A 57,671-nucleotide genomic window follows, 5' to 3' on the forward strand; every position below is an offset into this window, starting at 1 on the left:
CATGTCATTGGTATGATTAAAAGATTTAAAATTGTATCAGACCGTTATCGAAACAGGCGAAAACGTTTTGGATTAAGATTTAATCTGATTGCTGCAATTTATAATATGGAAATTAGATAAATGATAGTTTCCGAAGAGGTCTAGTGTATGAAAAGGCACGCGCTGCAAACCCTACACGCTGGGCAGGTCAAATCCGTCAGTGGCCGTATGTGAAAGAAGTCCATTTAAATCCACAAAAATCCAGAGAAAAAAAGGTGAAACCAGACGCCAAAAAAGCAGCCTAGGATTTTACATCCTGGGCGACAACTACATTGACAATTACCGTCACCAAAGAAACGATACTTACCTTCACTGGTATTGCAGAAAAAAATGCCATAGTAGCGATTTTTATCGACGGAGAAAGAAAAGGAGAGACCACGGCGGGAGAAAATGGCAAATGGGAATGGAGGATGGCAGAAGAGGACGCCCTCGGGCATGGAGAATACGATATCACGGCTCAAGCTAAAGATCGCGCCGGTAACAAAAGTGAAATAACGCAAGCTATCAAGTTGCAGATAGACACCGAGCTAGCCAAACCAAAGATCACACTGGTTCATTCCCCAGACACTGAGCCAGACGTTCAGAATCATCTTACTAATAAGAGGCCTGTTACCTTTACGTTGAATAATATTGATAAGGATGTGACCTATATTGGTATTACTATCAAAAATAATAGGGGTAGTGGCGAAAAAACGATCGAGGTAAGAAAAACGGGAACAGTCTGGGAGGTATTATCAAATGGATCAGTAATAAAAAATGTTGATCTTCCTATTAAATATGAAAACGGTCTCTGGATTTTTACCACGAAAGATAACCCGCTGCTCGATGGAGAATATACCTTCAGCGTCATGGTCAAAGATCTGGCTGCTAACGAAAAAACCTCTGACTTACTCGAGGTTGAAGTTGATACCCAGCCCCCCAAGGCACCGAGTATTGCATTGCATGAAGATAGTCACACTGGGCTCGGGCATTTTAAGCAACAGAATATCACTAACGCCAAGCCGCCTCAGTTTAGACTAAAGGATATTGCTGAAGATGTGACCCGTATCCTGATTAAGATGGGTGATAGCACAATTAATGCAAGCAGAAAGGGGTCGAATGCCTCGTGGGTTCTTGACCCGTCAAAGGCATCATTAATAAAAGATCAACATAATACAGGCGATTGGATTTTAACCCCAGGACAAGCATTGAGTCATGGCAATCACGAGATCACGGTAGAAGCACGTGATAGAGCCGGTAATAAAAGCGACTCGTCAGACACACTGACGATAGAAGTTGACATCCAGCCCCCGCCCATTCCGAAGATTGAAATGGATGGCGAAAGTTACAGCAATGGTGTCAACGATGATAATGCCACGAAAAAACAACAACCCCGGTTCAATCTGATATGTGTTGATGGGGAGGTAGAGCGCCTGACACTGACTGTTTTTAACAAAAAGGGGGATAATGTAGCGAATGTAACAATAAATAAAGATGCTCAGGGGCAGTGGGTTTTATCCAACGACGCTTTTACAAAAGATGAACAGGGTAATTTGACTTTCACCCCAAAGAAGGGGTGGGCTGATGACAATTATACCGTCAAGGTGGAAGTGTGGGATAAGGCAAATAACTCAGCCAATGCTCAAGATCTGAAAATGCAGGTCGACACTGTTGCCCCTGACGCGGCGACTATCGTACTGGATAGCAATGATGGATTGGAGGGCTATAAGAACGAAAATCTTACCCGTCAAAAAACACCCTCCTTCACCATTAATGTTGCGAACGATGTCGATAGTGTGGAAGTCAGTTTGGATGGTGGTAAGAGCTGGATCACCCTCGAAAAACAAAATAAAACGAGTAGTTTAACCTATATCACCCCTGAACTGGCTGAAAGAACACATAAGCTAAAAGTCAGAGTGAAAGATAAAGCAGGTAATGTCAATGATTCAGCGGAACTGAGCTTTACCCTTGACCTAACCCCCCCCGGCTCCTCCAACCATTAAGATGGACAGTACGTCTGAAAATGACACTGGGGTAAGTGCAGATGATCGCCTCACTAAAAACCAGCGCCCCACCTTTACGTTAAGTAATATCGATAATAGTGATGTGGTTGCCGTCGAGGTACACATATCACACACAATCCCTGGTGGAAACACACCGAAAATATCTACGGTTAATGCAACAAAAAATAATAAGGGTCAATGGACTTTCCAACCGAAACAAAACTGGGAGGATGGAACCTACCAGCTTACCGTGGTGGCACTGGATAAAGTCGGTAACAAAAGTAAAAGTGATAAGAATGAGAACTCAAAGGTTAAGGTAGAGATAGATACCATATTAACCCTCAAAGTAGAGATGGATACGGCGAAAGAGAACGATACCGGTATATCCAATACTGACCGCCTGACAAACAATCCAAAACCCAAATTTAACCTGAAGTTTGATAAGGACTTGGTGGAGCTCACTATCAGTATCATTGATAGTAATGGCCAGCCAGTGGGGACGCCGAAAGTTATCAAGGAACGCTTAAAAAATGGCGAATTGCCCTTCTCCCCTGATCAGGATTTATTAGACGGTAAATATACCATCAAGCTGGATGCCGTAGATAAGGCAGGGAATAAGACCGGCGATCAATCGGGCGATAAAAAGCCGATCACCCTGAGCTTTGAGATTGATACCTATACGAAAAAGCCTACCATTGAGCTGGTAGAGCCTCACCCTGACCATGGCAATAACACCGCTAAAAGTCTCAAACCTAAATTTAAAGGGACGGCAGAGCCGGGGGCGAAAGTCACTTTTTGGGCGGGCGGTCAGGAAATTGATTTTATTAAAGCCGTCCCTGATTCAGGGAACAGGGAATGGCAACCGCAGGTGCCTTTTAAGAACGATAGTACCGTCTCGCTTATTGTGAAAGTGATCGATAAAGCCGGTAATACCCGTGATAAAAACAAAAGTGCAGCCGAGGAAACATTCCAGCTTACTATCCCCGTTCTCGAGGTTTTCCCTCCTACTGTTGAGCTGGATGCCAGTTCAGACAGTGGCGCGAAAGGTGATTTTATTACCAAGGAAACCAAACCCGTATTGGTGATTACCGCGTCACCGAATACCGACGTTACCGTGAAAGTCGGGAATAAAAATTATGAAAACGTCAAAACCGATAATGAAGGCAAGGCCACATTAACCCTCGATAATCTCGATTTAGAAGGAGGTCAGTTTACACATAAATTCCCCGTTGAGGTTTCAATCATCAATCGCTGGACAACAAATCGTTGTTCGCTGAAGACAAAACCTTAGTGGTTAGTACTGGTGTCGATACAAAACAGTGGGAGATACAAATAGAAGACCTGCAAGAAGGGCAGGGCGGGATTCCACTTTGTATTTTTTGTTATCAATAAGATCAATATTTAAGCATTTCGCAGACGAAATTTTCTCATATGTTTAATTAATATACACAAATTGTGTGTTTTATAATCTAAAATTGATTAATTAATGAGTTAGATCCCGCCCTGGCAAGAAGGGGGCTATATCAATACCGCCACACCTAATATCTTTGGAACAGGTGAAGTTGATGCCAAGGTAAAAGTTTTTATCAATAACCAGCAGGTGGGCGATGAAATTACTATTTCGGAAAACGGGGGATGGCAGATTAAGCTACCTAAACTCGGTAAAGATGGCGAATATAATTTGAGCATTAAGGTAACGAATGTAGCCGGTCACGAAAAAACCATTGATTTTAAAAATACACTGATCCTCGATTCCGTAATTGAGGTGCCAACCATAGCGCTGGATAGCGGTAGCAATACGGGTCTTAAAAATCAAGATCAACATCCTGAATTGATTAAAAATCCAACGACACAAACCAGAAAACCTAGATTGGTCGGTACAGCGGAAGCAGGCTCCAAAGTGAGTTTATACAAAGATGACGATAACATGAAGGGTGAGCCGTTTGCCGTTATTTATGCAGATACAGCGGGTAAGTGGGAATATAACTACCCCGATGCGCTTCGTGATGATCAATACTCTTTTGTTGTGACGTCAGAAGATAAAGCTAAGAATACCGCAACATCGATGTATTTAAGGGTGAAGATTGATAATGAAACTTTTATTGAGGCACCAAAGCTCACTAACGATGATGGCAAGTGGCATACTGATAAAATCATTCAACATAACCATCCCTCTTTTTACTTAAGAGGCGAACTCCATCAAAAGGTAAAAATATATCTTGGTAAGGAGTTATTAGGCACTGTGGTGCTCGATAAGCGAGATAAAGTTTATAAACTCCCAAAACCGCTAAAAGATGGCACCTATACTCTCCGTTATGAAATCGAGGATCTCGCAGGAAATACAGCGACATCTGCATTGAAATTCACCTTTGATACCGTGAATAACACGCCAGTGGAGCTGACAACGGTTGAAGGGGCGATTGAAACGGAAGGCAAAAAATATGTTAGTGATATTGAAAAGGGTGTGATGCTAACAGGTACCGCCGAACGCAATAGTTACATAACAATGCAAATTAACGGCTTTACGGTTACTCAGAACCCTGGAGAAAAGGTTGGCAATAACTCAGGGCGGGATCCAACTCATTAATTAATCAATTTTAGATTATAAAACACACAATTTGTGTATATTAATTAAACATATGAGAAAATTTCGCCTGCGAAATGCTTAAATATTGATCTTATTGATGACAAAAAATACAAAGTGGAATCCCGCCCTGGGCAATAACGGCGAGTGGAAAATATTTATTAAAAAGGCTCTTCTATCCGGAGAGGGTGAGATGAAAGTGTCGATCAAATCGCACGATGCAGCTAACAATGCCAGCGAGGAGACCAAAACTTCTTTTTGGGTTAAAACCCAAATAAATGAATTCACCGTGACGATGGAAGATAATTTATCAGAAAAGAGTAGTGAGTTGTGGAGCAACAAAAGAGAAGTGACCTTTAAAGGAACAGGGGATGTCGGCGCCACTGTGTCTATTATGCTTGGTGGTCAGGAATGGATCTCGCAGAAGATACAGGAAGACAAAAATTGGCAGATTACGCTGAGCGATCTGCCTGAGGATCTCTCAAAGCTACAATTTATCATTAAAGATTTAGCGGGCAATGAACAAAAAATTGACAAAACCATTTTGATCGATAGTCAGCCGCCAGAAGTGCCTCATGTAAATGAGCCCATTATTTTTCCGGGTGGTGAAAAAATCGGCGTTGACGGACGCGCAGAAGTGGGTGCGACGGTGATTATCGCAGATCAACATGGCAATCCACTCCGTACCCTGGTTGTAGGAGAGAATGGAGAATGGGGCACAATGATAGGCTATCCCACTGACGGATACTTTACCGTTGTGGTTAAAGACAAAATGTGCAATTTCAGCGAAAAATTGACACAGAAAATCACCCCTCCCGTTGTACTGCCTGAAGAAAATGGTGAAGGCGATAAAGAAAAGGTAGGAGGTGATGAAGGTAAAGAAGGTGGAGAGGATGGAAAAATTATAGGAGAAGGTGAGGGCAATGAAAACAGTGCAGAAGAAGAAGAAAATGAAGAAGGTGAAGACAATGCAGAAGGCGTAAAAATTGAAGAAGATACAGAAAACGAAGAAAACAAAAAAGGGGTAAAAGGTGCAAAAAATACAGAAGGCGAAGAAACTGAAACAGACGTAAAAGAAATAGAAAAGGTAGAGGGAAAAGGCGATACAGCTGATCCGTTAACGCCTATTGCTACCAAAAATCCTGAACTTTCCGATACGCAAGAAGAGGAAACAAGCGCTGTCACAGAAGCGGAGGATACAAAAGAAAGTAACCTTACAGAGGAGAGCATTTCGGCAACGGATAATAATTCGATTCAGCTAGAAAATTCTTTTGATGATCAACATACCAACTCACCACGACCCATTTTTATGATAACGCCGCCGGAAGACTCCACAGCGATGAAACTGTTCTTAGATGGAGATGAACTGGAGGTAGAGACTGAAAAGCTCAACGAACAATCTATCAGCTATACTTTGCCAATATCTTTAGAGGAAGGCTCTTATACCTTGGCGGTGAAATTTTTTGATCACCAAGGCGGTTTTTCACTCGAAGAAAAAAACTTCAACATCGATAGTTCATCCAGTGACATTGTGAATACCCTGGATGAAAGTAAAACCCTACTACCAGATACGAACACTGCCCCGCCGAGCGGACAGCATGCTGATGCCACCGTCGATAATTTTTTTGTAGATAGCATGATTCAGCCTATTGATGATAATGACTATGAGCGGTGAACATGAAATGGAAACAAAACACGAATCCTATTATCTCTCAGCAGATGAGGCGCTTTCCTTTGTAGCCAAAAGCATCAACATTAACATTGATATCAATAAAAATGAGATTGATTCACTCTTTAAGCAATACGATAGAAATAACCTCAACGATACGATAAAAATGAAAAATTTCTTTTTATCATTGGGTTTGGTGCTGCAAGAAGTCCATTTTCATAGCTCAGAAGATTTACTCAATGAAGCGCTGCCGATAATACTATTAACCGCAGAAATGCACTGGATGGTGTGTGTAGGGGGAGGCAATAAACTTAAATTGATTACTGCCGAGGGACATTTTTGCGAAGTTGAGATGTCCGCGGAAAGTCTCGCGCTGCTGTCGGCTTTTAGATTACAACCGTTGCAAAAAGTGGTGGATGGCATTCGCGTCGCCAATATTTTAAAGCAAGCCTTATCGGCCAACAAAATTTTTTATACCAAATATTTTTTCTCTTCATTTTTCATGGCGCTGTTTGCGTTAACTATCCCGATATTTAGTAATCTTTATTACGATAAATTGGTGCCCAGCGCCTCGACCTCATCACTGTTTGGTATTGTCTTTATCGCTGCCTTATTTATTATTTTTGAATTTATTTTGCGATCATCAAAAGATATTTATCAATCGATCACCTCAATAAAAGACGATGTGGATATTGATATCTCATTTTTAGAGGCGGTTATCTATAATAAGAAAAAAAACGGCCGTTCTATGTCTTCCGCCTTCGTGTTGTGGAATGAATTTCAAAAAATAAAACCGGCATTACTGAATACCATCTTTCAACGGCTAGCCGATATTCCATTATTTTTTATCTTTATTGTGGTGATTTATGTCAACCTGGGATGGGTGGTGGTGATCCCTATTTTTATGTTTTTCTTTTCTCTTGCCATGGCCTTGATTAATTATCACTACACCTATTCATTAATGAACAAACAAAAAGAAGGGCAAAAAAACAGAAACGTATTTATGACTGAAATTTTTTACTCGATTAAAATGATCCACACATTAAATAATAAAAATTTATTATTAGATTGGGTTAACAGCTCTAATGAACAATCTTATCTTAATTTAAAAATTCGCAAATTTACGCTCTTTTATCAATCGCTATTAGCAAGCTTATCTTCGGTTTCTCATATCAGCATCATGGTGATCGCTTTTTTTATGGTGATTAATGGCAGTGTCACCACCGGGGCGATTGTTTCTTCGGTCATTGTCTCCGGTAGAATATCGGGCATTATCTCTAATTTCTCTGCAACGGTCGTCTCTTTACTCTCCGCCGAAAAAACCGCCAAAGATTTAATCGCCTTTTTTGAAGACGAGAAAAAAGAAAGTCAACCAACTCTACAGTCGATCGCCAGCTGCACGGGGCACATTGCGCTGATGGGGGTCAGTTATCAATATAATCCGCAGTCACCGGTGGTGATCAGTAATCTATGGCTTATGCGGTATAAATTGATTTAAAATAAAGGGTCAGAAAAAAGGGTCAGAAAACAAGGTATCGATATCACATAGTCGCTTTCTGCGAAGGGCTTTAGCTTGAGCCCATTTGTGCTCAATGGGATTCATGTCAGGAGAATACGTGGGGAGATATTCGAGAATAAAGCCAGCTTTCTGTATAGCAGTCTGGATGTCTTGGCGTTTATGGAAGCGCACATTATCCATCACAAGGACTGCCCCTGGAGGGGATTTTGGCAGTAAATCTTGGGTGACCCAGGCATAAAAAATATCGCTGTTGATATGGCAGTCGAAGGTACAAACCGTAGTTAATTTTCCGTTAAGCTGTGCACCAATGACATTAGTACGTGCTTTGGCATGGCAATCGTGTTGGCCGTAACAGCGCTTCCCTTTCACTGAATAACCATAAAGACGCGGCATATCATGAGCAAAACCGCTTTCATCCACGTTAGCCCTGGAGCTTAGTCTGAAAATCTTTTCGAGCTTGGACGTCGGCTTTGGGGGGATAAAATGTTTTTTTTATAGCTAAAACCCGCCCGCTTTAAGGCATCACAGATACCCCTGGCACTCACACCCATCCGTGGCGCCCGCTCGTGCTGAGACGCGTCAGGGTAGGTTTCCACATCCAGAATCAACGCCGCTCTGTTTATTTTGGTAGCGGGTTTATTACGCGTCAAACAAGGCTCCAGGCGTTTCGCCCATCGCATCAAACTGGCACTTCCTACACCAAAACGGTCGGCGGTTTCAGCATAAGTGAGGGCTTCTTTCTTTTTGAAAGCCAATACATGTTGACGAAATTTTAAGGGATAAGTCATTTTGGTATTTATAGGTCAATAAATCATTTCGATATTGTACGTCAATTTATAACACCTAAGCCATAATGCACGAGTGTACGGTAGCGCGTGTGTGGGTCGCACAAAGTCGCGAGGATATGATCGAATAGATATATATGAGAATGCTAAAATATACGGTAATGCACGAGTAATGAGTAATACGACAGTGCGCGGTAATGCGCGAGTTTTTGGCGCTGTACAAATAATAGACACCACAGCTAAAGTTATAGAAGGGGATACGCAGATATCGGATAATCCGCCACGTGCGAGCGAAGCGACAACAAGCTCTACATAAAAAGCCACAAAGGGGAAGAGCGGTAAGCCCAATCCCCAGAAAAAACATCGAAATGATCGTCAGGTGGCTTATTTGATCAAAATAACAATCCAATGAGCCACCTGCCTCAATTGCTTACTTAATGGGATTGGGTTGACGCCTAATAACCCCAACAAGACTAATATTAAGTGTTTTCTTCATTTTTTGGGAAGAATTCATTTATCACTTCTGCTGTATCATTACGGACTGCATAAGCCATCAATTTGTAATCTAATTTTTCATTATCTTGTATTTCAGACATAAATGAATTAATACCTAATAATTTCTGACAAATAAAACTGGTTTTTACCACGTTCTCCAATATGACCTTGTTAAATTCTGTTTGATTAAAATTACTGTCTGTTTTTTTCTGCTGCAATTCATAGACCTTTAAACCCAACTCAATTAGCATGGATGCTGTATTAGATGTATTAGCTTCATGTTCTTTTGCTCCATCGTTACGTTTATCAATAACAATAGTGTTTATATTTTCTAAAATAGCCTTACTAACAAAAACCTGAATTTTTGGCATGGTTAATCTCTGTTAAAAGCTAAAAAATAGATTCTATTGTAGACTCCATAGAACTAAAATGCCAGAAAAATCAGAATCTATTATAGAATCTATCCAAAATAGTAATCTATATAACTCATTGTTGTACAATAAAAAACATACATAGAGTCTATTTTAAAGTGAAAAACAAAAATGCATAAAAATTTCAAATTTAACATGTTGAAAATAAAATATAATCACGCAAAATAGAATCTTGCGAGGTGTGTGGATATCTTATAGCTAAAGAAAGGAGTGCTTATAATACCGTTTAAGACTGAATTTTATGTATAACACGGGTTGAAATTTTAAAGAAAAATAGAATTTCATTGGAATTAAGTCCAGTTAATTTCGTGACGTTTCTTTTAATAGCTGTGGCACGGCATAGCGGATACCAAGGCGCGGAAAAATAACAATCAATTTAGCTTGTTTTTAATTTGAAATTATCAGGGGTCTATTGGTTTTCTATTTACCCATGACCCTTATCAAAGAAGAGAAAGGGGTTAGCAAAACAAAGTACTACGGAAACAGGCTATGTCATCATTATTTTGTGGCTGACTAAATTGACAGCCTGCATTTTCAATCATGAGAGGCTCAGGCAAGGTTGCTTCAACCTGATCCAACAGATTCAATAGCACCTCAAGCGCTTCCTCACAAAAAGCATGATCAATACCGGCATACTGATGCAAAGGCAACGTATTAAAATAGCATACTAATTTGTGCTCTAAATCACGAAGACTCATGGCGCATAAGCCCCTTTTTTCCAGAGTCAAGGTCGTTTTCATGAGGGTTCCTCCCTTGTATCCAAACAAATTGATTGCGCCTGCCTGCTTTGCTAAGAAAAATCAGTCCTACGCCCACGTGAGTGGATTCAGGGTGAACATCCTGTCCTCACCCCAAGCCCAGCTATCCAATCTGTGCCAACTTTTTTTCTCTATTGGAAGGGGCATTTTTTCTAAATACAGGCAATACAAAGCCCTGCGTTAAACGCTAATAAATAATAAAAGTGTCTTCATTTAATAAAACTGAGTGCTTATTTATTTTTTTCCCTTTTCTCTATTCATCGCGAACAGTAAATAATTTATTCTACCTCTAGGAAAGGCATTTTATTTTATACTGAGAAAATAACAGTTTTCTGGCTTTCTTTTTTTCTTTAGCCAATTTGTTAATTTATAAAATAATTTTTTCTTTTCATTTTTCTTTTGATCTAATATTTTATATCTTAATTCTCGGTTTCTCGCTCTACTTTGTCGGTTACTCATAATGATGCTCTCCTGTTTTCAATAAACTATATTCCAAGCAGAATAAACTTTTGTGGGATATAGCGATAAAATCCGATTTTATGACAGGATTTTTTAAACTCCCGTAATGAATTAACCTCCGATTTTTCGTATATCACTTGCAAATAATTTTCTATTATTCTATAAAAATGATCTAATTTTTTTCGCTATCTATTTAGCGCTTAAAAAGCGTAATATATAAAAGACGATTTTAAGCTACAAAAGCTGTAAAAAATATTTTTCAGTGCACAGTTTAAATCTTTCACAGAGATATAGTTTCGTTTTATTTTAAATATAATCACTATAATTAAATATACAACAAAATATTAATGTGGGATATTTATTTTTTGATATTTATTAAAAAATATTTATTTAATGATTTTATTTTTCTAAAATTTACAACATACTCTATTTATAAATCTACGTGGAAGGTAACGATGATAATTTTTCTCTTCGCAAAAAGCTCTAAAATCATCAATGTGATTAACTCCCGCTTTGTTGTACATCCTTTGCAAGCTATTCTCTATCGTTCGGCAGGAAAGGTACATTATATTTCCTATAACTCTACTTTTTAGCCCTTGTAATCTGAAAAATATTATTTCGCATTCACGCTCTGAAAAAGTATCATCAGGCCGATTCAACAGCAATGAACCTGGCATCGACCCTCTTACATAGTCATTGAGAGTACAAATTTCGAGATCTCTATTATGACCAATAATACCAATACACTCCCCTTCGTTATTCAACAAAGGAACTTTCCTAACAATGAACGGATGATCAATCGCCTTAGGGTGAATTTCTAATGTAACCAAACTACATTTAGTATCAATAACCTGCTTATCTTGCTTCTGAAATTCTTCAGCCGCATTATCAAATTGCACTAATTTTGATTTAATCTCATGATCAAATTTACCTACAACATCAGAGACAGATTTCACGCCAAACAAAGCAATCAGCGCTGGATTAGCATAAACAATCCGAGATTCAAGATCTTTGATGCCGTACGGTTCTGGAAATTTATCTAACGCCACGGTTAACACGTTAGACACCCCGCCAGACAAATCAGTAGTGACCATGATAGTTACCTCCGTTCATTAGACTTATATAAAGTATAGAATAACTCTACCTATATAAATTACCTCTTGTAGATATTTTATATAGGGTAATTTTTACTTAGCTTTACTAAAATTTAATTCTATTTTATCTCCGCTCTATTTTAATTATTAAAAAATATATTATTGCAATAACAACTAATATAGTATATTTATTGTTTTTTAATTAAAATTCACCGTATAAGTTTCAATAAAGCCATATTAGGAACACATTTAATTTTGCGGAAAAATAACATTAGACCTCTTCGGAAACTATCATTTATCTAATTTCCATATTATAAATTGCAGCAATCAGATTAAATCTTAATCCAAAACGTTTTCGCCTGTTTCGATAACGGTCTGATACAATTTTAAATCTTTTAATCATACCAATGACATGTTCGTTTAATACACGCTGGCTTGATAACGCACGATTGTTGCGTTTATCTTCTTTTGTTAAGGGATTTTTCTTTGTCTTTTTCTTAGGCAACGCCGAGTTTGAATGAATCTTGCCAAGCCCTTGGTAACCTGTATCGGTAACTGTTTTGATGTCAGGATGTATTCGCACACCAGACTCCTTAAACAACCTAAAATCATGGCGCCTCCCATTCGTAAAGCTTGTACAGATGACTGCTTTACTTTTTTTATCAACGAGCACTTGTGTTTTTAAGGTGTGTCGTTTCTTTTTTCCTGAGTAAAACGGCTTTTGTTTTTTTGGGGACGTTCAATCGGCGTTTCTGTGGCATCAATAAGAACCAGCTCATACTCCCTATCCCTTTTTAATACAGCTTTGCGTCCAGGTAGGGCAAAATCAGGATGCTTTATTAGCGTATTCTCTATCCATTTAATCGTTTCATAGCATGTGCTCTCACTCACGCCATAGCTTTGGCTGACATGAAAATAAGTGCGATATTCTCGTATATACTCCAGTGCCATTAATAAGCGCTCTTCTAAACCCCGCTTGGGTTTCCGACCTCCTTTCCCTTGCTTACTCTTATCTGCTTCATTCAATATCTTTATCATCTTTTCAAATGTACTGCGTTTAACACCCGTTAAGCGACGAAATTTTTCCTCTTCCAGTACTTTTATTACTTCATATTTCATGGCGGCTCCTTGTTCAGGAGTGTTTTACCAAAATTCTTATATGAATGCTAGTTTCCGAAGAGGTCTAATGTATAACCTACCAGACCAATAGCCCATCCGCCCCACAAAAGACATAACACAGTATTCTTGTGTATAGACCAATCCATGGTTATTCGCCCCGCCCGAAAACATAATGGCAACATGTGAAAATTAGACCTTGTTAATAATACAGATTAGAGATAGAAATAAACATGTTAATTTATATTATTTTGTTTATTATTTATTTCATTAGTTATATATTTTTAAAGAAAAAATGTTCACACAGCGGAACTTTGCTAGTCTTAGTCTCGCTCTAGGGTGAAAACCACAAAAAAGCCAGACGGCAATGGTGCTAAGGTCTTAGAGACTATTCGAAATCTTCTTGAGCGTGTTTTTGACGAAGTATCAGCGAGCATAAGAAATTTCGAACAGACTCTTAGCGGCTGGGTGTGAGATCGATGAGCGTAGACATACTAGGTGATTCAGCAATCACCCGCAGCCAACGCTGCCGTAACTTCAAAGGCGAAGGGTATAGCCGAATCAGTTTAATTAGATTCAAGGCAAAGGAGCACAGACAGTAGCAATAGTCAGCAAGCGACGACAACACTTAAATCAAATTAAACTGATTTGGCTATAGTGGTGATTTACTAACCAACGTGCTTTAATGGTAACCCTGTTTATATAGATGATAGGAAAATCAAGGTGAGCAATATGAAAAAAATAAATATTTTTTTAAAGAATCATCCTTCTTATTTATTTCCCATTTTATTATTTTCCTGTTCTACACTTGCTTATCAGAAAAACGAACAAATATGTCAATTCCAATGGGGAAGGTTGTTTCTGATAGAAACATGCACTAAAAAAAATAGCGATGAACAACAAATCCTTCCTTCTCCTGCGCAGTACCAAACATCGGAATACACTCCACAAGGAAGAAGAATGGGAAAATTGAGGCCATTACCCCCCAACTTGTGAAGTAATCTTGTCTCTGTTTAAGATATCCACATTAATTGAGATGCTTATCTATGATAATGAGTGAGCGCTACTTTTTTAATATTAGCAATAAAAAGCAACGCTACTTAATTATCGAAAATATCATTAATAACGTTTTGCAATCATGACCGAATTTGGCATCCCTATTATTTGTGTTAGACTCTATTGTAGGTTTTTCTGTATCTTAAATCGGTTAAACAAATAATACTGCAGGATGAAACGATGATAAAACAAAGGACATTAAAACGTATTGTTCAGACCACCGGTGTTGGTTTGCATACGGGAAAAAAAGTGACTTTGACGATGAGGCCCGCAGCGGCTAATACGGGTATTATTTATCGTCGTACTGATTTAACTCCAGCAGTCGATTTTCAAGCAGACGCAAGGTCTGTGCGTGATACTTTACTCTGTACTTGTTTAGTTAACGAACACAACGTACGCATTTCTACTGTTGAACATCTTAACGCCGCCTTAGCAGGTTTAGGGATTGATAACATTATCATCGAAGTTGATGCTCCCGAAGTGCCTATCATGGATGGCAGTGCCAGTCCTTTTGTGTTTTTACTATTAGACTCAGGTATCAAAGAACTAAATACAGCAAAAAAATTCTTGCGTTTAAAAGAAACTGTGCGTGTAGAAGAAGGCGATAAATGGGCAGAACTATCCCCCTTTAATGGTTTCCACCTAGATTTCACCATTGATTTTAATCATCCGGCTATCGACGCTAGCACACAAAGCTATACGCTAGATTTTTCGGCAGACTCTTTTGTACAACAGATCAGCAGAGCCCGTACTTTTGGATTTATGCGTAATATAGAGCATCTCCAGTCCCGCGGTTTATGCCTCGGCGGAAGCTTCGATTGTGCCATCGTGGTAGATGATTACCGTGTCCTCAATGAGGACGGTTTACGCTTTGGTGATGAATTTGTAAGACACAAAATGCTGGATGCTATTGGCGACCTATTTATGTGTGGTCACAATATCATCGGTGCTTTTACCGCGTTTAAATCTGGCCACGCATTAAACAATAAACTATTACAGGCTGTATTAGCCAAACAACAAGCTTACGAGTACGTCACCTTTCAAGATAAGGCTGAATTGCCATTAGCATTTGAAATGCCATCAACACTATTGGCTTGCTAAAATAGCCGTTGATTCAGAGAGCCTTTCGAAAGCTTCTGTAACAGAGTTAACGCGATAATAAAAAATAAAAGAATGTATTCCACATAACACAATTGAATGTTTTGGCGCTTTTTTGACAAAATCTTCACTAACAGAAAAGAGATTTAAAATAAGCGCCCAAAAGAGAGTTTATTGTATATACCCAATGAATTTCGAGTTACGGCAGGGCGGCAATCAATCGAATCCCGGGAGTGTACAGGTAGTACATGACTGGGATGAGTGCGAGTAGCCAACGCCGCCGTAACTTGAAAGGCGAAGGGTATAGTAAAAAATCATGCGTGATCACTATCAAGTAACATGTCAATTTTTTGCTAGTGCAGCCAAGCGTTCAAGAGCCGATCGTAGTTTTTTTGGGCAACATTTTGCCAATCTTTTTAATTCTTCAGCGCTTTTAATACTTAATCGACGTAATGGCACCGATTTTTCCGTACTTGCTGCAAATTTTGCGGACTCTCTCACAATCTCATCACCTCGAGCCATTAACCCCGGATTAATTCTAATGTCGATTGATGCCAATGATGGTAGAATTTTCTTTCGAAGTGCGGAGAGCAGATTAGATTGCTCATAGCGTAATGCCATCATCCAGTTAGCATTAGCTATTTCTAGCACTAGAATATTTCGTCGATAATTAGCAATACGGCACCAAGGTTGTAATTGTGATGGAAGTAATTCTTTCACTTGTTGGTTGAGTTTTAGCAATGCAATCGCATGTTGTTGCACGTTATCTATGTGAAGAAAATAGGATCCTGAATTTTCATGTTGAAAATTATACGATAATTCTTTCCTTGCTGTCATAGCATCATCGAGCAAAATATTTAATAATTGAGGACAGCTTCTTCGCATTGATAAGACTCCTGCGTTTTTTAAATGTGATGAATATTTTAAGTTATTGGCAACAATTTAACAGAGGCTATTTTTTTCGCTTTTTTGGCAGCGTATCAGCAAGCACAAGTGCCAAGTGCCAAGTGCCAAGTGCCAAGTGCCAAGTGCCAAGTGCCAAGCAACACAGTAGCTTTCATAAAAATGCTTGGGAGATTTTTTCCACATTAAATATACCCACTGTCCTTCACGTTACCGTTAAGCGGCCAGGGCGTGAGACCGATGAGCGTATACCCAATGAATTTCGAGTTACGGCAAGGCGGCAATCAATCGAATCGGTACATGACTGAAATGAGTGATCGCTGCCAACAACACGGCGGCTTCAAAGACCAAGGGTATAGACATAATTCGGGCGAACCCCCACAGCCAACAACGCGGCGGCTTTAGAGGCGAAGGGTATATAACTTTTGATTGCCCATTTAGCGGCATTGTAAGAGACATGAATAATTATGCTCACTAAATTACTCACTAAAATATTTGGCTGCCGTAATGATCGTACTTTAAGCCATATGCGCAAAAAAGTATTTTTGATCAATCAAATGGAGTCAGAAATTGAAAAATTATCAGACAGTCAATTACGTGCTAAAACCGATAAATTTCGTGATCAGTTAGCACAAAATGAAACATTAGAAAATCTAATATGTGAAGCCTTTGCCGTCGTTCGTGAAGCGAGTAAAAGGGTGTTTGGTATGCGCCACTTTGATGTCCAGTTAATTGGTGGCATGGTACTCAACAAACGTTGTATCGCAGAGATGCGCACAGGTGAAGGTAAAACACTAACTGCAACTCTTCCCGCTTATCTTAACGCGCTGAGCGGTCGGGGTGTTCATATTGTTACTGTCAATGATTATCTGGCACAACGTGACGCTGAAAATAATCGTCCTTTGTTTGAATTTCTTGGAATGAGCGTAGGCGTTAACATGTCAGGCATGGACGCGGCCTCTAAACGCGCAGCCTACGCGGCAGATATTACTTATGGTACTAACAACGAATACGGTTTCGACTATCTGCGTGACAATATGGCTTTCAGCCGAGAAGAGCGTGTACAACGTGAATTACATTATGCGCTTATCGATGAGGTCGACTCCATTTTAATTGATGAAGCACGCACACCGCTCATCATCTCCGGTCCGGCAGAAGATAGCTCGGATATGTATCTTAAAATTAATACCCTGATCCCAAAACTGATCCGTCAGGAAAAAGAGGATTCCGAAACCTTCCAAGGCGAAGGGCATTTTTCCGTTGATGAAAAAGCACGTCAAGTCCATTTAACAGAACGGGGATTAATGTTAATTGAACAAATGTTAATCGAAGCCAACATCATGCAAGAAGGTGAATCTCTCTATTCTTCTAGCAATATCATGCTAATGCATCATGTCACTGCGGCGCTACGGGCTCATGTATTATTTGTTCGTAATGTTGATTATGTAGTGGATAAAGGAGAAGTGAACATCGTTGATGAACATACAGGCCGTACTATGCCAGGGCGGCGCTGGTCGGATGGATTGCATCAGGCTATTGAGGCCAAAGAAGGGGTTGAGATCCAAAACGAAAATCAAACACTGGCGGCTATCACCTTCCAAAATTATTTTCGGCTTTATGAAAAACTAGCGGGAATGACCGGTACTGCCGATACCGAAGCGTTTGAATTTCAATCAATATATAAATTAGATACCATTGTGGTGCCGACCAACCGACTCATGGTACGCAAAGATCTGCCTGATTTAATCTATATGTCTGAACAGGAGAAAATAAACGCAATTATTGAGGATATTCGCGAACGTACTGCTAATCAGCAGCCAATATTAGTAGGCACCATCTCTATTGAAAAATCTGAAATCATCTCTGACCATTTAAAGAAAGCAGGTATCGCCCACCAAGTATTGAATGCCAAATTTCATGCCAAAGAAGCTGAAATCATCGCACACGCAGGGCGACCAGGAGCGGTCACTATTGCCACTAATATGGCCGGACGAGGAACGGATATTGTACTGGGTGGTAGTTGGCAAAGTGAAATTGCTCTACTGGACAATCCGTCACAAGATCAAATTGACGCCATTAAAACCGCCTGGCAGATCCGTCATGATGCGGTACTAAAATCCGGTGGTTTACATATTATAGGTACTGAGCGCCACGAATCGCGACGTATTGATAACCAGTTGCGTGGACGGGCAGGACGTCAGGGAGATGCGGGCTCATCACGTTTTTACCTCTCGATGGAAGATTCCTTAATGCGGATTTTTGCTTCTGATCGTGTATCTGGCATGATGCGTAAATTGGGGATGAAACCCGATGAAGCCATTGAACATCCGTGGGTTACAAAAGCAATTGCCAATGCGCAACGTAAAGTAGAAAGTCGTAATTTTGATATGCGTAAACAATTATTAGAATACGACGACGTTGCTAATGATCAGCGGCGGGCTATTTATAATCAACGTAACGAATTATTAAACGTTCCAGACGTGAGTGAAACCATTAATAGCATTCGTGAAGACGTATTCAAACGAACCATTGATAACTTTATTCCACCTCAATCACTAGAAGAAATGTGGGATGTTAAAGGGCTAGAGCAAAGATTAAAAAATGATTTCGATTTAGATATTTCGATTTCACAGTGGTTACCAGATGAAAAGCAAGCAAAAACAGCACCATTCGATGAAGAAACAATACGTCAAAATATTCTGCAACAAGCGATTAAAGTTTATCAGCACAAAGAAGACATTATTGGCAAAGAAATGATGCGAAACATAGAAAAAAGCATCATGTTACAAACACTTGACTCGCTCTGGAAAGAACATTTAGCGGAGATGGATTATCTCCGTCAAGGTATTCATCTGCGAGGCTATGCGCAAAAAGATCCAAAACAAGAATACAAGCATGAATCTTTTGCGATGTTTTCCTCTATGCTGGAATTACTAAAATATGAAGTGATGACGATACTAAGCAAATTACAAGTACAGCAGCCAAAAGAAATTGAAGCGCTAGAATTACAACGTCGTGAAGAAGCAGCCCGTTTGGAAATACAGCAAAAATTCAGCTATAAAAATAATTTTCAAAATGACAAGAGCTTGTTACAAAAAACCACAGAAGTACCCAGTTCAATTAATACCGAAAATAAAGTGAGTCGCAATGATCCATGCCCATGTGGCTCCAATAAAAAATATAAACAGTGTCACGGGCGCTTATATAATGGGCGCTGACAGGTCTGCTGGAGAAAAAAATTGCAATCTCTACAAGTTTCCGTCGGCATTATTCGTAATGCACAACACAAAATACTGATTACTCAACGCGCGGTTGATTCACATATGGCAGGCTTTTGGGAGTTTCCTGGAGGGAAAATAGAGCCTGGAGAAACGCCTCAATCTGCGCTAAAACGCGAATTATTAGAGGAAATAGGGATCATTATTGAACAAATGTCCTTATTTAAAGTATTGGAGCATCGTTTTTCTGATCGTATTGTAACCTTACATTTTTATTTAGTAGAACAATGGCAAGGGAAGCCATTTGGTCGTGAAGGACAACCGATGCGCTGGGTGTGTCAGCATGAATTACAAGCATCAGAATTTCCGTTAGCAAATCTCGAGATCATTCATATGCTAACCAACGCTGCCCCCTTTTTAAGTTAAGCGGATACCGCTTATATTATGGCCAGCTCTTCCATGGTTGAAAAACCATATTGTTGTAGAACAGGTAGCAGCAAAGCCGTATTAGCATTTTTTTGCGTGCAATAAGCAATATTTCTTGCCGTTGTAGATACCGCTTTCTGTTGTAGTGACAGCAGCCAAACAACCCGATGCGCTATTGCAGCGCCGGAATCCACCATCTGCGTGTTATAAGGTAAAATTTTTGCCAACTCTTCTGCTAGCAGAGGAAAATGTGTACAGCCCAGTACCACCGTATCGGGAGGAGAATCCATATTTAGCCATGGCGTTAAAATTTTTCTTAATGCCTCAACAGAAACCGATCCACCGTGCAGTTTTTTCTCTGCTAATGTAACTAGCTCAGAGGACCACAGTCTTTCAATTTGGCAATCGGCGGCAAAGCATTCAATCAGATCTTGGATATAAGTACAGTGTATCGTTGCACGGGTTGCAAGCAAACCGATACGTTTGTTACGAGTGAGTTGAACAGCGGGTTTAATAGCAGGCACGACGCCGACAATTGGGAAAAAAAAATATTTACGTAGGGTCGGCAAAGAAACGGTACTCGCCGTATTACAGGCGATAACTACCAGCGTTAAAGGATGCTGTTGTTGTACTCTAGTGACAATTTTTAGCACACGCTCCACAATGAAAGCTTCTGTTTTTTCACCATAGGGGAAAGCCTGATTATCAAAAGCGTAAATATAATGAATATTTGGCAGTAATTGCCGGATCTCCTGATATATCGATAGCCCCCCCACTCCGGAATCAAAAATCAGCACTGTAGGCCGAAAGCGCTGATCAACCTTAGCGTTCCGAGCCTGCAATGAAATCGTATTCACCTCATCAAATCTGATTGACATAAACCGTCTCATATTTTTTTGCCAAGTGAGTTACCTTATCCTTTTCATTGGCTTTTAATTAAAATCCTGTGCTTCAATTCAGTAATTTTTAAGTATAAAGTTAACGTAATATACCCACAGTCCTTGAAGTTGCCTTCGGCTGCCAGTGCGACCGACCGATGAGCGTAGAAATATTACCTGATGAGGCGAGCACCTGCCGCCAACGCCGCGGCGGCTTCAAAGGCGAGAGGTATAATCATAACATTAAGATCCAGACGAGCCAGCAAACACTATGTTAGAGCAATGCAAAAAATCGACATTTTACGTCCATGATTACGAAACCTTTGGCCAAAATCCGGCGCTGGATAGACCCGTACAATTTGCTGGAGTACGTACTGATGACGATTTTAATATTATCGACGACCCTTTAGTAATTTATTGCGCTCCAGCTAATGACTATCTTCCTCAGCCAGAAGCGGTGTTGATAACGGGTATTACCCCTCAATATGCTTTGAAGCACGGGGTGAATGAAGCAGAATTTTGCCAAAAAATTCATCAACAGTTCAGTGTTGCCGGTACCTGTACTCTCGGTTACAACAATATTCGTTTTGATGATGAAGTCAGCCGCAATATTTTCTATCGTAACTTTTATGATCCCTACGCCTATAATTGGCAAAATGGTAATTCACGCTGGGATTTGCTCGATGTGGTGCGCGCCTGCTACGCATTAAGACCCGAAGGTATTAATTGGCCAAAAAACGCCGATGGATTACCGAGTTTTAAGTTAGAGCACTTAGCTAAAGCTAACGGTATACAGCATTTAAAAGCACATGATGCGATGTCTGATGTCTATGCCACTATCGAGCTAGCGAAATTAGTCAAGCAAGCACAGCCGCGTCTGTTTAAGTATTTTTACCACCATCGTAGCAAACACAAAATCAAAGCATTGATTGATATTGAAAACATGACACCCTTAGTCCATGTTTCTGGTATGTTTGGTGTTCGTCGAAGTAATATTAGCTTAGTTGCCCCCCTGGCGTGGCATCCAGAAAACAAAAACGCGGTGATTGTATGTGACTTAGCGGCGGATATATCACCATTAAGTTTAGATGTTAATACATTGCGGGAGCACCTTTACACGCCTAAAGATCCATTAAATCCACAACAAATAACAATCCCGCTTAAATTAGTGCATATTAATAAATGCCCGATATTAGCCCCGGTAAATACTTGGCGAGAAAAAGAAACAAAGCGGTTAAAGATAGACCTCCAATACTGTTTGAATCAGCTAGAGTCACTCCGCCAAAATCCACAAATAAAAGAAAAAGTGAACGCATTGTTTAAGCAGATGACAGCTCGCCCAAAGGTTAATAATGTCGATGCACAACTTTATTGCGGATTTTTTAATGATACTGATCACAACACGATAAAAAAAATTCAGCAAACATCCCCACAAAATTTGCCCGCACTGAATTTTTGCTTTCAGGATCCACGCTTGGAAACTTTACTTTTTCGTTTCCGTGCTAGAAATTATCACAATACCTTAGATGACACTGAACAACGACGTTTGTTGGAATACCGGAAAGAGGTACTGAGCCCTGAGAAGATCAAAGAGTACATTCTGCAATTAAACCAACTTTGCTATCAGTATCAAAATAATGAAGAAAAATCATCCTTATTAAAATCCTTGCTGGACTATGTATGTCGATTAGCAGGGTAAACACCTATATTCAATGAATTTCGAGTTACGGCAAGGCGGCAATCAAGCGAATCCTAGGAGTGTACAAGTAGTACATGACTGGGTTGAGTGCGAGCTGCCAACGCCGCCGTAACTTGAAAGGCGAAGGCTATATTCGCGCTGAAAAAATATGACATTAAAATCATTAGCCTTAAAAGGACAACAATACGATAAGAACAGTTAGCTGATTACAGTAAATGTCTCATTGTTACACTCATTCACTATAATTTACATTCTATCATTAGGATTGTTGGGATATTACAATGAAAAAAATCACTCACCCGCCGCAAAAAAAACCACCGCTAAATCATTACACTTTGAAAGATCAATGTATTGCTGAATTTATTGGCACCGGTTTACTCATGTTTTTTGGCGTTGGCTGTGTCGCGGCGTTGAAATTAACTGGAGCTGGCTTCGGTCAGTGGGAAATAAGTCTTATCTGGGGCATGGGGGTTGCTATGGCGGTCTATTTAACCGCAGCTATTTCTGGCGCACACCTCAATCCCGCAGTGACTATCACATTTTGGTTATTTTCTTCTTTTAATATCCGCAAAGTCATGCCCTATATTTTGGCGCAAATGCTCGGCGCATTTTGTGGGGCGGCTTTAATTTATGGCTTATATCACAATTTGTTTATCGATTTTGAACAAAACCATCATATGACACGAGGGGCTGCAAATAGCCTCGAGTTAGCGGGTGTCTTCTCTACCTATCCTCATCAGAATATCTCTGTTTACCAAGCTTTTATCGTAGAAACCGTGATTACCGCTATTTTGATGTGTTTAATCTTAGCGTTGACCGATGATGGCCATGGTATTCCTCGCGGGCCACTCGCGCCATTACTCATTGGTATTTTGATTGCAGTCATTGGCGCATCTATTGGACCGCTTACCGGTTTTGCTTTAAATCCTGCCCGAGATTTTGGTGCTAAAATTTTCGCTTATCTGGCGGGATGGGGAACTATCGCCTTCACCGGTGGACGTGATATCCCCTATTTCATTATTCCTATTTTTGCTCCTATCATAGGTGCTCTATTAGGCGCATTTAGCTATCGTATGTTAATTGGTCGCCGTATGGCTGATATTTTTCATATCAAAAAAACGTAATAACCAATAGGTAGGGGATGATTATGACCACAACAACAGCCAGTGAAAAAAAATACATTGTCGCTCTGGATCAGGGCACGACCAGTTCAAGGGCGATAGTGCTAGATAAGCACGCTAATATTATCGCCATTGCCCAACATGCTATTAAGCAGATTTATCCAAAACCAGGCTGGGTCGAACATGATCCAATGGATATTTGGGCAGCACAAAGTTCTACCTTAATCGAAGTGTTGGCGAAAGCCGATATCAATTATAATGACGTCGCTGGCATTGGCATTACCAATCAGCGGGAAACCACTATTGTTTGGGATAAAAACACCGGAAGACCCATTTACAATGCAATTGTGTGGCAATGTCGCCGTACAGCAGACAGCTGTGAAAAAATAAAAAAAGACGGGAAAGAAGAATTTATCCGTCAAAAAACAGGGCTAATGGTCGATCCCTATTTCTCTGGCACTAAACTACAATGGATACTTGATAATGTGGACGGGGCGCGCGAACGCGCTAAAAAAGGTGAATTATTATTTGGCACCGTTGACACTTGGCTGATTTGGAAAATGACCAATCGCCAAGTCCACGTCACCGATTATACCAATGCCTCACGTACTATGTTGTTCGATATCCATAAAAAAGCATGGGATCCTGAATTACTAAAAATATTTGATGTCCCCGAAACAATGCTACCTGAAGTAAAATCTTCTTCTCAAATCTATGGTAAAACCAATATCGGCGGCGAAGGCAAAATACGCATTTCTATCGCCGGGATCGCTGGCGATCAGCAAGCAGCACTCTTCGGGCAACACTGTGTAAAATCAGGGATGGCAAAAAATACCTACGGGACAGGCTGTTTTTTACTCATGCACACCGGTGACAAAGCAATAGAATCCAAACACAATTTGCTCACTACCATCGCCTGTAGTCCTAAAGGAGAAGTAAATTATGCGCTCGAAGGCTCAGTATTTATTGGTGGCGCATGTATTCAATGGCTCCGTGATGAACTGAGATTTTTTAGTGATTCCTCTGACTCAGAATATTTAACCAGTAAAATTAGTGATAGCAATGGAGTTTATGTGGTTCCTGCGTTCACTGGCTTAGGAGCCCCTTATTGGGATCCCTATGCGCGTGGCGCAATTTTCGGTATTACCCGTGAAATTAACAGAAATCATATTACCCGTGCATCGTTGGAAGCGATTGCTTATCAAACACGTGATATTTTAGAGGCTATGCAAAATGATTCTGGGATCTCCCTAGAATCACTGCGGGTGGATGGAGGCGCCGTAACCAATAATTTTTTAATGCAGTTCCAGGCTAATATTTTAAATATTAACGTTCAACGCCCAACGATAAATGAAAGCTCCGCCTTGGGTGCCGCTTTTCTAGCTGGCCTAGCGACTGGATTCTGGAAGGATGTAAAAGATTTAAAAGGAAAGGATACAACAACTGAAAATGCTACCCCGCCAAAAACATTTATACCCTATATGGAGCAAACAGAGCGTGATCGTCTTTACGACGGCTGGAAAAAAGCAGTTGCACGCGCACAGGCGTGGGAGGAACACGACTAGCTTTTAATTCCACACGCTTTAATGCCTTTAGAGCCTGTTCCAAATCTTCTTGAGCGACTTTCAATTAGAAATTTTAAACAGGCTCTTAGACAAAGACCACCAACACAAAAAGATCAGTGTTGCCATAGTGAACATTAATAATCCAAGACTAAATTGCCCAGTCTGTGGCAATATTGCTGATAATCCAGTGGCTAACCCTGATCCCATATTTTGTAATCCGCCAACCAAAGCCCCGCTGGCACCCGCCAAGTATGGAAAAGGCTCCATCGCCCCAGTCGTCGCCAGTGGAAACAGCATGCCAGCACCAAAAAAGAACAAGGCGGCAGGCAGTAAGAGTGTCCAAACATTCATAAAACCAAACCAACTCGGGATCCACATCATCAACCCAGCGAGTAAACAACTCATCACCGCATACCACATCAAGTTATAAAAAGGTTGATTATCACGTCCGGCATACCATGCACCTAAAAACGCGGCGGGAATAGGTAAAATAAATAGAATACTTACGGTGAGACTGTTTAATTTTAATACGTCCCGCATTAATACACCGACACTGGCTTCAAAAACGGCGATGCCTGCTAATGCACCAATCAACATAATGAGATAACGGCTAAATAACGTATTGGATAACAAGTGATAAAAACTCGCGAACATAGGTTGTGATTCGGTTTGCTCTGGGCGAGTTTCTGGTAAATAGCGAAATATACAATAGGTAACGAGGCTACAGAGCAACAGTAAAAAAGCGTGGCAAGCACGCCATCCAAAATAGCTGCCAAGCATACCACCTATCAATGGAGCGAGTAGCGGGCTAACCAAAATTCCCATATTCAGTAAACTATTTGCATAACGCAATGCCGTACCAGAATACAGATCACGTGGCATGGTACGCGCCATTACTCCAACCACGCCGGTTCCCGTTCCTTGTAACGCACTCGCTAGCACCAACAGGGTCAGGCTATCGGCCAACAGAGCACTTAATGCGCCAAAAATAAAAATAAGCAACCCGGTCAAGATGACCGGCCGACGCCCAATCCGATCAGATAAAGGACCATAAATCAATTGAGAACCACCATAAGTGAGCAGATAGGCAGACATGACTCGTTGTACACTACCCGTAGGCACAGCAAAGTCATGAGCAATCTCTGCGATCACCGGAACATAAATAGTCTGCGCCATCTGCCCTACCGCAATGAGCATAATTAGTATCACTAACAGGTGAAAATTCTCTATTTTTCTCATTAATATTGACTAATTTTTTATGAAATTGAGGGTGTATAAGATGACTGAATATGAAATGATCTGCTAAGAGCCTATTCGAAATCTCTTGTGCTCGCTGATACTTCGTCAAAAATGAGCATCGCTCAAGAAGATTTGGAACAAGCTCTAACAGAACCCGTTAATCGATATCCATCCCCTTGCGAATTAAATACTGATATGGTGTCTGTTTAACATTCTGTGCTAATAATTGATGATCCATAAAACGGCAAAAAGCAGGGATATCACGGGCCGTGGTGGGATCATCGGCAATAATCAATAACGTTTGTCCCTTATCCATATGACGCACCGCCTTACGTACCATCATGACGGGTTCTGGACAACGCATACCCGAAACATTGATGGTTATGTCAGGGTTAGCAAAAGGGGCTCTCATATTTGTTCTCTGTATTATAAAGGCGCATTATATGTATTCATTAACTTACCAACAACAAATGTCGGCTTTACTGTGGCTGGTACTATTCCATATTGTCATCATTACTTCCAGTAATTATCTCGTGCGATTGCCGCTTTCCATTTTCGGTTTTCACACCACTTGGGGCGCATTTACTTTCCCGTTTATTTTCTTAGCCACTGATTTAACCGTACGCATTTTTGGCGCTCGATTAGCGCGGAAGATCATTTTATTAGCCATGCTGCCCGCCCTGTTGATTTCATATATGCTGGCGGTTTTATTCTATCAAGGAAACTGGCAAGGATTATCCGCACTCAATAACTTTAATCTTATCGCCGCTCGTATCGCTATCGCCAGTTTTATGGCCTATATTTTAGGACAGTTCCTCGATGTTCAGGTATTTAACCGTCTACGTCAGTATCGTACCTGGTGGATTGCACCAACAGCAGCAATGTTCTTTGGCAATATTAGTGATACTTTTACCTTTTTCTTTATCGCTTTTTATAAGAGTAGCGATCTTTTCATGGCGACGCATTGGATTGAAATAGCGCTTGTAGATTATAGTTTCAAATTATTTGTCTGCTTATTATTTTTCTTACCGATTTATGGCGCAATGTTAACTGTTTTACTGAAATATTTTTCCGGTCAAACTGACCATCAGTTATCTTTAGCGGCGAGCAGAGCTCACCTCTCGATTTTTAGCAGAACAAAACTATGATATTTATTAGCCATAAAATTAATCATCATTAATTGTTTAAAGAAGGAGCCAAATAAGAGAGTATACCCTTCGCCTTTGAAGTTGCCTTCGGCTGCCAGGGCGGGCGATGAGCGTAGACATACCATGAGGGCGAACACCCGAGCCAACAACGCGGCGGCTTCAAAGGCCAAGGGTATGTAAGTACATGAGGATTGCGCGCACCAGGCAACGCAGGATCCGCGTCACGCAGTAGATTTCGAAAGAAGTCTATTGCAAAACCCCACTACCGGAGACACTTATGTTGAGTATTTTTAAGCCTGCATCCCACAAAAGTAAGTTACCCATAGAACAGGTCGATCCCACCTATCGCCGTTTACGTTGGCAAATTTTTATGGGGATATTTTTAGGTTATGCGGCTTACTATCTGGTACGTAAAAATTTTACGCTGGCAATGTGCCGTATCTAATCGAACTCGGTTTCTCACGCGGTGATTTAGGGGTTGCTCTGTCTGGAATTTCTATCGCTTACGGCTTATCAAAATTTATTATGGGATCAATTTCTGACCGCTCTAATCCACGTGTTTTTCTCTCTGCTGGACTGATTCTATCTGCTGCCGTGATGCTATTTATGGGCTTTGTTCCCTGGGCAACATCAAGCATCACGGTGATGTTTGTACTATTATTTTTTTGCGGGTGGTTTCAAGGGATAGGCTGGCCGCCCTGTGGTCGCACCATGGTGCATTGGTGGTCAAAAAAAGAACGCGGCACCATTGTTTCTATTTGGAATTGTGCTCATAACGTTGGCGGGGGATTACCGCCATTATTGTTTCTGTTGGGGATGGCTTGGTTTAATGATTGGAAGGCGGCATTATACATGCCAGCGCTTAGCGCCATGTTGGTAGCACTCATTACCTTTGCTCTGATGCGCGATACTCCCCAATCCTGTGGTTTGCCCCCCATTGAAGAATATAAAAATGATTACCCAGATGATTACAATAGACCTCTTCGGAAACTAGCATTCATGAGGAATTTTGGTAAAACACTCCTGAACAAGGAGCCGCCATGAAATATGAAGTAATAAAAGTACTGGAAGAGGAAAAATTTCGTCGCTTAACGGGTGTTAAACGCAGTACATTTGAAAAGATGATAAAGATATTGAATGAAGCAGATAAGAGTAAGCAAGGGAAAGGAGGTCGGAAACCCAAGCGGGGTTTAGAAGAGCGCTTATTAATGGCACTGGAGTATATACGAGAATATCGCACTTATTTTCATGTCAGCCAAAGCTATGGCGTGAGTGAGAGCACATGCTATGAAACGATTAAATGGATAGAGAATACGCTAATAAAGCATCCTGATTTTGCCCTACCTGGACGCAAAGCTGTATTAAAAAGGGATAGGGAGTATGAGCTGGTTCTTATTGATGCCACAGAAACGCCGATTGAACGTCCCCAAAAAAACAAAAGCCGTTTTACTCAGGAAAAAAGAAACGACACACCTTAAAAACACAAGTGCTCGTTGATAAAAAAAGTAAAGCAGTCATCTGTACAAGCTTTACGAATGGGAGGCGCCATGATTTTAGGTTGTTTAAGGAGTCTGGTGTGCGAATACATCCTGACATCAAAACAGTTACCGATACAGGTTACCAAGGGCTTGGCAAGATTCATTCAAACTCGGCGTTGCCTAAGAAAAAGACAAAGAAAAATCCCTTAACAAAAGAAGATAAACGCAACAATCGTGCGTTATCAAGCCAGCGTGTATTAAACGAACATGTCATTGGTATGATTAAAAGATTTAAAATTGTATCAGACCGTTATCGAAACAGGCGAAAACGTTTTGGATTAAGATTTAATCTGATTGCTGCAATTTATAATATGGAAATTAGATAAATGATAGTTTCCGAAGAGGTCTAATGAAAAAGCAGAAGAAGAATTAACCGCAAAACAAATTTTCATGCAGTATGTTTTGCCTAACAAATTATTATGGTACATCGCCGTTGCGAATGTTTTTGTTTATTTATTACGCTACGGCATTCTTGACTGGTCTCCCACCTATTTGAAAGAAGTAAAACATTTTACTTTGGACAAATCATCATGGGCTTATTTCTTATATGAATATGCCGGTATTCCCGGCACATTATTGTGTGGTTGGATGTCAGATAAAGTTTTTAACGGCAATAGGGGCGCAACCGGCGTATTTTTTATGCTCCTAGTCACCCTTGCTACCCTAGTTTACTGGCTCAACCCCGTTGGTTATCCCATTATTGATATGATCTGTATGATTACTATTGGCTTTTTAATCTATGGCCCGGTCATGTTGATTGGTCTGCATGCATTAGAATTAGCACCAAAGAAAGCTGCCGGAACCGCAGCCGGTTTTACTGGTCTCTTTGGTTATTTGGGCGGCTCTGTGGCGGCCAGTGCCTTAGTAGGGTATACCGTTGATTTTTTTGGTTGGGATGGCGGATTTATGGTGATGATTGCAGGTAGCATTATCGCGGTTATGCTGTTAATCATGGTTATGTTAAGCGAGAAAAAACATCACGAAGCATTGATCAGTAAAAACATCTAGTTACTTTTTATATATTAGACCTCTTTGGAAACCGTAGCGAGTGATGCGGAGTCAAGGCGCCCGGCGCACAGCAAACTTCGTTAACATGAAGTACATGAGGATTGCGCGCACCGGACAACGCAGGATCCGTATCACGCAGTAGGTTTCCGAAGAGGTCTATTTAGCAATTTCGAGCCGTAGTGTCATCTTTAACTACCACGGCTTTTTTATCGCAAAAAAAAGGAAATAGTAGCCTATGCTAATTCACATGAAGACTCTAATGGCAAGTATGATGTTTGCATTATTAATAATAAATAATGTTTACGCTCTGACCCCTTCCAGCGAAAAACTCGTTATCGCTCACCGTGGAGCCAGTGGCTATTTGCCGGAACATACATTACCCGCTAAAGCGATGGCCTATGCGCAGGGAGCTGACTATTTAGAACAAGATTTAGTGATGACCAAAGATGATCACCTGGTTATATTGCATGATCATTATCTCGATGGCGTAACCAACGTCGCTGAACAATTCCCCAATCTAGCACGTAAAGATGGGCGTTACTACGCGATTGATTTTACCTTGGCTGAAATTAAGTCATTAAAAGCCAGTGAAGTCTTCGATATGGAAAACGGTAAAAAAATACAACGCTATCCCAAACGCTTTCCAATGGGCAAATCTGATTTTCGGATACATACCTTCCAAGAAGAGATTGAGTTTGTTCAAGGGCTAAACCATTCAACGGGCAAAAATATCGGTATCTATCCTGAAATTAAAGCACCCTGGTTCCATCGCCAGGAAGGAAAAGATATTTCGACTAAAGTATTAGCGATACTTAAACAATACGGCTATACCAGTAAAAAAGACAAAGTTTATCTGCAATGCTTTGATGCTAATGAATTAAAACGAATTAAACATGAATTGGATCCCAAAATGGGAATGGATCTAAAATTGCTCCAATTGATAGCTTACACTAATGATAAAGAAACTTTCGAGCAGCAGCCCAATGGTCAATGGACGAATTACAACTATGACTGGATGTTATACAACCAGGCGCAATGAAAAAAATCAAAGAATACGCTGATGGTATCGGCCCGGATTACCATATGCTAATCGATGATAAATCCACCCCAGAAAAAATTTTATTAACAGGCATGACTAAAGAAGCCCATGATAATAACTTGCTAGTATATCCTTATACTATTCGTGCTGACGCTCTGCCTAAATATGTCACCGATGTCGATAAATTATATGAAATTATTTATGACAAAGTGAATGCAGACGGTGTCTTTACTGACTTTCCAGATAAAGGCGTACATTTTTTGCAAAAGCAACGGCAACGAAATTGATAGCCTACTGAGATCGACGATAAATTAAAAACCCTCTATTGGCTGACATAATATTGTCAGCCAATAATAATGATTACCCCAATAAACTCGAAATAGCCGTCCATAAACTATAAAGGATCGCCGAAATAGCCGTCAATCCGATAATAACGACAAACAGGTTACTAATATGACCGCTGTATTTACGCATGGCAGGCACTTTATGGATAGCATACATTGGCATAATAAAGAGTAGCATCGCAATAATAGGCCCTCCCAAATTTTCAATCATCCCTAAAATACTTGGATTGAGCGTTGCCACTGCCCAACAGGTAATCAGTATGAACAATGCAGTGATACGGTTTAATTTATCAGCGTTAATCCTTTTCCCCTTACTGCGCAACGATTTGATGATAATACCATTAAAACTTTCACGAGCGCCTAAATAGTGACCAAAAAAAGACGTGCTTATCGCTACAAAAGCAATAATGGGAGCCACGTAAGCAATGATGGGAGTGTTAAGATGATTAGCCAAGTAAGAAAGGATAGTGATGTTTTGTAATTTCGCTTCCATGAGCTCAGCCGGAGACAAACTCAACACACAGCTAAAAACAAAAAACATAACCGTCAAAACCATCATGACATGGCTATAGGCCAAAATACGTGAACATTTTTTCTCCGCATCATGACCACATTCCGTACGTTTTGCCACAGCGAAAGCAGAAATAATAGGAGAATGGTTAAAAGCAAACACCATGACAGGAAGCGCCAACCATAAAGTCATTAATATACCGCTACCACTTTCAGGCATCGAGGTATGTTGAAAAATCGCCCCTGACCAATTTGGAATTAAATAGAGTGCAAGTAACATCAATATGGCAATGAAAGGAAAGACTAAAGCACTCATCGCTTTAAGAATAAAGCCCTCACCAAACCGAACAATACCTATCATCCCTATAATTAAAAGTAGTGACAAAAGGGCACGTGGAGGCGATGGCAACCCCATTTGATGTACGATAAAACTATCGACCGTATTCGTCATAGCCACACCATAAACCAACAAAATGGGATAGATAGCAAAAAAATAAAGTAAGGTAATCAGCTTACCAACCCCAATACCAAAATGTTCTTCAACAACCTCAGTAATATCTTCACCCGGATTTTTACCAGATAGAACGAAACGACACAAACCACGATGGGCAAAAAAAGTCATTGGGAAAGCAATGATTGCCATAATGATCAGTGGTAGTACACCACCTACGCCCGCATTAATTGGTAAAAAAAGAACACCAGCGCCAATAGCCGTACCATACAAACTTAACACCCACATGGTATCACTCGTCTGCCATCTGCTAGCAGAATTTGCTTTTGCAGAAGCAATGACGCCAGATTGAGTCGTGCCCATAAAATATCTCCGATTTAAACACCGTAAATTAAAATTAAGATTAAGATTTGACAAGTAGATACCTGGTCAACAGGTTATTGGTTCCTGTAATCAAATTGAGTAAAAAATCAGTAAAAATAATGTGATTATATTTTTTTATCGATGGTATTTTTTCAGTATTATACGACAAAATGTTAAATTTAAATTAGCCGAATGGGTAATCCTATTTCTATCGTCCACTAAGTTATAGCCCCCTATTTTTTTGACAACACTGCCTACTTAAAAAATAAGTATTCAATACTCTAAAATTTTTAATTTTTATATATAACCGAATCAGTCTAATTTGATTCAAGACGAAGGAGCACAGACGGTACAAATAGTACGGCAAGCGACGACAACGTAGAATCAAGTTAAAATGATTTGGCTATATACCCTTCGCCTTTGAAGCCTGTTGGCTGCGGATGTTCGCCCGAATCACGTAGTTTATCTACGCTCATCGCGCTCTCTCCCTGGCCGCCTAGCGGCAAACTTGAAAGAGACTGTGGGCACAGACCTCCTTGAGCAAATAAAACGAGCTCACAATCACTCTTAATAATAAAAAGATAACTCTCATTACCAAATACTACCGTGATCATGCTCTCAAATATAGAATAAACGCAGAAATGAAAAATTATTTAAATATTTTAATTATTTTCTTACAATAATTATTAAATAATTTTAATCAATAATGATTACAATATGCCAATTGCACTGAAAATTTCGATTAATTTTGCGGGGAAATACAATATAAAATAAATTAATTTTACAACGGCTGTTTAAGTATCATTTACTTTACAGATTTAATTTTAAATAACTTATGTTAATTTTATCTATATATGAATAATAATATATTAGTTATGTTGATATATAAAATCCCACGACCATAAAATTAATTGTTTACCCAACCTTTACGAATCAGCGACGCAAAGCAATAACGGTAAAACCTCAATAATTTTCTCATGATACTATTTCCCCACAGACACCAGCCATGTTGTGACAGAAAACAACTGATCAAACCAACGAAAAAAGCGCCTAGCATATCCAATGGCCAATGGAGACCTAAATAAATGCGTGACCAAGCAATCGTCAAGGCAACTATCATTAAGCTGATACCAGACCAAAGCCTATGCCAGAATAAAAAAGCCAATGCAAAAGTGAATATAGCGCTACCGTGATTACTCGGAAAAGCATTATTAGGAGCGTGAAACAAAAAGGTATAACCAAAATTTTCAACAAAAGGCCGATCGGAGGGGAATAGATGTCCTATCAGATAAGCAACACAGAGCGCAAATATCAATGCAATAGCAGTTTTAACCAGCAATTGACGCAATAATACAATACGATCAGAAGGCCCCCATAACCACAAACCCACTAGCAGCAGCGGAATAATAAAAATAACATACTTAGCCACCATACTAGCGAACATAATCATGACAACAGAAGAGCTCGGAGTAGCGTTAATAATAGTAAAAAAGAAATGATTAAGTTGTTCCATTGTTAAACTGTTCACAAAATCTATAAAGTTTAAGAGCCTGTGCGAAATCTTCTTTGACGAAGTATTAGCGAGCACAAAAGATTCCGAATATACCCAATGAATTCCGAGTTACGGCAAGGCAGCAATCAATCGAATCTCCGAAGTGTATACCGTTTGCCTTTGAAGTTGCCGCTAGGCGGCCAGGGCATGTGACCCGATGAGCGCGTAGACCTACTACGTGATTCGGGCGCATGTCCCGCAGCCAACAACGCGGCGGCTTCAAAGGCGAAGGGGATAGGCGCTAAGCGATAATCCCAGCCAAGCAAGGCCAAAGGATCACTATCATGGAACCCGCTAGTGTAAGTAACACATTAGCGATGGCATAAGTACCCGCATAACCTAACGCCGGAATATTACTGCGGGCGGTATCACTAATAATATCCATAGCAGGCGCACAAGTACGCGCTCCCATAATAGCACCAAACAACAAGGCGCGATTCATACGTAAAATATACGCACCAAACAAAAAACAAATAACGACGGGCACCAGACTCACTATTAAAGCAGAGAACAATATCTGAATACCGATAGTACCAAAATTACTGCTTATCCCCCCTCCAGCACTGAGTCCTACACCTGCCATAAACACCATCAAACCAAACTCTTTCACCATGTTTAAAGCGCCCTGAGGAATATAGCCAAAAGTAGGATGATTAGCGCGTAAGAACCCTAACATAATCCCTGATAACAATAATCCAGCGGCATTACCAATGCCAAAATTAAAGCTACTAAACTGGAAAGTAATCAGTCCAATCATTAACCCCAGAATAAAGAAAACACAGAATGCGAGCAAATCAGTAATTTGGCTATGAATAGCGATAAACCCTATTTTCTCGGCAATGCTTTTTACTCGCCGCGCATCACCACTCACCTGAAGAATATCGCCTTTATTCAATACGATATTATCATCGATTGGCATTTCAATTTGACTACGAATCACACGATTAAGAAAACAGCCATGGTCAGTCAGCTTCAAATGACCCAGTCGTTTTCCAACGGTATTACTGTTTTTTACTACTATCTCTTCGGTGACGATCCGCAGATCCAGCAAATCGCGATCAAAAACTTCTTTACCATTGCGAAAACTGGGATCCAAACAGGAGTGAGCATCAGGGTAGCCCACCAAGGATATTTCATCGCCCAACTGTAAAATGGCGTCACCATCTGGATTAGCTAATATTCCGTTGCGCCTAATCCGTTCTATATAACAACCCGTTTGACGATAAATACCTAATTCACGTAAATTTTTTCCATCAGCCCAAGCAACGAGCTCAGAGCCCACTCGGTAAGCACGGATAACAGGTAGATACACTTTACGCTGACTATCAGTATCCAACCCGCGCTCTCTAGCAATTTGCTGAGCGCTGGTGGAGAGATCCTGATGTTGTAATTTAGGAAGATAACGCGCGCCGAAAATGAGGCTAACTAAACCTATTAAATAAGTTACCGCATAACCGAGGCTCAAATTATCCTGCGCGTGTTGCAGCAATGAGACACTACTAATACTATGGTGTAATGCATCACCGGCACCAACAAAAATAGGGGTAGATGTCATTGATCCGGCAAGGATACCCGCCGTCAAACCGATACCCCAATCGAATAATTTACCTAAACCTAAGGCTAATATCATGGCGCTACTGACCATCACTGTAGCCAGTATCAGATAATTTTTTCCATCACGAAAAAAAATAGAAAAGAAATTGGGGCCGGCTTCAACACCAACACAAAAAATAAATAGCATAAAGCCAAGATTGAACGCTTCAGTATTCATAGTGAAATGCTGCTGCCCCAGCAACAGCGATACCACTAAAACCCCGATCGAGCTACCGAGCTGGATAGAGCCGAATCGGACTTTACCAAGGCACAGTCCGAGCGCTAGGAGAACGAATAGCAACAAAATATAATTGCCATTTAATAAATGTACGATGTTTATGTTCACAGGAGACAACTTAATTGATTATTCATTCGCTCCATTAAGCCTCCTGTAAAAATAAGGTATAGCGCGGCGGGTCTTATCAATGAGGTGAGCCATCTTCACCTACTGCATACTGACAAATAGACTGATGCTTAGTCTACACCAATCTTAGTCACTTTAATCTACGAATTGAGTAGAAATTTTTACCAAGCTTCGCGTAAATATTAAAATCTACTCCTTTCTGTTTTTCCAGTATTCATCGCACTATGGAGCGATTATCGCGAAAAAGCTTACTTCCCAATACAAAAATTGGAGAAAATTTCCCCGAGTAAATCATCAGAGCTGAATTCCCCCGTTATCTCTTCTAATGCAGATTGCGCTAAACGTAATTCTTCTGCTAATAATTCACCCGCCTGCATAATTACCAATTGTTCGTGGCCGTTGTTGAGATGTTTAAGTGCCTTTTCTAACGCATCCAAATGACGGCGACGCGCCAAAAAATGACCTTCAGGATGCTGAGTAAACCCCATGCTTTTTTTAAGATACTGCTGCAAATTTTCTATACCTTGACCTGTCTTGGCGGATAAACGAATAACGGGATACCCTTTAACTTCAGTTAAGCCACATTGTTCATCCGTCATATCTATTTTATTGCGCACTACAATGATAGGCAGCGTAGTCGGCAGGCGTGCAATCAATTCTGGATCCGGTAACGTTGCTTCTGTGCTGCTACTATCAACAATAAACAGCAAGCTATCGGCGTTTTCTATCTCATGCCAAGCTCGCTCGATGCCGATTTTTTCTATTATTTCGCTGGTTTCACGCAACCCAGCAGTATCGATAATATGTAGCGGCATACCATCAATATGAATATATTCTCGTAATACATCGCGAGTAGTACCGGCAACAGCAGTCACTATCGCGCTCTCTTTGCCCGCTAATGCATTAAGTAAACTCGATTTACCTGCATTGGGACGGCCAGCGATAACCACTTTCATCCCTTCACGTAATAAACTACCTTGATGGGCAGCGGCTTGTACTTTTTTCAATTCATTAATGATGTTATTAAGTTGGCCTTCAATTTTACCATCCGACAAGAAATTGATTTCTTCTTCTGAAAAATCCATGGCCGCTTCAACATAAGCGCGCAAATCAATTAAATTTTGACTGAATGCCTTAATACGATCAGAAAAAACGCCTTGGAGTGAATTGACTGCGGAGCGAGCGGCTTGCTCTGAATTGGCATTAATTAAATCAGCAACCGCCTCGGCCTGTGTCAAATCGATTTTGTTGTTTAGAAAGGCACGTTCTAAAAATTCGCCGGGGCGTGCGATACGTAATCCGGGTAATGGCAGCGCCAAAATACGCTTTAGTAGTAAATCTAAAACAATGGGACCGCCATGGCCTTGCAATTCAAGAATATCTTCGCCAGTAAAGGAATGGGGTCCCTGAAAGTAAAGGGCAATACCTTGATCCAAGATACTATTGCTATCTTCATCATAAAATTTCAGATAATGCGCGTAACGGGGGGGGGGTAATTTATTTAGTATGGCTTGTGCTACGGCGCTCGCCAACGCGCCAGAAATGCGTAATATCCCGACACCTCCACGCCCAGGCGGAGTAGCTTGAGCGACTATCGTGTCATTTTCTTTATTATTTTTCATTTGATTATGCTATCTATCAGCTTTTTATCGAATGTGCTTCGCCGCCCAAATCGTCAATAATTTTGCTAATCAAACAGCTCAGTTCGCCAGTCATTAGAATAAAATCGGCGTCAAAACGTTGGGCAAAATCTTCGCGGTCGATATTATCATTTTGTTTACGTAGTGTGTCGGCAAATTTTAAACGTTTTAATGAAGCGTCGTTGTTTAGAACAAACTGTAGACTCCCTCGCCAATCTAGTGCCAATTTAGTGACTTGTTTGCCCGCTTCGATATGTGAAGCAATTTCATCACTGACTAAATCTTGTTGCTTACAGCGGATAACCCCTTCGTCTTCTTGAACTGCTTTTAATTCTGCTTCGTTCATGAGCGTAAAATCATTGGGTAAGTCGCCAGATTTTATCCACTGTGTCAAAGTAAATTCAATCGGCGTTTCTAGCCTTAGCGGTACAACGGGTAAAGAACCTAAACTTTTACGTAATAATGCCAAAGCATCCTCTGCCTGTTTAGCGCTAGCAACATCAATCATAATAAAATTATTAATATGATCAATCCATAACAACGTTTGACTAAAGCGACTAAAAGCACGTGTAGCTAAGCTAGCTACAATGTCGTCTTTAAGTGCTTTTTTGTCGGTGTTTTTAAGTTTACGATGCTGCTCACGTTCTAAACGATCAACTTGAGTTTGTAACTCTTGTTTAATTACCGCTGTCGGTAAAATTTTTTCTTCTTTACGAATACAAAGAATAATTTGATTATTAATATTATGTATTAACGCATCACTCTGTGATCCCATAGGTGAAACCCAACCCATTGTCGAAATATTTTGACGAGGACAGGGAGAAAAAATGAACTGACTTAATTTTTCTTCTATTTTTTCTGCGGACGGTAAAGTATTCTTACTCAAGCGATAAATCATTAAATTATTTAACCATAACATAGTCTTATCCTAAATTTGAATCAAATTATTAACCCCAGCCAGCGGAGATCCTGAACACTATTTAATCTAAAATAATACTCAATAGGAGTATTATGCACTCTTTTATTACCTGTCATCATTGTTATCATGCAGTCATCAGGTACAGAATCTAACTGATAAAATAAAAAAATAAGTCGCTATTATAATAATTCTAATTGAATAAGCGATAAGAGTTTATCAGTGTAAATAATAAAAAAATGCTAACACCAGGGATTTTATTATCGTTTCGTATCTGTTAAATATATATACCTCCTCGTGGGAAACCTATTCGAAATCTTTTCGGACGGTTAAAAAAGATCTCGAATGAGGAGGTATATTTCCATCGCGTCATTAAAGAGTAAAAAATCATCATTTAAATTAATGATTAAAGCGAACTGGCGTTTTTAATTCTAATATGACTAAAGTAATTTTTACCCTGACATTTAATAGGGATCTGAAATGGCTGAAATAAAGCAACCTTCTCCAGTACATGGCACTCAATGTATTTCTACTCAGCTTTCACGACAGATCATCTCATTATGTGACAATAGCAGTGAGCCTTGGGCAATTAAAAATTATGAATCACGGTATTTATATGCCAATGCTGAATATATAGAATTATTAAACTTACCGACAGAGTTTAATATTACAAATCAATTAGACAGTGACATTCCTCACCCTAGCTCAAAATCTGCTTCTTATTTCCATAAATATGACCGTGAAGTTCAAGCATCAGAAAAAAATGTCTTTTCACTTAATATTTATCCTTTTGGCAGTAAAGAAATAATTCAACCCTATATTTGTAAAAAAGCCCCTTTCTATGATGAGAAAGGGAATTGTATGGGTATTATCTTACATACCAAAAAACTGCAAGTTTTTTCAGCCATACAATACCTAAATAAAGCATCACTTAACGCAGGGGTTGATCAAAATATCAAAATACAGAAGAAAAAAAATTTCTTCACTGATAAAGAGCTTGAGGTAATATTTTTTCTAATGCAATCAATAAAATGTAAATTAATCGCCGAAATATTAGGCCTTTCTTGTAGAACCATAGAAAATAAATTACAGAGTATGTATAAAAAAGCCAATGTCTGTTGTCTAGATGATTTTAAAGCATTTTGCATTAAGAACGGTTTTGATAAATACAACAAGCCGATTTCGAAGATTTTACCGCATGACATCACTACCAGTACGCTACTGCACCCATGAAATAAACAAGGGTGCAACTGCTCAAAAATTTTTACCTCATTAAATTTTTGGCTCGGCGCTGATCAAAGCTTTACCTGCTGGTGTATCAGTATATTGATCAAAATTAGTGATAAAACGCTGTGCCAAGGTTTCAGCTTTTTGTTGCCATTGATTAAAACTGCTATAAGTATTTCTAGGATCGAGGATGCTAGCATCCACGCCTGGTAATGTGGTTGGAAACTTCAAGTTAAATATCGGCAAGGTATTAAAAGTAGTCGCCTTATCGATTTCCCCATTAAGAACGGCATCAATAATAGCACGAGTGTTTTTGATAGAAATACGCTCACCAGTACCATTCCAGCCGGTGTTCACTAAATACGCTTGAGCCCCTACCGCTTGCATTCGCTTTACCAAAACCTCCGCGTATTTTGTCGGATGTAGCAGTAAAAAGGCAGCACCAAAACAGGCTGAAAAAGTCGGTGTCGGTTCGGTTATACCACATTCAGTACCCGCTAGCTTGGCAGTAAAACCTGACAGAAAATGATATTGCGTTTGATCAGCATTCAAGCAAGACACTGGGGGCAATACACCAAAAGCATCGGCGGTTAAAAAAATCACCTTTTTAGCATGCCCAGCTTTAGAGATAGGCTTAACAATATTTTTTATATGATCAATAGGATAGGAAACGCGTGTATTTTCAGTCTTCGAATTATCATTGAAATCAACAGTGCCATCCGCCAACACTACGACATTTTCCAGTAGTGCATTAGGTTTAATAGCATGGTAGATATCAGGCTCTGCCGCGGCGGATAAATTAATGGTTTTGGCATAACAGCCGCCTTCAAAATTAAATACCCCCTCATCATCCCAACCATGTTCATCATCCCCGATAAGTTGACGTTTAGGATCAGTAGACAACGTCGTTTTCCCCGTACCAGACAAACCAAAGAAAATAGCAACGTCGCCTCGATCCCCCACATTGGAAGAGCAATGCATCGAAGCGATGCCCTTCAATGGCAATAGGTAATTCATGATTGAAAACATCCCTTTTTTCATCTCACCACCATACCAAGTACCGCCAATCAGTTGCATACGCTCGGTCAGGTTAAAGGCGACAAAATTTTCTGAATTCAATCCCTGTTGTTGCCATTGTGGATTGGTACATTTGGCACCATTCATCACAATAAAATCAGGCTCGAACTGCTCCAATTCTTCATTAGACGGACGGATAAACATGTTTTTGACGAAATGAGCCTGCCAAGCAACCTCAGTAATAAAACGAACTTTCAGACGACTATTTTTATTTGCGCCACAAAAAGCATCAATGACAAATAGACGTTTATTTGAAAGTTGCCGAGTGACCAATTGTTTTAACTGGCTCCATGTTTCCTGAGTCAACGGCCTATTATCATTTTTACCTTTATTTTGATCAGACCACCATAAAACATCACTTGTCGTTTCATCACGTACAATATATTTATCTTTAGGTGAACGCCCGGTAAAAATACCTGTGTCAACAGCAATTGCGCCTAACTCGGTGACGATACCACGCTCATAGCGCTCTAACTCTGGCTTGGTTTCTTCTTTAAATAAGCACTCATAACTTGGGTTATAAATAACCTCGCTGACATTTTTGATACCATAAACGGCGAATTGCTGTTCAAACTTCATACCAACTCCTCGATCATCAATTTTTCATGTATACCCAATGAATTTCTATAGCCAAATCATTTTAACTTGATTCTATTTTGTACTGCCTGTGCTCCTCCGCCTTGAATCAAATTAGACTGATTCTGCTCTATATACCCTTCACCTTTGCTGTTGGCTGCAAGCGTTCGCCCGGAATCACGTACCTTGGCCGCCGCCTAGCAGCAACTTGAAGGGCTGTGGCTAGTAGGAGGGGAACATGTCACAAACTTTTCACTCTGTACAGCGGCGTAATAATGTTGAATATCCTTCATTCGATGACGATTCTTTCGAGCACGGCTGATACAAAGCCAGCTATTTGTCAGCAAAAAAATAATCAACACAAACAATAACAAGCTAGTACCTAGATAACGGATTAAGGTGATCATGCCTGGCTCGTTGTGTAGAGTAATATGGCAAGTGCCATTTGTATCTAAGAAAATATGGCTGACAATACCTTCGGCTTTGAACGGGGTATTGAGTAACTGATTAGAAAGACGTTGTAGCTCTCGCCATTGCTCCAAAGCACTATATTCAAATAGTGATACCGAAGGAGCAGGGTGATCCACCCATTGTTTTCCTTCATCGCTGATAATTAAAAAGCCACCTGGGACAAGGTTACTCAAAATCTCAGTGGCTTTGTGGGTTTCACGATAAACAAACGATGAAATTACTATATTAATCAGTTTTTTCAATGCATTTGCGCTGACAGGGCGCAATAACACATTCACGCCACTCAGGGCACCTGAACGTGTGCTGATGACTAACGAGGCCCAGTCGTTAGTATTACATAAGTTAACTAGCGCATTTTTTAATCGAATACAATCTGATGTTTTTTCACATAATGTCCCCGTTTTTAAAACGATATCCGCAAAATTTTTTAGCAGTGCCATTTCCGGTTTTTCAACCGTTACCGCTGATGGCAGTGTTGTATTAGTATCACTCCTGGTTTGTAGAGAGGGCATGGGTGGGTGCAATTGTTGTTTAACCGCACTCATTAACGCGGCAGCTTTTTCAATGACTGCCGATTCAGGTTGTGGTAAAGGTATGGCTTAGGTGTTATAAATTGACGTACAATATCGAAATGATTTATTGACCTATAAATACCAAAATGACTTATCCCTTAAAATTTCGTCAACATGTATTGGCTTTCAAAAAGAAAGAAGCCCTCACTTATGCTGAAACCGCCGACCGTTTTGGTGTAGGAAGTGCCAGTTTGATGCGATGGGCGAAACGCCTGGAGCCTTGTTTGACGCGTAATAAACCCGCTACCAAAATAAACAGAGCGGCGTTGATTCTGGATGTGGAAACCTACCCTGACGCGTCTCAGCACGAGCGGGCGCCACGGATGGGTGTGAGTGCCAGGGGTATCTGTGATGCCTTAAAGCGGGCGGGTTTTAGCTATAAAAAAAACATTTTATCCCCCCAAAGCCGACGTCCAAGCTCGAAAAGATTTTCAGACTAAGCTCCAGGGCTAACGTGGATGAAAGCGGTTTTGCTCATGATATGCCGCGTCTTTATGGTTATTCAGTGAAAGGGAAGCGCTGTTACGGCCAACACGATTGCCATGCCAAAGCACGTACTAATGTCATTGGTGCACAGCTTAACGGAAAATTAACTACGGTTTGTACCTTCGACTGCCATATCAACAGCGATATTTTTTATGCCTGGGTCACCCAAGATTTACTGCCAAAATCCCCTCCAGGGGCAGTCCTTGTGATGGATAATGTGCGCTTCCATAAACGCCAAGACATCCAGACTGCTATACAGAAAGCTGGCTTTATTCTCGAATATCTCCCCACGTATTCTCCTGACATGAATCCCATTGAGCACAAATGGGCTCAAGCTAAAGCCCTTCGCAGAAAGCGACTATGTGATATCGATACCTTGTTTTCTGACCCTTTATTTTAAATCAATTTATACCGCATAAGCCATAACCCTTTATTCCAATAGATACTCGAGCAATCAAAAGGCGTAAAAACAAAATTATGGCTCTGTTTACTGCTAGGAGGAACATAGCACATCCCCCGGCCTTGAATTTGCAACATATCACCGACACGCAGTGGGATTTTTGCTAGTGCCTCGATATCTGTTACTTTATGACGTTGAACACCTTGAATCCAATTGATACTCAATTTCAGTGGTAAGCTCAAAGGAGCATACAATAGCAACATAATTAAAATCAGTAATGAACCCATTACTAAAATGAGGTTTTTTCTCCAGCCGTGTAAAGGAAAATATTTTGCTTCCACATGAAGCGACAAATAGCGCCCTTGACGTATCACTCGCCGATTAGCATAGATATCTATATCTGTTTTTTTATCTAAATCATTAACGATGTAAGGTCTCCAATGGAGTGGATAAATCAAATCGATAACACCCAAAGAAATATTATCCATTTGATTTTGATGTGATTCACCAAATAGCCCCCAACGTTTTGGTGTGCCATTTAAGCAATATATCTCCTGTAAGTCTGAGGGGGAAAACGGATGAAATAATCGCCAACATAACCACGCAATGATGATTAAAGCAATAAACATCAACCAAAATGATATTAAAGCAGGACTAATTAGACTAAAGAATGAAAGTGATAAAGCGATACAAAGCATGATGGCGTGTTTCTCACCGCCAGGATGACGTAAAGCACGCTCCTCCGGTGTTTCTTTCCGAATATTTTTTAACTTAATGCATTTATCGTCGTTTTCGTGGATAGATGCATCTTGTATTGAATGAGTCACCCTTTTAGGCTGATGATTTTTTAACATATTATTTAATTTTTTGAATAGGCTCTAAGAGCCTGTTCCAAATCTTCTTGAGCGACGCTCAATTGAGGAAAAAATAAGCGAAAAAGCGCAGTTCCTTTTTATATTTAATGAAGATAGAAAATGAGCATTTTGAGCCCGTTTTTGACGAAGTATCAGCGAGCACAGGAGATTTCGAACAGGCTCTTAGAATAACTCTTCAACCTGATCATCATCCATTGCTAATTTAGTTTCCACCTTAGTTGCTACCTCCCGTGCCGCGTACACCGTAGGCTGTGTTCCTTCAATAAAATATTCTACACGACTTCCAGAACCGCCTTTTGATAATTTACCGGTCTGTTTATCAATCATCACACTAACAATACCTTCAGGAAGAATGGTTTTTTTCTCCGGTATTCCCGCTAAAGCCACTTTCATAAAATCATTCCAAGCTCCCTGCGCGCTCTTGGCTCCCCCTTCAACACCAGAGATTTGATTTTCTATTACACCAGCAACACTACTGCTGCCTAAACTCCGGCTGTGATCGTCAAAACCAATCCACACAGAGGTCACTATGTCTGGTCCATAGCCAGAAAACCAAGCATCTTTTGAATTATTCGTCGTCCCTGTTTTTCCACCAATATCATTACGCTTTAGATCACCTATCGCTCGCCAACCTGTGCCCATCCAGCCTGATTCTCCAAAAATATTGCTGTTCAGTACATCACGCATCAAGAAAGATAACTGCCTACTGATCACTTGAGGCGCATATTTTTGCTTTTTCTCTTTTTTATTTCCTTTAGTGGCCAATAATTCTATCGTTGCTGCTCCCCGTGCAGGTAGGTGATTGATCTGATTAATTTCTGAATTCGTTCTATTTTCGTTAAAAATTACTGCCGAGGATTTAATCTTTTCCTCAATAACAGGCGGATTAAAACACTCACCAGCTATTTTAGGTTGTGCTACAAACAACAGATTACCCGTATTATCGCTGATTTTACTGATAAAATAGGGGTCAACCAAATAACCGCCATTAACTAAGACCGAGTAACCGCGCACCAGCTGTAACGGCGTGAATGAGGGCGATCCCAAAGCCAATGACTCTGTCCGAACAATATTTTGGGCTGGAAAACCAAAACGTTGCAAATAATCAGCTGCATAATCAACCCCTATAGAACGTATTATTCTAACCATAACGACGTTTTTCGATTGCCCTAAGCCCTGACGCAAACGGATAGCACCGCTATAAGTCGGTGGAGAATTTTTAGGGCGCCACTCAACACCCGCCCCAGCATCCCAACGAGAAATCGGCAAATCATTAAAAATACTGGATAATGTAAACCCTTTATCCAATATAGCCGCATACAAAAAAGGTTTAATATTCGACCCTACCTGACGTAATGACTGGGTCACGCGATTAAATTTGCTATGATTAAAATCAAAACCACCGACTAATGCGCTAATCGAACCGTCATTAGGATTGATAGAAACTAACGCAGAATTGACAGCGGGCACTTGTGCTAACCACCAACTATTATTGACTTTTCTTACCCAAATCTGCTGACCAAGATGAACCACATCATTCACCTGTTTAGGTATTTTTCCTTGAAGAGTGTCAGATTTAAAAGGACGAGCCCAGCGAACTCCCTCCATTGATAAAATGACATAGTTACCATCAGAGAGTAAGACGGTGGCATTTTTTTCATTCACTTGAGTCACTACAGCCGGTAACAATGAGCCATAAACAGGCAAGGTGCCTAACCAATCCATGATTTGTTCATAACCCCATGCGACTTCCCCTGCTTTCCATAGCACATCAGATGCGCCACGATAACCGTGTCGCATATCATAAGCTAGCACATTGGCTCTTAGTGCTTTAGTTGCCGCCAATTGTAATTTTTTAGTAATGGTCGTGTAGACTTGATAACCATCAGTGTAAGCATTCTCACCAAAGCGTTTTATCATTTCTTGGCGTACCATTTCACTCAGATAAGGGGCTGAAAATTCAACTTGTGCGGCATGGTAGTTAGCGATTATGGGCTCATCACGTGCCTGTTTATATTGTTTTTGAGTAATGTAATTGACCTCTAACATCCTCGTTAGCACTACATTGCGACGGCTCATAGCACGATGATAGGAATACAATGGATTAAAAATAGAAGGTGCTTTAGGCAATCCGGCGATCACTGCCATTTCAGCCAAAGTGAGTTGGCTAATTTTTTTACCAAAATAAACTTCTGCTGCTGCGCCAACACCATAAGCACGATAACCGAAATAAATTTTATTCAAATACAACTCGAGAATTTCATCTTTAGTCAAAAATCGCTCAATACGAAGCGCCAAAAATATTTCTTTAATTTTTCGAATGATACTCCGCTCTCGATTTAAGAAAAAATTCCTGGCTAATTGTTGAGTAATAGTACTCGCGCCCTGAGAAGCATACCCAGAAGATAATACAACGAAAATGGCGCGTAAAATACCAATGGGATCAATACCGTGATGTTTATAAAAACGACTATCTTCGGTAGCAATAACAGCCTGGATCAACTGCTGTGGTATCTGACCTAAAGACAATGGAATACGTCGCTTTTCACCGTATTGTGCAATCAGTTCACCCTCAGCACTGTACACCAGCATCGGTGTTTGTAATCGAATATCTTTCAGCACAGCAACGTCAGGTAGCTGCTGATCAATATATTTGTATAAGCAAAATATTGAAACTGCTCCCAATAAAATGCAACAAATCACAAAAATCAAAAAATATTTTACGAGCTTCACCCAAGATTTCCCATTCAATGTCATCCAGGCAGTTTATAAACACACCTACTGTAGTATAAATACAAACCTATCCATCATATACCCTTCGCCTTTCAAGTTACGGCGGCGTTGGCGGCGGGTGCTCGCCGAATCACGTAGTCTATCTACGCTCATCGGTCGGTCGCCCTGGCCGCCTTGCCGTAACTCGAAATTGATTGGGTATACATTTTTCATGCTAGCTCTTAGTAATGGGGCAGGGATTACTACACGGATGTACTCACAACTATGGCAGGTAGGTCTAGATATTCAAATGAATTTTATAAGGGCGCGTGCAAAGTACAACTCACTCAATATAAAAAATAAATAAAAATCATCAGCCAGATCCCATAATCTGGAATAGCCACAACGCTGCCTTTCTACCGAAAAAAAATTGTACAAAAAATCTAATCTATTTTTTTTTCGGATTACTTTTATTAGTCACCAATAACGTAATCTGCCTCGCGGAGCAAAAAAATAATCTCATTAATATGGAATTTCAAGACACCCCAGTATCTGTGGTACTACAGGCTCTGGCGGATTATAAGCAACTGAATCTGATCACAACCACAGAAGTCAAAGGTAATCTAAACCTTAGATTAATCGAGATTCCTTGGACACAAGCATTAACCATTATTGTACGAATGGCTAAATTGAAAGTTGAACATGAAGGGAATGTGATGATGGTATTTTCTGAGCGAGAAATCAGAGACAAAGAGCAACAAAGTGCAAAAATACGCGATGAACAAAAACCAAAATTAGAAAATCTAATATTGACACTACAGCATGCTAATGCAGAAGAACTCGCAGAAAATCTAAGCACCAGCCATGGTTCGTTAATTTCTGATAAAGGCAGTATAATAGCCGATAAACGAACCAATAGTTTGTTAATTCGTGATATCCCAGAGTCGCTGAAAACATTAAAAACCTGGTTAAAAGAAATGGATTTTCCCTTACAGCAAGTGCATCTGGCCGCTCACATCGTAACGATAAGCAGCCAAGATTTGCATGAGTTAGGCGTACGCTGGGGATTTAAAAACGAAGAGGGAATGAACCCTCTTCGATTAAATAATTTTAACGTTAATATACCGTTACAAAATCCCGCACTGGTAGCTGGTTTTCAAGTTGCGCGGATTAATAGCCGTTTACTGGATCTTGAACTCAGCGCGCTTGAACAGGAAAAACAAGTAGATATCATCGCTAGCCCACGTTTAATCACTTCTCACCAACAAACAGCGAGTATTAAACAAGGTACTGATATCCCCTATCCTGTAGCAAGCGGCACAAAAGGGGCGACTACTGTCGAATTTAAAGAAGCAGTGTGACGCCCAAAATATTACGTAACGGCCTCATTACACTTAAACTAAAAATCAGTCAAAATATGCCTGGAATGGCAATGAAACGGGGTGAAGAAGAAACATTCGCTATCGATAAACAAGAGATAAAAACACAAATTACAGTAAAACAGGGTGAAACCATTATTCTTGGTGGTATCTTTCAACAAAAAAATAATCAAAGAGCCTATAAAGTACCAGGATTAGCTAATATTCCTCTATTGGGGCGATTTTTTAAACAAGATACTAACCAAAAAGATCGGCGAGAACTCGTTATTTTTATCACACCAAAACTCATCTATACCCAATGAATTTCGAGTTACGGCAAGGCAGCCAGGTTGTGAGAGCGATGAGCGTAGATAGACTACGTGATTCGGCGAACACTCGCAGCCAACAACACGGCAGCTTCAAAGGCGAAGGGTATTACCATGAAGGCGAGCACCCGCAGCCAACACCGCCGTCACGTCAAAGACGAAGGGGATATTCTTAAAAAATAGGGTTTTGGCATCTATTTGCAACTTTTTACGGTTTTAAGGCTGCTAAATTTGACGCTGCGACTGATTTAGCTTACAAGTGTTACCAAATTGAGATGTAGAGCTGAATCAGTTTAATTTGATTCAAGGCGGAGGAGCGCAGACAGTACAAATAGTACGGCAAGCGACGACAACACTTAAATCAAACTAAACTGATTTGGCTATATACCCTTCGCCTTTAAAGCTGCCGCTAGGCGGCCAGGGCGTGAGACCGATGAGCGTAGTACGTGATTCGGCGAACTCCCCGCAACCGACAACATGGCAGCTTCAAAAGCGAAGGGTATATAAATCACAATTGATATGACAATCTTCAAATTTAAAGGCTGAAGATAAAAAATGAGGTAAACTCTAAGAGCCTATTCGAAATCTTCTTTAACGAAGAAAAGATAAGCAAAAACGCGCAGTTGCCTTTTATATTTAATGAAGAGTGTAAATGAGCATTTTGAGTTTGTTTTGACAAAAGACTGCTTGCAAAGCCGTAGCGAGGGGTATACCCAATGAATTTCGAGTTACGGCAAGGCGGCAAGGGTGTGAGACCGATGAGCGTAGACATACTACGTGATTCGGCGAGCACCCGCAGCCAACGCCGCCGTAACTTGAAAGGCGAGGGGTATCAGCGAGTACAAGAGATTTCCAATAGGCTCTGAATGGAAAACTTAGCTAGGATTTCCTTACCAAAGACACTAGACTGACTTTTAATAAAAATCCTTAACCTTAAGGGCAGTCGGCAACATTAGGATATAAAAAATAAGGACAACAAATAGCGTATACAGAATTCACAAAAGGTAATCAATTTAGAAACAGATCTAGTCTTAGATCCCGCCGCTAATGCAATTGGCGGGGCGGGTTGTCATCAACGAACAATATTAATAATACCAAAAACATGGCAGAGAAACGCAATATCTTTCTGGTTGGACCTATGGGTGCTGGCAAAAGCACTATCGGTCGTCAGTTGGCCCAGCAACTCAATATGGAATTTTTCGACTCCGACCAACAAATTGAGCAACGCACTGGGGCTGACGTGGCCTGGGTGTTCGACGTAGAAGGCGAAGATGGCTTCCGTGATCGTGAGGAAAAAATCATTAATGAACTGACAGAAAAACAAGGCATTGTTTTAGCGACCGGTGGTGGATCTGTAAAATCGAGAGAAACCTGTAACCGCTTGTCCGCACGGGGAGTGGTCGTGTATTTGGAAACTACTATCGAAAAACAGTTAGCTCGCACACAACGTGACAAAAAACGTCCTCTATTACAGCAAGCTGATGAGTCTGCCCGCCATATACTTGAAACACTAGCAGCAGAACGTGAACCGCTGTACCAAAAAATTGCCGATGTGACCATTCGTACTGACGATCAAAGTGCAAAATTAGTGGCCAGCCAGATCATTAATTTGTTAGAAAAAATCTGATTTTAGCATTGATCCAACCACCCTATTCCCCGCTTTCTCCGAGCCTGTTCCAAATCTTCTTGAGCGACGCTCAGACAAACCAAAAGATTTAGAACAGGCTCGAAGAACGGAACGTACAACATCTAATACTGCGCTCCAAAATAACCAGCGCTGCAATTTGCGAATACAAAGCGGATAAAAATCAAGCTATTTTTGGCAAAGTATATACCCTTCGTCTTTTAAGTTGCCTTCGGCTGCCAGGGGGTGAGACCGATGAGCGTAGATATACTACGTGATTCGGCGAGCACCCGCAGCCAACAACGCGGCGGCTTCAAAAGCGAAGGGTATAGTACGGCAAGCGACGACAACACTTAAATCAAATTAAACTGATTTGGCCATATCAACGATACCCGAAAGGATTTAACATAGATGATCAATGTACCCAGATTAAATTAGCAGCAAGGTTATTTTGACATCCTCCCCGCCTCCTACCACGTTCAGACCGAAACCTGACTCGCCTCAGTGGTTTCCTGTTTCATCGAGTGGCCTAGCTGTGCCGACTCTCCACAGGCTTACCCCGCCCTACAGGCCGAAGTTTTACGGCATATAGGATAAAAATAAATATGGCTAAAATTATTGTTAAAACGGAAAGATATAGCTATCCGATCACCATAGAGACTGGATTGATTCATAATCTAGCTTCTTTTTTACCATTAAAGGCCAATGACCAAGTCATGCTGGTGACAAACCAAACACTAGCACCTCTCTACCTTAAATCACTCCTAATAACATTGGAAGGCAACGGAATTAAAGTTGATCACGTCGTTTTACCTGATGGTGAACAATATAAATCGCTAACTGGACTTGAACAGATATTTGCCTCACTGTCAGAAAAATTTCACGGACGTGGTACCACGCTTATTGCCTTAGGAGGGGGGGTAATAGGCGACTTAACCGGTTTTGCGGCAGCCTGTTATCAGCGGGGTGTCCGCTTCATTCAAGTGCCTACCACGCTGTTGGCGCAGGTCGATGCGGCTATCGGCGGCAAAACAGCGATCAATCATGCTATGAGTAAAAATATGATAGGGGCATTCCATCAACCTATCTCTGTTGTCATTGACCTTGATTTTTTGCAAACCCTACCAAAATCTGAGTTTATCTCTGGCTTAGCAGAAGTGATCAAATACGCTATTGCGCTCGATTCTGATTTTTTTGTTTGGCTAGAAAATAATATTGAGGATTTATTGGCACGAGACACGACAGCATTACGCTACTGTATCCGCCGTTGCTGTGAACTAAAAGCAGGTATTGTTGCTATCGATGAACGTGAAGAAAATGGGCAGCGTGCATTGCTCAATCTAGGTCATACTTACGGTCATGCTATTGAAGTTGCAATGGGATATGGCACATGGTTACATGGTCAAGCCGTCGCAGCGGGGATGGTAATGGCGGCAGAAACAGCTAAACTTCTTGGACAATTTGCTACCGCAGATATTGAACGTATTAAAGTATTATTACTGCGTGCAGGTCTTCCAACCCATGGCCCTGATACAATGACTGCGGAGTGCTATTTGCCTTATATGCAACGGGATAAAAAAGTGTTAGCAGGCGAGCTTCGGCTAATACTACCTACTGGCATTGGTCAATCAGAAATCCGTAGTGGAATACCCAGCCATATCGTGATCAAGGCAATTAAACATAGTCAAATCAGCTAATTTTCTGTTTTAAAAAGCTTTATCTTAAATTGGAGGGAATTTAATGGACGATTTGAAACCGATAGACGGTCTAAAACCAGACAGTAATGATCATCGCCCAACACCTTTGCGCACTAAATCTTTAAACGGATCACGATTTGCTGTTTCACATCAGCGTATTATGATTGGCATGGGTATTTTAGTATTGCTGCTGATTATCATCGCTATTCTTTCTGCTTTTGAAGCACCCCCACCGCATAAAATTAAACAAAGACATGAAGATATAGTAACAAAAGAGGTTAATCTGTCTGACAACCTTTCAGTGACACCTCACCCCCCTGTGCTGCTAAATGTTGAAGAAAGTGAAAATAACAGGCCGCTACAAGAGGAAAAAATACCGCAGACGTTTGCAGCATCTAATGAAGCGCTGCCGCAAACGCCCCTCCCCTCACCGCCTAAAGACACTCACTCGCCAGCGACCACAGTTACACCGCAAACACTGCCTAAATCAAGCAATAATAGCGATACTAATGATGCTAAAGTGATCATTAACAATAAAAATACTAAAACAGCAACAAAGGCTAGCAGTACTAAACTTGAATCGATCCAAGCCAATGACGCTTTAAGGCTAGCGCCAGGACATCACTTTACCTTACAATTAAGCAGCGCATCACAGCCAGAAACATTAAATACTTATGCTAAACAGCAAAAATTAACTCACTATCAAATATATGAAACTAAACGTAATACTCAGCCTTGGTATATCTTAGTCAGCGGTAACTATGCGACCTTAACTGAAGCTAAAAGTGCGCTTGCTCAATTACCTGACGCTATTAAAATAAAAAATCCCTGGATCAAACCTATACATCAATTACAGCAAGATTTAAAAAATTGAGGCGAGTTTGCTAACGCGGGCAACGCCCGCTATACCCTTCGCCTTTGAAGCCGCCGCGCTGTTGGCGGCTGGTGCTCGCCGAATCTCGTAATCGGTCTCACACCCTGGCAACCGAAGGCAACTTCAAAGGCGAAGGGTATGATCACTCAGAAAAAAATCGGTGATAACTTCGTAAAATGAAAAAAAAGCGTGCTTTTTTAAAATGGGCAGGTGGAAAATATCAGCTAGTTGATGATGTACGACAACATTTACCGGCAGGAGAATGTTTAATTGAACCCTTTGTCGGTGCCGGCTCAGTATTTTTAAATACAGAGTACAAATCTTACGTTTTGGCCGATATCAACAGTGATCTGATTAATCTTTACAATACGGTGAAATTACGTACAAATGATTTTGTGCGTGATGCCCGTGCACTTTTTCATGATGAATATAATTGCGCTGAACAGTTTTATACGCTTCGTCAAGAATTTAATACCAGTAAAGATGTTTATCGCCGAACACTTCTGTTTCTTTACCTGAATCGCCATGGTTACAATGGTCTATGTCGCTATAACCTGAAAGGTGAGTTCAATGTGCCCTTCGGTCGTTACAAAAAACCTTATTTTCCTGAAGCGGAGTTGTACTGGTTTGCAGAAAAAGCACAATGTGCCACCTTTGTTTGTGAACACTATCAGCAAACACTGCTAAAAGCACAGCGTGGTGCGGTTATATATTGCGATCCCCCTTATGCTCCATTATCAGTAACAGCCAATTTCACCTCTTACCACAGCAAGAGTTTTACTACCGCAGATCAAAAAAATCTGGCACACCTTGCTTACCAGCTTTTCAACCAAAACAAGATCCCAGTGCTTATTTCTAACCATGATACCGAACTCACACGCGCTTGGTATTATCAAGCGACACTACACCAGGTTAAAGCTAGCCGGACTATTAGCAGCAATATTCTTGGGCGCCATAAAGTCAATGAACTTTTAGCCCTCTACAGTTAAATAGCTTTTCCTCTATATAATAGCCGAATCAGTTTAATTTGATTCAAGGCGGAGGAGCGCAGACAGTACAGATAGTAAGGCAAGCGACGACAACACTTAAATCAAATTAAACTGATTTGGCTATACCCTTCGTCTTTGAAGTTGCCGCTAGGCGAAGGGTATATGATCACCGCAAAATTTTGGAGCAACATAATGACGCCATTTTTAATTGCCCCCTCCATTTTAGCCGCAAATTTTGCACGTTTAGGTGAAGAGACGGCCACAGTGCTGGCCGCCGGAGCCGATGTTATTCATTTTGATGTGATGGACAACCATTACGTTCCCAATTTAACGTTTGGTTCAATGGTTTGTCAGTCTCTGCGAAATTATGGCATTACAGCACCCATTGATGTGCATTTAATGGTTAAACCGGTTGATGATCTAATCGCCGCTTTTATTAAAGCAGGAGCGAGCTCTATTTCTTTTCATCCAGAAGCTAGCGAACATATCGATCGCTCCCTGCAACTGATTAAAGACGGGGGTTGTAAAGCGGGCTTAGCCTTTAATCCCGCGACGCCATTGCATTATCTAGATTATGTGATGGATAAACTGGATGTGATCTTACTGATGTCAGTTAATCCGGGGTTTGGTGGCCAGTCTTTTATCCCGGCAACGCTTAATAAATTGCGCCAGGCTCGCGAGCTAATAGATAAAAGGGGTTATGCTGAAATTCGGTTAGCCGTAGACGGCGGTATTAACACAGAAAACATCTATACGGTAGCAACAGCAGGGGCAGATATGTTTATTGCAGGCTCTGCTATTTTTGCTCAGTCAGATTATAAAGCCGTGATTCAGACGATGCGCTGTGAATTAGCCAAGGTCGCTAATAATTAAAAAATTTAGGGAACAAAAATGAGTGAAATGAAAGAAAAAAAAATTGTATTTAGTGGTGCTCAACCCTCAGGCTCACTGACCATTGGCAACTATATCGGCGCCTTGCGTCAATGGAAAACGATGCAAAATGATTATGATTGTTTTTATTGTATTGTTGATTTGCATGCGATTACGGTGCGCCAAGATGCCAATAAGTTGAGAGAAAACACCTTAGATACCCTGGCGCTGTATTTGGCTTGTGGTATTGATCCGCAAAAAAGCACGATTTTTGTGCAATCACATGTCCCAGAACATACACAATTAAACTGGATACTAAACTGCTATACCTATTTTGGTGAACTGAGTCGAATGACGCAATTTAAAGACAAATCAGCCCGTCATAATGAAAACATTAACGCCGGATTATTCAGTTATCCGGCGTTAATGGCAGCAGATATTTTACTCTATCAAACCGATCAGGTTCCGGTCGGTAAAGATCAAAAGCAGCATCTAGAATTAAGCCGGGATATCGCTCAACGCTTTAATACTTTGTATGGCAATATTTTTACTGTTCCGCAGCCCTGGATCCCTAAGGATGGAGGAGCATGTGTCATGTCACTACAGGATCCAGCCAAAAAAATGTCTAAGTCAGACGAGGATCCTAAGAGTAGGATTGGGCTATTAGAAGATGCAAAATCAGTGACAAAAAAAATTATGGGAGCAATAACCGATTCCGATAATCCTGCCCAAATCCACTACGATAGAGTAAAAAAACCAGGCGTTGCTAACTTGCTGACTATTTTATCGACAATAAGCGATAAATCCATTGATCAATTGGTCGCAGAATTTACCAAAAAAAATTATGGTGAGCTGAAAAAGAGCTTGGCAGAAGAGCTTTGTTCCAAGTTAGGCGATTTACAACAGCGTTATAAAAGCTACCGTAGTGATGAGGCTGAGCTGCAAAAAATAATGCGCGCAGGCGCTGCCAAAGCACAAATTCGGGCACAAGAAACCCTCAAAAAAGTGTACAGCGCGATTGGTTTTGTTAATCCAACCTAAGCAATATGAGACATTTTGAGCGCGTTTTTGACAAAAGATCTCTTTCGAAACCCTAGTTCGTTATACGAAACCAAGACGCCCGGCGCGCAGCAATCTTCATTTCCATAAGTACATGAGGATTGCGCGCACCGTACAACGCCAAATTCATTGGGTATATGCTATGCCGGCATCGCTAACCATAGCGAACTTAATTGCGAGTTAAAACGCGCTACAGGCAATGCACCGCTGCTTTCAGGGGAAGAAAACCCTGTCATTGCCTGCGCCAGGGCATCAATATTGCTCCCCACCAGCTGATAACCGCTGACGCTCAAGGTTTCTATTTTTGATGCCGTATCATCGGTGTAATAATTTTTGATAATCACGCTACCTGCTTCAGGGGTGCCCTGAATCAACACCTTTAAATCCTCGCCGCTTTTTTGTAACCATAATTGCTCCTTATTAATGCTGCTAAATTCCAAGCGGTCTTGACCCCCTCTATCACACAGGATGTCATGGCCATCACCTAAGGCATATTGATACCGATCATCACCCCTGCCCCCTTGTAAGTTGTCGTCATCTTTACCGCCGCTGATCTGATAGCCGACATCACTGGTATCGAGAAACACATCTCTGCCTGCCCCCCAGCGCTAATTTATTGCCGATTAGCATGGTTTCATGCCGCACGACAATGTGATCGTTCCCTTCAGTGGCCCCCAGTGTCAGTCTAGTTGTCGCCTCTAATTTTCGTTAATGGGAACTAATAAAGAGGCGATATAATCATGGAAAAACCGACGTATTCGGAAGAGTTTAAAGAGCAGGCGCTGTGTAAGGTTTATCATCGGAATGGGCGTACAATGAAAGCCATTGCGGATGAACTTAACGTGCCGCCGAGGAAGCTAAGAAGTTGTTTAGCAGAAAGTGAACTCGCCTCTTGGTGCAGGGGGCAGGGTATTTTTGTTCATCACCTGAAGCAATGGCGCGCGGATTTTTGTGACCCGAAGCGAACACAACGCAGTAAGAGGAAAAATGATTATTCCCGAACAGCGCCAGTCTATTATGATGTGGATTACTGAATCAACGCAGGCCGGAGCGCGGCAACAACAGGCTTGTCTCCTGATTGGGCTATCTTGCAGGTTGTCAAAAGGGTTAACCGGGTACTCAGGGCGATATTTTAGCGTCTTGAAGGCCGATTCAGAATAGGGATTGTCGTTGCTCAGGGAGGGTCGACTCAACGAAGTCGCTATTCCCAATGTTTCGAGCGTAAACAACAGGATAGCGCCTTTCATCGGGCTGCCGTTGTCGGAGTGTAGGGTGACTTGACCGGGCAAAATCCCCTCACGCTGACAAATATCTTTGATCATATCACTGGCATGTTGGGCACTTTCTTCAGCATATACCTGCCAACCGACAATCTTACGGCTAAAAATATCGAGGAAAAGGTAGAGGTAAAAATACTGGCCTTTAATACGGCTGGGGAGATAAGTGATATCCCAACTGTAGAGCTGGTTGGGCGCGGTGGCACAGAGTGCCCGAGGCTTAAAACGTGGTTTTGCCGGGCGTTCTGCTCGTCGATGCTTCAGTTGCCTGGCGTCCCGCAATACGCGATAAAAAGTGGATTCGGAGGCGAAATAGAGCCCTTCATCAGCCAACATCGGCACAATTTGACTCGGGGGTAAATGAGCAAATTTGGCCGAAGAGGTTATTTCCAGTAGCTTAGCCCGCTCACAGGGTGAGAGTTTGTGGGGCGGCGGCGCTGTTCGGCACGTTCGGCCATCCACTTGCTCGATAGCTTTCTGCCAGCGCTGTAGGGTTCGCGTGCTTAGCCCAATCAGGAGGTGTCAACAACAGCCTAAAATTGATCCACAGTAACAATCTAAAAGTGATCCACTACTGTTTGGATTTATCCATTAGTCCGGC

The 57,671-nt window shown here is 40.8% G+C and carries 51 protein-coding genes and 7 pseudogenes (2 of these 58 only partly in view); 34 read left to right on the forward strand and 24 right to left on the reverse strand.

Annotation, left to right across the window (positions count from 1 at the left end):
- From REG_RS11810 to REG_RS02610, 7 genes and pseudogenes are all read left to right on the forward strand, one after another.
- Positions 1-120 (forward strand): IS5-like element ISRein1 family transposase gene (locus REG_RS11810; protein ID WP_260200023.1) (it extends 704 nt beyond the left edge of the window). Within the gene, positions 1-120 belong to an annotated coding region that runs on past the window's edge; the region does not span the whole gene.
- Between the two features lie 23 nt (positions 121-143).
- Positions 144-284, forward strand: a complete 141-nt coding sequence (locus REG_RS13015) for a hypothetical protein (protein WP_176603359.1) — start codon at positions 144-146, stop codon at positions 282-284.
- 27 nt (positions 285-311) lie between these two features.
- Positions 312-2,021 carry an Ig-like domain-containing protein gene (locus REG_RS02590; protein ID WP_039906961.1) on the forward strand — a complete coding sequence of 570 codons (1,710 nt, stop codon included), beginning with the start codon at positions 312-314 and terminating at the stop codon, positions 2,019-2,021.
- Between the two features lies 1 nt (position 2,022).
- The gene (locus REG_RS02595) at positions 2,023-3,312 is read left to right on the forward strand and encodes an Ig-like domain-containing protein (protein WP_039906962.1); all 1,290 of its coding nucleotides are present in this window, start codon (positions 2,023-2,025) and stop codon (positions 3,310-3,312) included.
- 231 nt (positions 3,313-3,543) lie between these two features.
- A complete protein-coding gene (locus REG_RS02600; protein WP_260200183.1) occupies positions 3,544-4,608 on the forward strand; it encodes an Ig-like domain-containing protein in 1,065 nt (354 codons plus the stop codon).
- Positions 4,609-4,705: 97 nt separating this feature from the next.
- The gene (locus REG_RS02605; protein ID WP_039906964.1) at positions 4,706-6,280 is read left to right on the forward strand and encodes an Ig-like domain-containing protein; all 1,575 of its coding nucleotides are present in this window, start codon (positions 4,706-4,708) and stop codon (positions 6,278-6,280) included.
- 7 nt (positions 6,281-6,287) lie between these two features.
- A pseudogene (locus tag REG_RS02610) lies at positions 6,288-7,745 on the forward strand (type-1 secretion protein); the annotation flags it as partial.
- 36 nt (positions 7,746-7,781) lie between these two features.
- Here REG_RS02610 and REG_RS02615 read toward each other — a convergent pair.
- Both REG_RS02615 and REG_RS02620 read right to left on the reverse strand, forming a co-directional pair.
- Positions 7,782-8,213 (reverse strand): transposase, encoded by a 432-nt coding sequence (locus REG_RS02615; RefSeq protein WP_006704354.1) that lies wholly within the window; start codon positions 8,211-8,213, stop codon positions 7,782-7,784.
- Between the two features lie 14 nt (positions 8,214-8,227).
- On the reverse strand, positions 8,228-8,581 hold the full coding sequence (locus REG_RS02620; RefSeq protein WP_006704355.1) for an IS630 transposase-related protein: 354 nt from the start codon (positions 8,579-8,581) through the stop codon (positions 8,228-8,230).
- A gap of 169 nt (positions 8,582-8,750) precedes the next feature.
- Here REG_RS02620 and REG_RS13020 point away from each other — a divergent pair, with 169 nt between their 5' ends.
- Entirely contained in the window at positions 8,751-8,894 is a 144-nt protein-coding gene (locus REG_RS13020) for a hypothetical protein (protein ID WP_176603394.1), read from the forward strand.
- 163 nt (positions 8,895-9,057) lie between these two features.
- Here the strand turns inward: REG_RS13020 and traM are convergent, their stop codons facing one another.
- The 4 genes from traM to REG_RS11815 all read right to left on the reverse strand — a co-directional run bounded on the left by traM (position 9,058) and on the right by REG_RS11815 (position 12,934).
- Positions 9,058-9,444 (reverse strand): conjugal transfer relaxosome DNA-binding protein TraM, encoded by a 387-nt coding sequence (gene traM / locus REG_RS02625; protein WP_006704356.1) that lies wholly within the window; start codon positions 9,442-9,444, stop codon positions 9,058-9,060.
- A 518-nt stretch (positions 9,445-9,962) separates the two neighbouring features.
- On the reverse strand, positions 9,963-10,244 hold the full coding sequence (locus tag REG_RS02630; RefSeq protein ID WP_039906965.1) for a hypothetical protein: 282 nt from the start codon (positions 10,242-10,244) through the stop codon (positions 9,963-9,965).
- A gap of 884 nt (positions 10,245-11,128) precedes the next feature.
- Positions 11,129-11,815: a helix-turn-helix transcriptional regulator gene (locus REG_RS02635; protein WP_006704358.1), complete on the reverse strand. Its 687-nt coding sequence runs from the start codon at positions 11,813-11,815 to the stop codon at positions 11,129-11,131.
- 295 nt (positions 11,816-12,110) lie between these two features.
- Positions 12,111-12,934, reverse strand: a protein-coding gene (locus tag REG_RS11815) for an IS5-like element ISRein1 family transposase (RefSeq protein WP_260200023.1) whose coding sequence is annotated in 2 segments (ribosomal slippage) — positions 12,111-12,547 and positions 12,547-12,934 — 825 coding nt in all. Because the reading frame shifts where the segments join, the coding sequence is not laid out codon by codon here.
- 476 nt (positions 12,935-13,410) lie between these two features.
- On the opposite strand from REG_RS11815, the gene REG_RS14010 reads away from it, so the two are divergent.
- The 3 genes from REG_RS14010 to lpxC all read left to right on the forward strand — a co-directional run bounded on the left by REG_RS14010 (position 13,411) and on the right by lpxC (position 15,088).
- Complete coding sequence (locus REG_RS14010) at positions 13,411-13,533, forward strand: hypothetical protein (protein WP_260200157.1); 123 nt, start codon at positions 13,411-13,413, stop codon at positions 13,531-13,533.
- Positions 13,534-13,663: 130 nt separating this feature from the next.
- Positions 13,664-13,927 (forward strand): hypothetical protein, encoded by a 264-nt coding sequence (locus REG_RS11045; RefSeq protein ID WP_006704359.1) that lies wholly within the window; start codon positions 13,664-13,666, stop codon positions 13,925-13,927.
- A 240-nt stretch (positions 13,928-14,167) separates the two neighbouring features.
- Positions 14,168-15,088: a UDP-3-O-acyl-N-acetylglucosamine deacetylase gene (lpxC, locus tag REG_RS02650; RefSeq protein ID WP_006704360.1), complete on the forward strand. Its 921-nt coding sequence runs from the start codon at positions 14,168-14,170 to the stop codon at positions 15,086-15,088.
- 339 nt (positions 15,089-15,427) lie between these two features.
- On the opposite strand, the gene REG_RS02655 is transcribed toward lpxC, so the two are convergent.
- A complete protein-coding gene (locus tag REG_RS02655; RefSeq protein ID WP_006704361.1) occupies positions 15,428-15,970 on the reverse strand; it encodes a DUF721 domain-containing protein in 543 nt (180 codons plus the stop codon).
- A gap of 273 nt (positions 15,971-16,243) precedes the next feature.
- Here REG_RS02655 and REG_RS13025 point away from each other — a divergent pair, with 273 nt between their 5' ends.
- The 3 genes from REG_RS13025 to mutT all read left to right on the forward strand — a co-directional run bounded on the left by REG_RS13025 (position 16,244) and on the right by mutT (position 19,632).
- The gene (locus tag REG_RS13025; protein WP_176603395.1) at positions 16,244-16,393 is read left to right on the forward strand and encodes a hypothetical protein; all 150 of its coding nucleotides are present in this window, start codon (positions 16,244-16,246) and stop codon (positions 16,391-16,393) included.
- A 62-nt stretch (positions 16,394-16,455) separates the two neighbouring features.
- Positions 16,456-19,206 carry a preprotein translocase subunit SecA gene (gene secA / locus REG_RS02660; RefSeq protein WP_006704362.1) on the forward strand — a complete coding sequence of 917 codons (2,751 nt, stop codon included), beginning with the start codon at positions 16,456-16,458 and terminating at the stop codon, positions 19,204-19,206.
- Positions 19,207-19,227: 21 nt separating this feature from the next.
- Entirely contained in the window at positions 19,228-19,632 is a 405-nt protein-coding gene (mutT, locus tag REG_RS02665) for an 8-oxo-dGTP diphosphatase MutT (protein ID WP_006704363.1), read from the forward strand.
- Between the two features lie 11 nt (positions 19,633-19,643).
- Here the strand turns inward: mutT and murI are convergent, their stop codons facing one another.
- A complete protein-coding gene (gene murI, locus REG_RS02670; protein WP_039906967.1) occupies positions 19,644-20,510 on the reverse strand; it encodes a glutamate racemase in 867 nt (288 codons plus the stop codon).
- A gap of 271 nt (positions 20,511-20,781) precedes the next feature.
- On the opposite strand from murI, the gene sbcB reads away from it, so the two are divergent.
- The 3 genes and pseudogenes from sbcB to glpK all read left to right on the forward strand — a co-directional run bounded on the left by sbcB (position 20,782) and on the right by glpK (position 24,895).
- A complete protein-coding gene (gene sbcB / locus REG_RS02675; RefSeq protein ID WP_006704365.1) occupies positions 20,782-22,209 on the forward strand; it encodes an exodeoxyribonuclease I in 1,428 nt (475 codons plus the stop codon).
- Between the two features lie 281 nt (positions 22,210-22,490).
- Positions 22,491-23,303: pseudogene (locus REG_RS02680) on the forward strand (MIP/aquaporin family protein); the annotation flags it as partial.
- Between the two features lie 53 nt (positions 23,304-23,356).
- Positions 23,357-24,895, forward strand: coding sequence for a glycerol kinase GlpK (glpK, locus tag REG_RS02685; protein WP_039906969.1), 1,539 nt, complete (start codon positions 23,357-23,359; stop codon positions 24,893-24,895).
- A gap of 60 nt (positions 24,896-24,955) precedes the next feature.
- On the opposite strand, the gene emrD is transcribed toward glpK, so the two are convergent.
- Both emrD and tusA read right to left on the reverse strand, forming a co-directional pair.
- Positions 24,956-26,134, reverse strand: coding sequence for a multidrug efflux MFS transporter EmrD (emrD, locus tag REG_RS02690; protein ID WP_006704368.1), 1,179 nt, complete (start codon positions 26,132-26,134; stop codon positions 24,956-24,958).
- A 157-nt stretch (positions 26,135-26,291) separates the two neighbouring features.
- The gene (tusA, locus tag REG_RS02695) at positions 26,292-26,546 is read right to left on the reverse strand and encodes a sulfurtransferase TusA (protein ID WP_039906970.1); all 255 of its coding nucleotides are present in this window, start codon (positions 26,544-26,546) and stop codon (positions 26,292-26,294) included.
- Between the two features lie 31 nt (positions 26,547-26,577).
- On the opposite strand from tusA, the gene REG_RS02700 reads away from it, so the two are divergent.
- The 5 genes and pseudogenes from REG_RS02700 to glpQ all read left to right on the forward strand — a co-directional run bounded on the left by REG_RS02700 (position 26,578) and on the right by glpQ (position 31,154).
- Positions 26,578-27,282 (forward strand): 7-cyano-7-deazaguanine/7-aminomethyl-7-deazaguanine transporter, encoded by a 705-nt coding sequence (locus REG_RS02700; RefSeq protein ID WP_039906972.1) that lies wholly within the window; start codon positions 26,578-26,580, stop codon positions 27,280-27,282.
- Positions 27,283-27,559: 277 nt separating this feature from the next.
- Positions 27,560-28,257 (forward strand): annotated as a pseudogene (locus REG_RS02705) (MFS transporter); the annotation flags it as partial.
- A gap of 65 nt (positions 28,258-28,322) precedes the next feature.
- Positions 28,323-29,146, forward strand: a protein-coding gene (locus REG_RS11820) for an IS5-like element ISRein1 family transposase (protein ID WP_260200023.1) whose coding sequence is annotated in 2 segments (ribosomal slippage) — positions 28,323-28,710 and positions 28,710-29,146 — 825 coding nt in all. Because the reading frame shifts where the segments join, the coding sequence is not laid out codon by codon here.
- A 7-nt stretch (positions 29,147-29,153) separates the two neighbouring features.
- Positions 29,154-29,828, forward strand: a pseudogene (locus REG_RS02720) (MFS transporter); the annotation flags it as partial.
- A 268-nt stretch (positions 29,829-30,096) separates the two neighbouring features.
- A pseudogene (glpQ, locus tag REG_RS02725) lies at positions 30,097-31,154 on the forward strand (glycerophosphodiester phosphodiesterase).
- Positions 31,155-31,227: 73 nt separating this feature from the next.
- Here the strand turns inward: glpQ and REG_RS02730 are convergent.
- From REG_RS02730 to rdgC, 6 genes are all read right to left on the reverse strand, one after another.
- Entirely contained in the window at positions 31,228-32,535 is a 1,308-nt protein-coding gene (locus REG_RS02730) for an HAAAP family serine/threonine permease (RefSeq protein ID WP_039906973.1), read from the reverse strand.
- 389 nt (positions 32,536-32,924) lie between these two features.
- The gene (locus REG_RS02735) at positions 32,925-33,149 is read right to left on the reverse strand and encodes a hypothetical protein (RefSeq protein WP_039906974.1); all 225 of its coding nucleotides are present in this window, start codon (positions 33,147-33,149) and stop codon (positions 32,925-32,927) included.
- A gap of 293 nt (positions 33,150-33,442) precedes the next feature.
- A complete protein-coding gene (ybjG, locus tag REG_RS02740) occupies positions 33,443-34,048 on the reverse strand; it encodes an undecaprenyl-diphosphate phosphatase (RefSeq protein ID WP_039906976.1) in 606 nt (201 codons plus the stop codon).
- Between the two features lie 280 nt (positions 34,049-34,328).
- Complete coding sequence (locus REG_RS02745; protein WP_039906977.1) at positions 34,329-36,026, reverse strand: aspartate:alanine antiporter; 1,698 nt, start codon at positions 36,024-36,026, stop codon at positions 34,329-34,331.
- Between the two features lie 266 nt (positions 36,027-36,292).
- Positions 36,293-37,666, reverse strand: a complete 1,374-nt coding sequence (gene mnmE, locus REG_RS02750) for a tRNA uridine-5-carboxymethylaminomethyl(34) synthesis GTPase MnmE (protein WP_006704374.1) — start codon at positions 37,664-37,666, stop codon at positions 36,293-36,295.
- Positions 37,667-37,682: 16 nt separating this feature from the next.
- A complete protein-coding gene (gene rdgC, locus REG_RS02755) occupies positions 37,683-38,603 on the reverse strand; it encodes a recombination-associated protein RdgC (protein ID WP_006704375.1) in 921 nt (306 codons plus the stop codon).
- A 477-nt stretch (positions 38,604-39,080) separates the two neighbouring features.
- On the opposite strand from rdgC, the gene REG_RS02760 reads away from it, so the two are divergent.
- Positions 39,081-39,833: a helix-turn-helix transcriptional regulator gene (locus REG_RS02760; RefSeq protein WP_006704376.1), complete on the forward strand. Its 753-nt coding sequence runs from the start codon at positions 39,081-39,083 to the stop codon at positions 39,831-39,833.
- A gap of 39 nt (positions 39,834-39,872) precedes the next feature.
- On the opposite strand, the gene pckA is transcribed toward REG_RS02760, so the two are convergent.
- Both pckA and REG_RS02770 read right to left on the reverse strand, forming a co-directional pair.
- Entirely contained in the window at positions 39,873-41,483 is a 1,611-nt protein-coding gene (gene pckA / locus REG_RS02765) for a phosphoenolpyruvate carboxykinase (ATP) (protein WP_006704377.1), read from the reverse strand.
- A 194-nt stretch (positions 41,484-41,677) separates the two neighbouring features.
- Positions 41,678-42,550 (reverse strand): annotated as a pseudogene (locus tag REG_RS02770) (IgaA/UmoB family intracellular growth attenuator); the annotation flags it as partial.
- A gap of 59 nt (positions 42,551-42,609) precedes the next feature.
- On the opposite strand from REG_RS02770, the gene REG_RS02775 reads away from it, so the two are divergent.
- Both REG_RS02775 and REG_RS02780 read left to right on the forward strand, forming a co-directional pair.
- On the forward strand, positions 42,610-42,963 hold the full coding sequence (locus tag REG_RS02775; RefSeq protein ID WP_006704355.1) for an IS630 transposase-related protein: 354 nt from the start codon (positions 42,610-42,612) through the stop codon (positions 42,961-42,963).
- Positions 42,964-42,977: 14 nt separating this feature from the next.
- On the forward strand, positions 42,978-43,409 hold the full coding sequence (locus tag REG_RS02780; RefSeq protein WP_006704140.1) for a transposase: 432 nt from the start codon (positions 42,978-42,980) through the stop codon (positions 43,407-43,409).
- Here REG_RS02780 and REG_RS02785 read toward each other — a convergent pair.
- From REG_RS02785 to REG_RS13030, 3 genes are all read right to left on the reverse strand, one after another.
- Positions 43,406-44,263, reverse strand: a complete 858-nt coding sequence (locus REG_RS02785; RefSeq protein WP_050749293.1) for an IgaA/UmoB family intracellular growth attenuator — start codon at positions 44,261-44,263, stop codon at positions 43,406-43,408. The genes REG_RS02780 and REG_RS02785 overlap by 4 nt on opposite strands.
- 183 nt (positions 44,264-44,446) lie before the next feature.
- On the reverse strand, positions 44,447-47,017 hold the full coding sequence (gene mrcA, locus REG_RS02790; RefSeq protein ID WP_039907131.1) for a peptidoglycan glycosyltransferase/peptidoglycan DD-transpeptidase MrcA: 2,571 nt from the start codon (positions 47,015-47,017) through the stop codon (positions 44,447-44,449).
- A gap of 45 nt (positions 47,018-47,062) precedes the next feature.
- A complete protein-coding gene (locus REG_RS13030) occupies positions 47,063-47,230 on the reverse strand; it encodes a hypothetical protein (protein ID WP_176603366.1) in 168 nt (55 codons plus the stop codon).
- Positions 47,231-47,487: 257 nt separating this feature from the next.
- Here REG_RS13030 and hofQ point away from each other — a divergent pair.
- The 9 genes and pseudogenes from hofQ (at position 47,488) to trpS (ending at position 55,775) form a co-directional block, all read left to right on the forward strand.
- Positions 47,488-48,677 (forward strand): annotated as a pseudogene (hofQ, locus tag REG_RS02795) (DNA uptake porin HofQ).
- The gene (locus REG_RS11060) at positions 48,674-48,856 is read left to right on the forward strand and encodes a hypothetical protein (protein WP_071985156.1); all 183 of its coding nucleotides are present in this window, start codon (positions 48,674-48,676) and stop codon (positions 48,854-48,856) included. Before hofQ ends, REG_RS11060 begins: the two are co-directional and overlap by 4 nt.
- 540 nt (positions 48,857-49,396) lie before the next feature.
- Positions 49,397-49,546 carry a hypothetical protein gene (locus tag REG_RS13040; RefSeq protein WP_176603396.1) on the forward strand — a complete coding sequence of 50 codons (150 nt, stop codon included), beginning with the start codon at positions 49,397-49,399 and terminating at the stop codon, positions 49,544-49,546.
- A 236-nt stretch (positions 49,547-49,782) separates the two neighbouring features.
- Positions 49,783-50,307, forward strand: a complete 525-nt coding sequence (gene aroK / locus REG_RS02800) for a shikimate kinase AroK (RefSeq protein WP_039906978.1) — start codon at positions 49,783-49,785, stop codon at positions 50,305-50,307.
- Between the two features lie 602 nt (positions 50,308-50,909).
- The gene (gene aroB / locus REG_RS02805; protein WP_006704380.1) at positions 50,910-52,001 is read left to right on the forward strand and encodes a 3-dehydroquinate synthase; all 1,092 of its coding nucleotides are present in this window, start codon (positions 50,910-50,912) and stop codon (positions 51,999-52,001) included.
- 43 nt (positions 52,002-52,044) lie between these two features.
- Positions 52,045-52,875, forward strand: coding sequence for an SPOR domain-containing protein (locus REG_RS02810; RefSeq protein WP_006704381.1), 831 nt, complete (start codon positions 52,045-52,047; stop codon positions 52,873-52,875).
- Between the two features lie 176 nt (positions 52,876-53,051).
- On the forward strand, positions 53,052-53,864 hold the full coding sequence (gene dam / locus REG_RS02815) for an adenine-specific DNA-methyltransferase (RefSeq protein ID WP_006704382.1): 813 nt from the start codon (positions 53,052-53,054) through the stop codon (positions 53,862-53,864).
- Positions 53,865-54,056: 192 nt separating this feature from the next.
- Positions 54,057-54,737, forward strand: coding sequence for a ribulose-phosphate 3-epimerase (gene rpe, locus REG_RS02820; protein WP_039907133.1), 681 nt, complete (start codon positions 54,057-54,059; stop codon positions 54,735-54,737).
- Between the two features lie 18 nt (positions 54,738-54,755).
- A complete protein-coding gene (trpS, locus tag REG_RS02825) occupies positions 54,756-55,775 on the forward strand; it encodes a tryptophan--tRNA ligase (protein ID WP_006704384.1) in 1,020 nt (339 codons plus the stop codon).
- 158 nt (positions 55,776-55,933) lie between these two features.
- On the opposite strand, the gene REG_RS02830 is transcribed toward trpS, so the two are convergent.
- From REG_RS02830 to istB, 3 genes are all read right to left on the reverse strand, one after another.
- Positions 55,934-56,380, reverse strand: coding sequence for a hypothetical protein (locus tag REG_RS02830; RefSeq protein WP_006704385.1), 447 nt, complete (start codon positions 56,378-56,380; stop codon positions 55,934-55,936).
- Between the two features lie 282 nt (positions 56,381-56,662).
- Positions 56,663-57,532, reverse strand: a complete 870-nt coding sequence (locus tag REG_RS02835) for a DDE-type integrase/transposase/recombinase (protein WP_006704386.1) — start codon at positions 57,530-57,532, stop codon at positions 56,663-56,665.
- Positions 57,533-57,641: 109 nt separating this feature from the next.
- Positions 57,642-57,671 carry the 3' portion of an IS21-like element helper ATPase IstB gene (istB, locus tag REG_RS02840; RefSeq protein ID WP_039907136.1) on the reverse strand. 702 nt of this gene lie beyond the right edge of the window, so only the last 30 of its 732 coding nucleotides appear in the window; the start codon falls outside the window, past its right edge; the stop codon is at positions 57,642-57,644.

The organism is Candidatus Regiella insecticola LSR1 (genome assembly GCF_000143625.1).
GTDB lineage: Bacteria > Pseudomonadota > Gammaproteobacteria > Enterobacterales > Enterobacteriaceae > Regiella > Regiella insecticola.

Bases quoted from the DNA above. Each gene is read 5' to 3' on its own strand.
- REG_RS02595 (WP_039906962.1), top strand. From the start codon at position 2,023: ATGGACAGTACGTCTGAAAATGACACTGGGGTAAGTGCAGATGATCGC.
- REG_RS02605 (WP_039906964.1), top strand. From the start codon at position 4,706: ATGACAAAAAATACAAAGTGGAATCCCGCCCTGGGCAATAACGGCGAG.
- REG_RS02620 (WP_006704355.1), bottom strand. From the start codon at position 8,581: ATGACTTATCCCTTAAAATTTCGTCAACATGTATTGGCTTTCAAAAAG.
- REG_RS13020 (WP_176603394.1), top strand. From the start codon at position 8,751: ATGAGTAATACGACAGTGCGCGGTAATGCGCGAGTTTTTGGCGCTGTA.
- traM (WP_006704356.1), bottom strand. From the start codon at position 9,444: ATGCCAAAAATTCAGGTTTTTGTTAGTAAGGCTATTTTAGAAAATATA.
- REG_RS02630 (WP_039906965.1), bottom strand. From the start codon at position 10,244: ATGAAAACGACCTTGACTCTGGAAAAAAGGGGCTTATGCGCCATGAGT.
- REG_RS02635 (WP_006704358.1), bottom strand. From the start codon at position 11,815: ATGGTCACTACTGATTTGTCTGGCGGGGTGTCTAACGTGTTAACCGTG.
- REG_RS14010 (WP_260200157.1), top strand. From the start codon at position 13,411: ATGAGCGTAGACATACTAGGTGATTCAGCAATCACCCGCAGCCAACGC.
- REG_RS11045 (WP_006704359.1), top strand. From the start codon at position 13,664: ATGAAAAAAATAAATATTTTTTTAAAGAATCATCCTTCTTATTTATTT.
- lpxC (WP_006704360.1), top strand. From the start codon at position 14,168: ATGATAAAACAAAGGACATTAAAACGTATTGTTCAGACCACCGGTGTT.
- REG_RS02655 (WP_006704361.1), bottom strand. From the start codon at position 15,970: ATGCGAAGAAGCTGTCCTCAATTATTAAATATTTTGCTCGATGATGCT.
- REG_RS13025 (WP_176603395.1), top strand. From the start codon at position 16,244: ATGAATTTCGAGTTACGGCAAGGCGGCAATCAATCGAATCGGTACATG.
- secA (WP_006704362.1), top strand. From the start codon at position 16,456: ATGCTCACTAAATTACTCACTAAAATATTTGGCTGCCGTAATGATCGT.
- murI (WP_039906967.1), bottom strand. From the start codon at position 20,510: ATGTCAATCAGATTTGATGAGGTGAATACGATTTCATTGCAGGCTCGG.
- sbcB (WP_006704365.1), top strand. From the start codon at position 20,782: ATGTTAGAGCAATGCAAAAAATCGACATTTTACGTCCATGATTACGAA.
- glpK (WP_039906969.1), top strand. From the start codon at position 23,357: ATGACCACAACAACAGCCAGTGAAAAAAAATACATTGTCGCTCTGGAT.
- emrD (WP_006704368.1), bottom strand. From the start codon at position 26,134: ATGAGAAAAATAGAGAATTTTCACCTGTTAGTGATACTAATTATGCTC.
- tusA (WP_039906970.1), bottom strand. From the start codon at position 26,546: ATGAGAGCCCCTTTTGCTAACCCTGACATAACCATCAATGTTTCGGGT.
- REG_RS02700 (WP_039906972.1), top strand. From the start codon at position 26,578: ATGTATTCATTAACTTACCAACAACAAATGTCGGCTTTACTGTGGCTG.
- REG_RS02730 (WP_039906973.1), bottom strand. From the start codon at position 32,535: ATGGGCACGACTCAATCTGGCGTCATTGCTTCTGCAAAAGCAAATTCT.
- REG_RS02735 (WP_039906974.1), bottom strand. From the start codon at position 33,149: ATGATCACGGTAGTATTTGGTAATGAGAGTTATCTTTTTATTATTAAG.
- ybjG (WP_039906976.1), bottom strand. From the start codon at position 34,048: ATGGAACAACTTAATCATTTCTTTTTTACTATTATTAACGCTACTCCG.
- mnmE (WP_006704374.1), bottom strand. From the start codon at position 37,666: ATGAAAAATAATAAAGAAAATGACACGATAGTCGCTCAAGCTACTCCG.
- rdgC (WP_006704375.1), bottom strand. From the start codon at position 38,603: ATGTTATGGTTAAATAATTTAATGATTTATCGCTTGAGTAAGAATACT.
- REG_RS02760 (WP_006704376.1), top strand. From the start codon at position 39,081: ATGGCTGAAATAAAGCAACCTTCTCCAGTACATGGCACTCAATGTATT.
- pckA (WP_006704377.1), bottom strand. From the start codon at position 41,483: ATGAAGTTTGAACAGCAATTCGCCGTTTATGGTATCAAAAATGTCAGC.
- REG_RS02775 (WP_006704355.1), top strand. From the start codon at position 42,610: ATGACTTATCCCTTAAAATTTCGTCAACATGTATTGGCTTTCAAAAAG.
- REG_RS02785 (WP_050749293.1), bottom strand. From the start codon at position 44,263: ATGTTAAAAAATCATCAGCCTAAAAGGGTGACTCATTCAATACAAGAT.
- REG_RS13030 (WP_176603366.1), bottom strand. From the start codon at position 47,230: ATGAAAAATGTATACCCAATCAATTTCGAGTTACGGCAAGGCGGCCAG.
- REG_RS11060 (WP_071985156.1), top strand. From the start codon at position 48,674: ATGAATTTCGAGTTACGGCAAGGCAGCCAGGTTGTGAGAGCGATGAGC.
- REG_RS13040 (WP_176603396.1), top strand. From the start codon at position 49,397: ATGAATTTCGAGTTACGGCAAGGCGGCAAGGGTGTGAGACCGATGAGC.
- aroK (WP_039906978.1), top strand. From the start codon at position 49,783: ATGGCAGAGAAACGCAATATCTTTCTGGTTGGACCTATGGGTGCTGGC.
- aroB (WP_006704380.1), top strand. From the start codon at position 50,910: ATGGCTAAAATTATTGTTAAAACGGAAAGATATAGCTATCCGATCACC.
- REG_RS02810 (WP_006704381.1), top strand. From the start codon at position 52,045: ATGGACGATTTGAAACCGATAGACGGTCTAAAACCAGACAGTAATGAT.
- dam (WP_006704382.1), top strand. From the start codon at position 53,052: ATGAAAAAAAAGCGTGCTTTTTTAAAATGGGCAGGTGGAAAATATCAG.
- rpe (WP_039907133.1), top strand. From the start codon at position 54,057: ATGACGCCATTTTTAATTGCCCCCTCCATTTTAGCCGCAAATTTTGCA.
- trpS (WP_006704384.1), top strand. From the start codon at position 54,756: ATGAGTGAAATGAAAGAAAAAAAAATTGTATTTAGTGGTGCTCAACCC.